The organism is Paenibacillus sp. CMM36, assembly GCF_053570945.1.
The window spans coordinates 1-57,671 of the sequence record NZ_JBSEDY010000010.1 but is presented as its reverse complement, the minus strand read 5'-3'; the positions used below and the strand labels follow the sequence as shown (position 1 = coordinate 57,671).

General features: G+C 45.8%; 48 protein-coding genes, 9 tRNA genes, 1 rRNA gene, 1 other RNA gene and 1 pseudogene (1 of these 60 running past the window's edge). 3 read left to right on the top strand and 57 right to left on the bottom strand.

Translation table 11 applies throughout. The features are described 5' to 3' along the window. From ACWA2B_RS18980 to ACWA2B_RS18945, 8 genes are all read right to left on the bottom strand, one after another. Positions 1–3,738, bottom strand: the 5' portion of a protein-coding gene (locus tag ACWA2B_RS18980; RefSeq protein WP_449292506.1) for an alpha-L-arabinofuranosidase C-terminal domain-containing protein. It extends 12 nt beyond the left edge of the window; 3,738 of the gene's 3,750 nt are visible here — the first part of the coding sequence; its start codon is at positions 3,736–3,738; its stop codon lies off the left edge, out of view. Positions 3,739–3,961: 223 nt separating this feature from the next. Next, positions 3,962–4,954, bottom strand: a complete 993-nt coding sequence (locus ACWA2B_RS18975) for an SPFH domain-containing protein (protein WP_449292505.1) — start codon at positions 4,952–4,954, stop codon at positions 3,962–3,964. Positions 4,955–4,998: 44 nt separating this feature from the next. After that, the gene (locus ACWA2B_RS18970) at positions 4,999–5,793 is read right to left on the bottom strand and encodes a TPM domain-containing protein (protein WP_342434714.1); all 795 of its coding nucleotides are present in this window, start codon (positions 5,791–5,793) and stop codon (positions 4,999–5,001) included. Further along, the gene (locus ACWA2B_RS18965) at positions 5,790–6,824 is read right to left on the bottom strand and encodes a TFIIB-type zinc ribbon-containing protein (protein ID WP_342434713.1); all 1,035 of its coding nucleotides are present in this window, start codon (positions 6,822–6,824) and stop codon (positions 5,790–5,792) included. The genes ACWA2B_RS18970 and ACWA2B_RS18965 overlap by 4 nt, the downstream gene beginning before the upstream one ends. Before the next feature lie 26 nt (positions 6,825–6,850). After that, positions 6,851–7,510 carry a PspA/IM30 family protein gene (locus tag ACWA2B_RS18960; protein ID WP_449292504.1) on the bottom strand — a complete coding sequence of 220 codons (660 nt, stop codon included), beginning with the start codon at positions 7,508–7,510 and terminating at the stop codon, positions 6,851–6,853. A gap of 184 nt (positions 7,511–7,694) precedes the next feature. Next, positions 7,695–8,537 carry an aldo/keto reductase gene (locus ACWA2B_RS18955; protein ID WP_340884011.1) on the bottom strand — a complete coding sequence of 281 codons (843 nt, stop codon included), beginning with the start codon at positions 8,535–8,537 and terminating at the stop codon, positions 7,695–7,697. Between the two features lie 273 nt (positions 8,538–8,810). Continuing rightward, entirely contained in the window at positions 8,811–11,201 is a 2,391-nt protein-coding gene (locus ACWA2B_RS18950; RefSeq protein ID WP_185156370.1) for a phosphoketolase family protein, read from the bottom strand. A gap of 294 nt (positions 11,202–11,495) precedes the next feature. Then, positions 11,496–12,218 (bottom strand): GntR family transcriptional regulator, encoded by a 723-nt coding sequence (locus tag ACWA2B_RS18945; RefSeq protein WP_023986502.1) that lies wholly within the window; start codon positions 12,216–12,218, stop codon positions 11,496–11,498. Positions 12,219–12,570: 352 nt separating this feature from the next. Here ACWA2B_RS18945 and ACWA2B_RS18940 point away from each other — a divergent pair, with 352 nt between their 5' ends. Then, the gene (locus ACWA2B_RS18940) at positions 12,571–13,722 is read left to right on the top strand and encodes a glycosyltransferase (RefSeq protein ID WP_449292503.1); all 1,152 of its coding nucleotides are present in this window, start codon (positions 12,571–12,573) and stop codon (positions 13,720–13,722) included. A gap of 118 nt (positions 13,723–13,840) precedes the next feature. Here ACWA2B_RS18940 and ACWA2B_RS18935 read toward each other — a convergent pair whose 3' ends face one another. The 14 genes from ACWA2B_RS18935 to ACWA2B_RS18870 form a co-directional block, all read right to left on the bottom strand. Next, positions 13,841–14,791, bottom strand: a complete 951-nt coding sequence (locus ACWA2B_RS18935) for a ring-cleaving dioxygenase (RefSeq protein ID WP_449292502.1) — start codon at positions 14,789–14,791, stop codon at positions 13,841–13,843. Between the two features lie 66 nt (positions 14,792–14,857). After that, positions 14,858–15,256, bottom strand: coding sequence for a DoxX family protein (locus ACWA2B_RS18930; RefSeq protein WP_029516933.1), 399 nt, complete (start codon positions 15,254–15,256; stop codon positions 14,858–14,860). 67 nt (positions 15,257–15,323) lie between these two features. Then, positions 15,324–15,551, bottom strand: a complete 228-nt coding sequence (locus tag ACWA2B_RS18925; RefSeq protein ID WP_449292501.1) for a DUF896 domain-containing protein — start codon at positions 15,549–15,551, stop codon at positions 15,324–15,326. Positions 15,552–15,895: 344 nt separating this feature from the next. After that, positions 15,896–17,983, bottom strand: coding sequence for a carboxypeptidase regulatory-like domain-containing protein (locus ACWA2B_RS18920; protein ID WP_449292500.1), 2,088 nt, complete (start codon positions 17,981–17,983; stop codon positions 15,896–15,898). Positions 17,984–18,275: 292 nt separating this feature from the next. Then, positions 18,276–18,640, bottom strand: a transfer-messenger RNA (tmRNA) gene (ssrA, locus tag ACWA2B_RS18915). A 250-nt stretch (positions 18,641–18,890) separates the two neighbouring features. Then, positions 18,891–19,370, bottom strand: a complete 480-nt coding sequence (smpB, locus tag ACWA2B_RS18910; RefSeq protein ID WP_013308270.1) for an SsrA-binding protein SmpB — start codon at positions 19,368–19,370, stop codon at positions 18,891–18,893. A gap of 283 nt (positions 19,371–19,653) precedes the next feature. Next, complete coding sequence (rnr, locus tag ACWA2B_RS18905) at positions 19,654–22,269, bottom strand: ribonuclease R (protein ID WP_449292499.1); 2,616 nt, start codon at positions 22,267–22,269, stop codon at positions 19,654–19,656. A gap of 196 nt (positions 22,270–22,465) precedes the next feature. Continuing rightward, complete coding sequence (gene secG, locus ACWA2B_RS18900; protein WP_013308268.1) at positions 22,466–22,699, bottom strand: preprotein translocase subunit SecG; 234 nt, start codon at positions 22,697–22,699, stop codon at positions 22,466–22,468. A 341-nt stretch (positions 22,700–23,040) separates the two neighbouring features. Continuing rightward, entirely contained in the window at positions 23,041–24,327 is a 1,287-nt protein-coding gene (gene eno / locus ACWA2B_RS18895; protein WP_013308266.1) for a phosphopyruvate hydratase, read from the bottom strand. A gap of 63 nt (positions 24,328–24,390) precedes the next feature. Further along, on the bottom strand, positions 24,391–25,935 hold the full coding sequence (gene gpmI, locus ACWA2B_RS18890; protein ID WP_013308265.1) for a 2,3-bisphosphoglycerate-independent phosphoglycerate mutase: 1,545 nt from the start codon (positions 25,933–25,935) through the stop codon (positions 24,391–24,393). 1 nt (position 25,936) lies between these two features. Next, positions 25,937–26,689, bottom strand: coding sequence for a triose-phosphate isomerase (gene tpiA / locus ACWA2B_RS18885; RefSeq protein ID WP_023986490.1), 753 nt, complete (start codon positions 26,687–26,689; stop codon positions 25,937–25,939). A gap of 59 nt (positions 26,690–26,748) precedes the next feature. Then, complete coding sequence (locus ACWA2B_RS18880) at positions 26,749–27,930, bottom strand: phosphoglycerate kinase (RefSeq protein ID WP_029518988.1); 1,182 nt, start codon at positions 27,928–27,930, stop codon at positions 26,749–26,751. A gap of 120 nt (positions 27,931–28,050) precedes the next feature. Next, on the bottom strand, positions 28,051–29,061 hold the full coding sequence (gene gap, locus ACWA2B_RS18875; protein ID WP_023986488.1) for a type I glyceraldehyde-3-phosphate dehydrogenase: 1,011 nt from the start codon (positions 29,059–29,061) through the stop codon (positions 28,051–28,053). Between the two features lie 94 nt (positions 29,062–29,155). Beyond that, positions 29,156–30,193 (bottom strand): sugar-binding transcriptional regulator, encoded by a 1,038-nt coding sequence (locus ACWA2B_RS18870; protein WP_029518990.1) that lies wholly within the window; start codon positions 30,191–30,193, stop codon positions 29,156–29,158. A gap of 255 nt (positions 30,194–30,448) precedes the next feature. Between ACWA2B_RS18870 and ACWA2B_RS18865 the strand changes: the two genes are divergently transcribed. After that, positions 30,449–30,523 (top strand) — tRNA-Arg (locus tag ACWA2B_RS18865). 210 nt (positions 30,524–30,733) lie between these two features. Next, positions 30,734–31,330: an ATP-dependent Clp endopeptidase proteolytic subunit ClpP gene (gene clpP, locus ACWA2B_RS18860; RefSeq protein ID WP_013368815.1), complete on the top strand. Its 597-nt coding sequence runs from the start codon at positions 30,734–30,736 to the stop codon at positions 31,328–31,330. A 127-nt stretch (positions 31,331–31,457) separates the two neighbouring features. On the opposite strand, the gene ACWA2B_RS18855 is transcribed toward clpP, so the two are convergent. The 35 genes and pseudogenes from ACWA2B_RS18855 to ACWA2B_RS18685 all read right to left on the bottom strand — a co-directional run. After that, the gene (locus tag ACWA2B_RS18855; protein WP_069012119.1) at positions 31,458–32,564 is read right to left on the bottom strand and encodes a PdaC/SigV domain-containing protein; all 1,107 of its coding nucleotides are present in this window, start codon (positions 32,562–32,564) and stop codon (positions 31,458–31,460) included. Between the two features lie 241 nt (positions 32,565–32,805). Then, positions 32,806–33,567: an SIMPL domain-containing protein gene (locus tag ACWA2B_RS18850; RefSeq protein ID WP_029518994.1), complete on the bottom strand. Its 762-nt coding sequence runs from the start codon at positions 33,565–33,567 to the stop codon at positions 32,806–32,808. 271 nt (positions 33,568–33,838) lie between these two features. Further along, complete coding sequence (locus tag ACWA2B_RS18845; protein WP_013308257.1) at positions 33,839–34,108, bottom strand: HPr family phosphocarrier protein; 270 nt, start codon at positions 34,106–34,108, stop codon at positions 33,839–33,841. A 136-nt stretch (positions 34,109–34,244) separates the two neighbouring features. Further along, positions 34,245–35,189, bottom strand: a complete 945-nt coding sequence (gene whiA, locus ACWA2B_RS18840; protein ID WP_029518996.1) for a DNA-binding protein WhiA — start codon at positions 35,187–35,189, stop codon at positions 34,245–34,247. Between the two features lie 5 nt (positions 35,190–35,194). After that, a pseudogene (locus ACWA2B_RS18835) lies at positions 35,195–36,182 on the bottom strand (gluconeogenesis factor YvcK family protein). Positions 36,183–36,194: 12 nt separating this feature from the next. Next, positions 36,195–37,094, bottom strand: coding sequence for an RNase adapter RapZ (gene rapZ / locus ACWA2B_RS18830; protein ID WP_013308254.1), 900 nt, complete (start codon positions 37,092–37,094; stop codon positions 36,195–36,197). A 65-nt stretch (positions 37,095–37,159) separates the two neighbouring features. Continuing rightward, positions 37,160–38,110 carry an ROK family glucokinase gene (locus ACWA2B_RS18825; RefSeq protein ID WP_029518997.1) on the bottom strand — a complete coding sequence of 317 codons (951 nt, stop codon included), beginning with the start codon at positions 38,108–38,110 and terminating at the stop codon, positions 37,160–37,162. Positions 38,111–38,402: 292 nt separating this feature from the next. After that, entirely contained in the window at positions 38,403–39,356 is a 954-nt protein-coding gene (gene trxB, locus ACWA2B_RS18820; RefSeq protein ID WP_029518998.1) for a thioredoxin-disulfide reductase, read from the bottom strand. Positions 39,357–39,395: 39 nt separating this feature from the next. Beyond that, positions 39,396–41,165 (bottom strand): tetratricopeptide repeat protein, encoded by a 1,770-nt coding sequence (locus ACWA2B_RS18815; RefSeq protein ID WP_165149358.1) that lies wholly within the window; start codon positions 41,163–41,165, stop codon positions 39,396–39,398. A gap of 235 nt (positions 41,166–41,400) precedes the next feature. Continuing rightward, a complete protein-coding gene (gene hisJ / locus ACWA2B_RS18810) occupies positions 41,401–42,225 on the bottom strand; it encodes a histidinol-phosphatase HisJ (RefSeq protein WP_069012124.1) in 825 nt (274 codons plus the stop codon). Between the two features lie 36 nt (positions 42,226–42,261). Continuing rightward, positions 42,262–43,002: a bifunctional phosphoribosyl-AMP cyclohydrolase/phosphoribosyl-ATP diphosphatase HisIE gene (hisIE, locus tag ACWA2B_RS18805; RefSeq protein WP_069012126.1), complete on the bottom strand. Its 741-nt coding sequence runs from the start codon at positions 43,000–43,002 to the stop codon at positions 42,262–42,264. Continuing rightward, a complete protein-coding gene (gene hisF, locus ACWA2B_RS18800) occupies positions 42,999–43,757 on the bottom strand; it encodes an imidazole glycerol phosphate synthase subunit HisF (RefSeq protein ID WP_039274196.1) in 759 nt (252 codons plus the stop codon). The genes hisIE and hisF overlap by 4 nt, the downstream gene beginning before the upstream one ends. An 11-nt stretch (positions 43,758–43,768) precedes the next feature. Next, positions 43,769–44,500 carry a 1-(5-phosphoribosyl)-5-[(5-phosphoribosylamino)methylideneamino]imidazole-4-carboxamide isomerase gene (gene hisA / locus ACWA2B_RS18795; RefSeq protein WP_341071465.1) on the bottom strand — a complete coding sequence of 244 codons (732 nt, stop codon included), beginning with the start codon at positions 44,498–44,500 and terminating at the stop codon, positions 43,769–43,771. Positions 44,501–44,594: 94 nt separating this feature from the next. Beyond that, the gene (hisH, locus tag ACWA2B_RS18790) at positions 44,595–45,224 is read right to left on the bottom strand and encodes an imidazole glycerol phosphate synthase subunit HisH (RefSeq protein WP_341038303.1); all 630 of its coding nucleotides are present in this window, start codon (positions 45,222–45,224) and stop codon (positions 44,595–44,597) included. A gap of 3 nt (positions 45,225–45,227) precedes the next feature. Next, the gene (gene hisB / locus ACWA2B_RS18785; RefSeq protein ID WP_341038301.1) at positions 45,228–45,836 is read right to left on the bottom strand and encodes an imidazoleglycerol-phosphate dehydratase HisB; all 609 of its coding nucleotides are present in this window, start codon (positions 45,834–45,836) and stop codon (positions 45,228–45,230) included. Beyond that, positions 45,820–47,133: a histidinol dehydrogenase gene (gene hisD, locus ACWA2B_RS18780; RefSeq protein WP_449292498.1), complete on the bottom strand. Its 1,314-nt coding sequence runs from the start codon at positions 47,131–47,133 to the stop codon at positions 45,820–45,822. Before hisD ends, hisB begins: the two co-directional genes overlap by 17 nt. A gap of 69 nt (positions 47,134–47,202) precedes the next feature. Beyond that, positions 47,203–47,847, bottom strand: coding sequence for an ATP phosphoribosyltransferase (gene hisG / locus ACWA2B_RS18775; RefSeq protein WP_029519011.1), 645 nt, complete (start codon positions 47,845–47,847; stop codon positions 47,203–47,205). Next, complete coding sequence (locus ACWA2B_RS18770) at positions 47,801–49,048, bottom strand: ATP phosphoribosyltransferase regulatory subunit (RefSeq protein ID WP_341071463.1); 1,248 nt, start codon at positions 49,046–49,048, stop codon at positions 47,801–47,803. Before ACWA2B_RS18770 ends, hisG begins: the two co-directional genes overlap by 47 nt. A 231-nt stretch (positions 49,049–49,279) precedes the next feature. Continuing rightward, a complete protein-coding gene (locus ACWA2B_RS18765) occupies positions 49,280–50,134 on the bottom strand; it encodes an acyltransferase family protein (RefSeq protein ID WP_449292497.1) in 855 nt (284 codons plus the stop codon). 35 nt (positions 50,135–50,169) lie between these two features. Continuing rightward, complete coding sequence (locus tag ACWA2B_RS18760; protein WP_449292496.1) at positions 50,170–50,430, bottom strand: acyltransferase family protein; 261 nt, start codon at positions 50,428–50,430, stop codon at positions 50,170–50,172. A 147-nt stretch (positions 50,431–50,577) separates the two neighbouring features. Then, on the bottom strand, positions 50,578–51,072 hold the full coding sequence (locus ACWA2B_RS18755; RefSeq protein WP_318628127.1) for an acyltransferase: 495 nt from the start codon (positions 51,070–51,072) through the stop codon (positions 50,578–50,580). Further along, positions 51,069–51,722 (bottom strand): pyrophosphatase PpaX, encoded by a 654-nt coding sequence (ppaX, locus tag ACWA2B_RS18750; protein ID WP_029519017.1) that lies wholly within the window; start codon positions 51,720–51,722, stop codon positions 51,069–51,071. The genes ACWA2B_RS18755 and ppaX overlap by 4 nt, the downstream gene beginning before the upstream one ends. Then, complete coding sequence (lgt, locus tag ACWA2B_RS18745; protein WP_318628126.1) at positions 51,719–52,774, bottom strand: prolipoprotein diacylglyceryl transferase; 1,056 nt, start codon at positions 52,772–52,774, stop codon at positions 51,719–51,721. The genes ppaX and lgt overlap by 4 nt, the downstream gene beginning before the upstream one ends. A gap of 43 nt (positions 52,775–52,817) precedes the next feature. Next, positions 52,818–53,756, bottom strand: a complete 939-nt coding sequence (hprK, locus tag ACWA2B_RS18740) for an HPr(Ser) kinase/phosphatase (protein ID WP_029519020.1) — start codon at positions 53,754–53,756, stop codon at positions 52,818–52,820. A 337-nt stretch (positions 53,757–54,093) separates the two neighbouring features. Next, positions 54,094–55,218 (bottom strand): ABC transporter ATP-binding protein, encoded by a 1,125-nt coding sequence (locus tag ACWA2B_RS18735; RefSeq protein ID WP_029519022.1) that lies wholly within the window; start codon positions 55,216–55,218, stop codon positions 54,094–54,096. A gap of 103 nt (positions 55,219–55,321) precedes the next feature. Continuing rightward, positions 55,322–56,464 (bottom strand): PucR family transcriptional regulator, encoded by a 1,143-nt coding sequence (locus tag ACWA2B_RS18730; RefSeq protein WP_165149384.1) that lies wholly within the window; start codon positions 56,462–56,464, stop codon positions 55,322–55,324. Positions 56,465–56,623: 159 nt separating this feature from the next. Next, positions 56,624–56,696: transfer RNA gene (locus ACWA2B_RS18725), tRNA-Lys, on the bottom strand. A gap of 7 nt (positions 56,697–56,703) precedes the next feature. Continuing rightward, positions 56,704–56,789: transfer RNA gene (locus tag ACWA2B_RS18720), tRNA-Tyr, on the bottom strand. Between the two features lie 9 nt (positions 56,790–56,798). Next, positions 56,799–56,871 (bottom strand) — tRNA-Phe (locus ACWA2B_RS18715). Positions 56,872–56,949: 78 nt separating this feature from the next. Continuing rightward, positions 56,950–57,026: transfer RNA gene (locus ACWA2B_RS18710), tRNA-Asp, on the bottom strand. 23 nt (positions 57,027–57,049) lie between these two features. Beyond that, a tRNA-Thr gene (locus ACWA2B_RS18705) sits at positions 57,050–57,125 on the bottom strand. Between the two features lie 4 nt (positions 57,126–57,129). Beyond that, positions 57,130–57,205, bottom strand: a tRNA-Val gene (locus ACWA2B_RS18700). A gap of 10 nt (positions 57,206–57,215) precedes the next feature. Beyond that, positions 57,216–57,292: transfer RNA gene (locus ACWA2B_RS18695), tRNA-Met, on the bottom strand. A 31-nt stretch (positions 57,293–57,323) separates the two neighbouring features. Then, positions 57,324–57,415: transfer RNA gene (locus ACWA2B_RS18690), tRNA-Ser, on the bottom strand. A gap of 130 nt (positions 57,416–57,545) precedes the next feature. Continuing rightward, positions 57,546–57,671 (bottom strand): 23S ribosomal RNA (locus ACWA2B_RS18685); the annotation flags it as partial.

Below are 57,671 nucleotides of genomic sequence, written 5' to 3'. Positions count from 1 at the left end.
AGGTTTAAGATCCAGCACCAGCACATTTACCGAGTTGGCTGGTAAGTCTAAGAGGACAGAATCCGTATGAAGCGTGATCTGCTGTTCGGTAGACACTATCTTCTCATCATTCTTCTTGTTCACGTTAGGTACATGAACAAGCGAGGAATCCCCGGTTAGTGTAATCAGCTTAGCAATGGACTCAACACTCAAATCTTGTAGATTCAGCTGTGTTGCCTTATCCACGTTGTCGGCGTTCACCAGCTTCACATATACATGCTCAGCATCTTGGGTTACTGAGTTGAACACGTCTCTGTTGTAAGCCTCCAGCTTATAATCCAGCACTTTACTGTTTGTCACGCCGTCGGTATATGAGCAAATCAGGTTGCTGCCTGTTTCACCGCCATAGTTCACTGTTATGGTGTAGTCCGTGTTGTCGGCCAACTCTTCATAGCTGGCCGCTCTCAAGTTACCTGCGGCTGTACTGGAAGAGTAGTCACCCAATGTGTAGCCTTCTATGCCTTGCTTGTAAACCTTCACGCCGGTAGCCTTGCCGCCATAGCCGATCGCGTATTCGACAACGTCCTTTTTCTCCGCAGAAATATCCGTGAGACCCGCACCCACATAAAAACCGTCCGTGCCGGAAATGCGGGAAGCGATCACCTCTACCTTGTAATTGCTCCAGCTGTCGTTCAAGATGTACAGACCATTCAGACCGCTATCCTGAGCTTTGAGCACAAGCCCCTTGCCTTCCTCCACTGTGTAGCCCACGGAACCAGGAATGACCTGCCAGGCCGAATTTAATTCCTGGGCGAAATCTTGATCCAGCAGCACACTGCCGTCCTGGTTAGAGGTAACGGTGACACGCTTAATCATAACGTCGGCATTGCCTGTCGCGATTTCAATGCCACCCTGAGGAATGAGATCCGTTGGCTTGCCATGTTTGTAAGTAGAGAAAGAAGTGCTCAATACTTTATTGCCCAAATATTTAGCATACATTTGCTGTACATAGTAGTTCGGCGTAAACCACACCGTTTCGTCATCGAACCAGATGCAGTCTGGCGTCCATCTGTAGGTTCCATCTGTCAGGACTTTGTTAAACAACGGCGCATAGGCAGCCAACCGAACGACATCGGCATTATTTTCGAAGCCCGTCATCACCGCAGCCTCTGCTACAGCGCCTGCCAATGTATTTTTATCCGTTGAGGCGTACTCCCCGACAAAAACCTTTGATGTCGCGTTCCAGTTAATACTGCCGTCCCCGTTGTAAGCTCTGTAGTAGTAGTTATAGCGGTCCGCGTTATTCAGCAGATATTCGTTAGAACGATAGTAGTGCTCGTCTGCAATGGTGTCCATATAGTCCTTTTGCTTCTCATACCAGGTTACCGTTTCTTCCGTCACCTGGTTACCATCTGCAAAAGCAACCTTAGCCGAACCGGTCATATTACCGCTTAAGAACTTCCAGCCCTGCTGATATGCATCGTCGTCTGCTTGAGCGCCAACTGTGGAGATGATATGCAGCTCATGACCCGGATAGTTTTTCTCCATATATTCATCAATCGACGTTTTGAACACTTCAAAGTTGGCAAAGAACTCTGTGCCCCAGTTCTCGTTACCCACACCCAAATAACGCAGATCGAATGGAGCTTCATGGCCCATTTTTTTACGCATAGCAGCCCATTCATTATGTTCAAAATCCACACTAATCGCAAAGTCGATCAGATCCGTAAAGTTCTTAATATAGTATTCTCTTAATGCGCCTCCAGCCGGATGAGCGTAATCGGAACGGGCTTGGCAGAGCACGCCGCAGGCCATAACCGGAAGCGGAGCTGCATTCAGGTCTTCTGCCAACTGGAAATATTCCATATAACCAAGTCCCATGGTCATCATATAGCCCCATACATTAAAGTTTTCCTTGCGCAGCTCGATATCCCCAATCGATTCCTTCCAATCGTATACGTTTTCCCATATAAACGAACCCTCGGAAATGCAACCACCCGGAAAACGCAAAAACTTCGGATGCATGCCGACCAGCGCGTTCACCAGATCTTTTCTCAATCGGTAGTTAGGATTACCCTGATAGTTGGCGTGTGCCGATGAAGATTGCTCTTCCTCTCCTGCACCCCATACATCTTGTGGGAATAAGGAGACCATATCAACCGAAATGTCCCCTTCAAATGTAAGCGCCAGCTGTCCAAGAACCGTAGCTGAGCCTATCAGCACAAGCCTGGAATCGATGCCGTACTTCTTCCACGTGTTGCCGCCTTCCACCTGTATCGTAATTGAATCACTAATGGCCTTTTCATTCGAGTCTTGCAGTTGCAATGTGATTGTGCCCGCTGAATCGGCCTTCGCCCAGATGGTAAACTCATACTTGGCACCCTCTTGGATGGACATGGCACAATTCTGGTTAGAGTCGGAAAAACCCTTGTTCCGAATCGTTGCACCATCCGCTACCGTCACATAATAAGAGTTCACTTCTTTGTCTTTTGCGCCTAAAAACTCATTTAATCCACCGCTATGTTGTGGAGTCATCTTGTCCGTATCACCAGACCAAGCGAACAACGGGTTGCGGTTCCGTCCTGTAGAACAGCCGCATTCACCGGAAGCATGGGAATACGTATCAAACTCGAAAGATTCAAAAGAGCGATTCTGAACGAGTTCCGCATATATCCCGCCATCTGCTGCGTTATTGATATCTTCATAGAACAAGCCGTACATCACTTCGCTGACATCCAGCACTTCCTTATTTCCATGAATGGTCAGCGTGTACGGAGGCAGCTGTTCAGGAAGAACGGATACTTCAAAGCTTTCTTCAATCTGGCTTAGGCCCTTCGTCAATAAAGCTGTGACGGTAACCCCTTGTGCGGAGGTAATCGCCTGCACCTGACCATTGTCAGAGAGTATACCAGGTTGGCTGGATTTCCAGGTCACTTCTACTCTTCCACCCATCAGAACGGTTGGCAGAGATAAGTCCTTGGTCACAATCGTCGTCGGAAAGGACAAATATTTATCTCTGGCAAGCTTCACGATCTCTTCATCTGTCAACGAATCGCACATGACCTCAATGACTTCATCTGCCGACAAGCCTGCTTTATAAATTCGAAAGTCTGAAACGGAGCCGGCAAAGTCTACATCCGCCGCATGCTGAGAGCGACCAATAAAATTGTTGCTGTAGTTGGACGAGTCTGTAAACGTTTCGAACCATTTACGCAGCTTGGCATAGTTACCGCTGGAAGTTTGACTGATGGAACCGTCCGCTACCACCTCACCATTGACATATACCACCGGACCCGCACTGCTTAATGTGCCGCCTTCTGTACCGATTACGGACAGAGCTATATGCATCCACTCATCCCTGACAAAGCCTCTTCCCGGGTCTACGGACAAATCTACCTCATTGAAAAGAGTTCCGCGCAGGTTCCGTGTCATGAACATATAGGGTCCTGTATGGGCTTTACCAAAGTCAAAAACACGTTCCCACATATCTGTGAATCTGCCGAAGTTGACCCAAGCAGTAACTGTCACACCGGTGTTATCGCTTACATCTTTGAATAGATCGGAAGGAAGCTGGATATACGAGGTACCGTTGGGGCCTCCCTCAAGCGTCAATGCCGCTCTACCGGTAGCATGGGAAATTGTGGGTGTTACTGTGCCTGAAGCAACCCCATCGTTACCTTGCCCTGAGCTATCTTTGCCGACGTTCTCTGCATCATCAAACTTGTAACGCGCAATGATTTGATCTTGGAATTTGGTCATCTTCGTTGCTCCTATACCTATAGTTTATTAATGTAATAACTAATTAGTTAATATAAATATATACCATACAGCTATAGTACCTTATCCTGAGTACCCTTTTCAATCCAATAAATCGGATTTATGAAGAAATTCCTTAAACGAGCTACATAAAAAGGCAGCCATCACAGAAGATACTCTGCGATAACTGCCCTTATGCTTATAAAGAAGCTTGACCGTAGCTATGTTATCCGTTCAGTTTTTGTCCACAATTCGGACAGAAGTTAGCTCCTTCGTTTTTTGTACCGCAATTCGGACAAAAATTGGGCTTATTCCCGTCTCCAGATGAAGGGGGACCAGCAGGTGTAGGCTGAGTCTCAGCCGAAGGCTTTGGGTTCGGGTTCAAATTTTTCATCATTTCATTTGCTATATTCATCCCCATCATCATACTCGCCATATCCGAAGCTGCACCGCCGCCTTTTACATTACCCGATGCAATCCCGTCCGTCATCGTCACTTGTTGGTACTTTTGCAGATTACCGATCATTTCATGAGAGGCTGTCTTCGTAATCATATCTTGGATTTCTTGAGGATAATTGAAGCTCATCACATGAAAGCCAGTAATCGTCATACCGTTGTCCATCACTTGCATATCCAGATCTTCTTGAATACCTTTTGAAATGTCAGAAGCATTCGCCTGCAGATTGAATATGTCCTTTCCTTCTCTGCTGATCCACTTCATCAATAACTGATCCAATACTGAAGTAATGCGTATTTTAACATCCTCAACGAGATAACTGTCCTTCACTCCGGCAATCTTATCGATGAGCGTAACATAATCGTTCACTTTAAAATTAAATGTGCCATTGGCACGGATCGGCATCCCGCCTGGCAGCTGGGGAGTCGGGATCAGCACTGGATTCTGCGTCCCCCATTTGACAGTAAACTCCTTCGTATTAACGAATAAGACCTCTACCCTCATGCCACTGTTAAAACCAAGTTTAAACCCTTTTAAGGTGGATAGAAATGGAATAATGTCAGAGTCCATGTTGTATGACCCTTCATTCTCAAAAATACCCTCTATTTTGCCGTTATTTACAAAAATCGCATCTTGACCGGAGCGGATAATTAACTTACTTCCTTTTTTAATTTCACGATTACTCCACTTCCAGAAAATCATATCATCTCTAAATTCTTCCCACTCTACAACATTTGCAAATTGATTTCTGAAGAATCCCATACTGTATCCATCCTTTCCGTTTAGGATTTTTGCAAAATCCTCAGTTAAAATGATCCTCTGCTGCCGCTATGCGAATGACCGCCGCTGGTAGTTCCGCCACCACCGCCTGAGCTGCTGCTACTGCTGCTCTTTTCAATCTTCCGTCTTGTTGTCGTTGTGTGAAGATACTGATCTCGATGCTCCAGAACTCCTGAGGCGTTCGCATCCTCGTAGGTTTGCCGATTTACCGTAACCCGACCGCCAGAATTGGAAACCATTTTACCCACGATCATCGCTGCCAATCCCAGTGCAACCGCCAAATGAAGCCAGCCTTTAAAAAATATACTGTCTGGGTTCACCCCTGGACGGATCGCCAAATATTTGTGCGCGCCTAGAATATACTTTTGAAATGCCAGCCCATAGTTGCCGTTCGTCAGATCCGGGCTAATCTCATGGCGTATTTTAGTAAGCCTGTCATCATCCAGATACCGTTCTGCCTTATAAAATCCGGCCAAGTACACCTCTCTATTTCTCATATCCATCGTTAAAATAACCGCGTTCCCATGAGCTCTGTCATACCCCGGACCATGGTCATCATAAAAGTCCTGCGTCATCTTCATAACATCCATATTGTCGGGATTAAGGGTAGTATAAATAATAATGTCCGTTTCTCTTTCCGCTCCGTATTGATTAGCCATAGCGTTCAACACATCATACTCTTCCTGATTGAGCAAACCCGCTTCATCATAAATCAATGGCTTCATTTCTGTCGTAGCTGGTTCGCCCTTCATTTCCATAGGAACCGCCAGAAAAACAGCAAAGAATAACAAAACGGCTACAATGGCTCTATGCTTTTTCAATAGAATTCCCCTCCCATCATCAACCAAGTAATTAACCTTAATGAGAAGAGAGTAATGCCGAAAATGCCTGCAAACCAAGCCGTCACTTTGAACTTGCTAATCGGAGGCTTACCGACTACCTTGCCCGTCTGTCCGTTCATAGCAAACGTATGCTCCAATTGATTATAGTCATAGTGTATGACCCACACCGGGAGCAGGACATAATCCGCTTGTTTTAATGTAGTATCAACTTGCTTTTCCGTATAACTCACGGCCGTATACACTGACACCGTAGAATGAATATAAGCATCAATATATTCCTTCACTTTTTCTTTAACTCGCGGGAAAAGCTCTTCTTCGTTATAACTGTACTTCTCCGCAATATAACCTGCTAGATATGGCGTTTTAAAGGGTTTTAGCTGATCGTATGGAAATGGCTCCAATTTATCCATCAACTCGTCGTTCATTTTCTCCGCAGCATCAATCGGAACCTTTACATAATTCAAACGGATTTTCCGATATACATCAAAATGCTTCGTTTCCGTATATTCGTAGTCTCCACTCGTATAGGTTCGAACTTGGGTACCTTCACCTTGAACCTCAATTTTATTATGTAATTCATATAACCAGAAAGGCACATACATCCCGGTTATTCCCTTGATTCGGTCTGCTATCATGAACCGATTCGGCGTCAGACGGCCATTCTTGCACCATTTTTTGAAAGCAGCTATGGCTTCTTCCTTACTGATTGAAAAAGGAATAACCTGCGCTGGAGCCAGCTTCCCAGTCAGTCGATCCCCGAGAACCACGGCAGAACCACAAAAGCTGCACACCGTTGCACTCGTCTCCACTTCGGTCATAATCACGGCTCCGCAGTTATTACAATGATACTCATGAGCCTCATCCTCCGAAAAAATACGATTTATCAGAGGATCAGGAATAGATTCGATATTGTCCTCTCTTCCGCAACTATGACAGGATAACCTCCCTGTCTCACTGTCAAAGACCATACCGCTGCCGCAGTTGGGGCATTTGTATTCGATAACCGGCATCTGCTCACCTCTTCATGTAGATACTGTTATGATTCCTTAGGGTTGATTTTTTCTTTGATTGCAGCCAATTCATCTTCTGTATTCGTACTCTTCTTGTATTGTGCAAATAAAGCATCCAGGTCGTCCTTCGTTCCTGCCCGAAGCTCGGCTATAGCCATCGCTTCATCATACGCTCTGTTCACCTGCTCTTCCATAACCTCAAAAGCAGAATTCCCGTTGCCTATAGAATTCAAGGTTTGCTGTGCTTTGGCAACCGCCAGCTTCCCTTTAAGTTCAGCGCTACGCGCTTCTAGCTGCCCCATATCGGACACTAACTTCTCCTGCATTTGTTTCATATTCACGGCGTTTACTGAAGCTAAGTCATAGGACGTTTGTAATTGTTCCAATTTCTCCGTTTGCAAACCCTTCCTCTCCAGAAACTTTCGAGCTTCCTCTTCATTACCAGCTTCCACAGACTTACTGGCATAATACTGGAGCTTTTTGATCTCGGCTTTGCATTCATCCAGTGCTCTTTTCGCCCTTCTCTCATCAGCCAATACTGATACCGTCTCCGCTTTCACCTTGCCTAGATCACTGTTCAAATTTCGCATATAATCGTCAATGGTTTTCTCTGGATCTCCCACCTTATCCATTAAGGCGTTAACATTCACTTTCATAATATCCCTAAACCTCGACAAAATTCCCATGATGACCTCCTTCGAAAGGACTACATCCCACCATATCATACATCAAATCCGGTAAAAAATGTTCATTATAGCTCTATATACTGACCCACTGATCACTTTCGGATGTGTGTTCGTTTTATGATAAAAGCAAAGGGTCCAAAAACCCGCGACAGATTTTTGAACCCCTTTATTTTATTGTTCCTGATTATAGTTCTTCATAGGACTTGGGGTCCTGCCCCCAGATCCGTCCATCCTCACTGCTAAATGCCGAAATCATGTTCATTTCCTCTGGAGACAACTCAAAATCAAAAATATCCAAATTCTCCGTTTGGTGTTTCAAAGAAGAGGCCTTCGGGATCGGGATTGCTCCAAGTTGGATATGCCAACGTAAAATCGCTTGTGTATTCGTTTTACCATGAGCAGCAGCAATTTTCCCAATCTCTTCATTCTCCAGCATACTGTGACCACGACCCAAGGGGCTCCACGATTCCGTCACGATGCCCTGTTCAGCATCTTTTGCACGCTGATGTTCCTGATTAAATAATGGGTGCAATTCAACTTGATTTAAGCTCGGCGTGACACCTGTTTCCCGAATTAAACGTTCATTATGCTCGGGCAAGAAATTGCACACCCCAATGGAACGGATATAGCCCCTTTTCTTCGCCTCAATTAACGCCTGCCAGGCTTCAACATATCGATCAATTTGGGGATTCGGCCAATGGATTAGGTACAGATCATAATAGTCCAGACCTCCTCTATATAATGACTCTTCGATCGTTACAATGGCTTCTTGGTAAGCATGTCGGCGACCTGGTAGTTTGGAGCAAATCAACAATTCTTCTCTGGGCACAGAGCTCTGCTGGACCGCTTTCCCGACAGCACCCTCATTTTCATAGTTGAACGCTGTGTCGATCAGACGGTAACCTGCATCAATCGCGCTGGTAATTGCCTTGACTCCATCTGCACCCTTCAATCCAGCAGTCCCAAATCCAATCACGGGCACCTTAGTGCCATCATTCAATACCTTCTCCGGAATTGGATCGTTCATATTAACAGCCTCCTTTACTATTCTCTTATACCGCAGCACCTTTAATGCTCAGAAAAATACAGCAAATGACTCGGTTCCTCCTATACTTATTACCCACCAGTTCGTGACTTTCCTATTAAATTCTCTGTATGCTACATCAAAAAGTGCCTGATCCCCGTTGAAATCATACTTGAATTCAAGGAGTCAGGCACTCGTATACCGCTACCAAATCATATATTCCACTTCATGCTGAATTGCTTGGTTGTCCAACACAAAGTTGAAGCGTCTTAATTTTTATTTCAAGGTCAAGCCTTTCCATACCCAGTTCTCTACCTCTGGCAAGTCAATGCCCTCTTCGCGAATGAATTGATGATGTTTCTTAACCGTAGCATCCATTTCATCCACAATGTTGGTGTACTTCCCAGCGTCAGGTAAGTTGAGAACAGCTTCCTTCACTAAGTCAAAACGATCCATTTGATTCAATACACGCATATCAAATGGTGTCGTAATATCGCCGTTCTCACGGTAACCATGTACATGCAAGTTATGATTGTGACGATCAAAGAACAGATCTTTGATCAGACCCTCGTAACCATGGAAAGCGAAAACTACTGGTTTATCCTTTGTGAAAAAGTGATCAAACTCGGCGTCAGATAATCCACGCGGGTCTAGTTTTTGACTTCTCAGTTTCAGCAAATCTACCACGTTGATGTACCGAATCTTCAATTCAGGCAGTTTTTCATGCAAAATGGAAATCGCAGCTAAACTTTCAATCGTTGGCTCTGTACCAGCAGAAGCAATGACAAGATCAGGTTCTCCACCTTGATCTGTACTTGCCCAGTCAATGATCTTCAACCCTTTATCCACCAATTCCTTCGCTTCATCAGCAGTAAACCATTGTGGACGTGGGTGTTTGGACGAAACAATCAAATTGATCTTTTGACGGTCGTTTAAAATGGTGTCGAAAACAGCCAACAAGGAATTGGCATCCGCTGGCAGATACTCCCGAATAAATTCCGGTTTTTTATCAGCCAAATGACCCAACAAACCTGGATCTTGGTGTGTATACCCATTATGATCCTGTTGGAACACTGTTGAAGTTGCTACGACATTCAATGATGGGATATCTGCACGCCATCCTTGATCCGTTGCTTTACGCAGCCACTTAAAGTGCTGGGTGATCATCGAGTCAACCACGCGCAGGAAGGCTTCGTAACTTGCAAAGAAACCATGACGACCTGTTAACACATAACCTTCCAGCAGTCCTTCAGCTTGGTGTTCGGATAATTGAGAATCAATTACACGACCATAGGATGATAAGAATTCATCATTAGGTTCAATAATTTGGTCCATCCATTGGCGTTTGGTTACTTCAAAAACAGGAGCCAAGCGATTAGACATTGTTTCATCCGGTCCGAAGATTCTGAAATTACGATTTTGTTCATTTAAGACAACCACATCTTTAACGTATTTCCCTAAAACCGACATATCTTGCGCAATCACTTTACCAGGTACGGAATTATCCAGCGCATAGTTACGGAAATCCGGCAATTTCAAGTCTTTAATGAGGTTCCCCGCATTCGCAACAGGGTTCATTCCCATACGTTTATCGCCTGTGGGCAGAATTTCAGCAAGCTCAGAGTTTAAACGACCGTTTTCGTCGAACAATTCCTCTGGTCTGTAGCTATTCAACCATTCTAACAAAGCAGGTGCGTGCTGCATATTTTTTTGATCAACCGGAATTGGAACCTGATGGGCACGGAATGAATTTGTATTCGGCACGTTGTCCCATTCCTTTGGACCCGTCCAGCCTTTAGGTGAACGGAATACAATCATCGGCCACGCTGGACGAGTAAGATCATTATTTTCACGCGCATTCTTTTGAATAGCTTCAATTTTCTCGATGGCCGTATCCAATACTTTCGCCATTTCTGGATGCATGTGATCCGGATTTTCACCTTCAACAAAGAATGGCTCCCAGCCCAAACCTTTAAAGTATGAGGTCAATTCTTCTTTCGATTGACGAGACATAATCGTTGGGTTACTAATCTTAAAGCCATTCAAGTGCAAGATTGGCAGCACTGCACCATCCGTGATCGGGTTGATAAATCTGTTAGAGAACCACGAAGCGGCTAATGGACCCGTTTCAGCTTCGCCATCACCAATAACAACAGCCGAAATCAGATCAGGATTATCCAGAATGGCACCTACACCATGAGAAAGGGAGTAGCCTAATTCTCCACCTTCATGGATAGATCCAGGTGTTTCAGGAGCAGCATGTGAAGCAATACCGCCAGGGAAAGAGAATTGTTTGAACAATTTCTTCATACCTGGGATATCTTGCGTAATTTGCGGATAGATTTCGGTGTAACTTCCATCCAGATATGAATTTGAAACCATAACCTGACCGCCGTGACCAGGGCCCTCAATGTAAAGCATGTTCAAATCATATTTATTAATAACACGATTTAGATGTGCATAAATAAAGTTTTGTCCTGGAATTGTGCCCCAGTGTCCAATAGGCTTAACCTTCACATCTGAATCTTTTAAAGGCTCTCTCAACAAAGGATTATCTTTTAAATAAAGCTGACCTACCGAAATGTAGTTCGTTGCACGCCAATATGCATCAAGTTTTTCTAAATATGTTTTAGATGAATAATCTGCTAACACGGGTGATAATGACATGGTGTCCACTCCCTAAGTAGTATTGTTTGTAATTTATTTCCGGAAATTTCATCTACATGTACATCATAACGCCGCGCCGATTAAATTCAACCTTTTTCACAAGTGATACGGTCCAATTTTGTGAAATTTTGAACATACTATGAAATATAAATTAAAAAGACAGTAAAAAAGCTCTTACATTAAAATATATAGAAGTATAAACCAATAAAATTTGTAATAAACGTTGCAATCGCAGGCTCCAATCCTTTTCTCAAAATTATAAAAAAAAGACCGGAGAATTCTCCAGTCTTATCATTAGTGAACCGATACAAAGGTATTAAATTTTAAATATTTGTAATGAAATCGCATATGAGAAAACTCAAATGGCGTACCGTTATCTAAAAAGAACACACCTTCCATAATACCTACAGGCTCATTTTCATTTAAATGTAGCAGCTTTTGATCATTCTCTTGAGACGGTTCTGCAAAAATGGATAAAAAAGATTTGGTGACGGCCAAGTTCCGCGAGTCCTCCAAATAATTAAAAATGGACCCCTCGATAATTGTCTGATTTAAATTCTGGACAATTTTAATGGGAATATAGCCCGTTTCAATCATAAAAGGATCATCATCAAACAAACGTAAGCGGACAATTTTGTATACAAAATCATGAGTCTCCAAGAACAAATCGCGCTGTAATTCTTCTGTTGGCGGAATGACCTCAAAACTCAGTACTTTGATTTTTGGCTTTTTACCATGCATTTGAAAATTATCAGTGACTCCTAGATTAGAGCCTTCGTAGTTAAAGATAGATTCATTTCTTATGTATAATGGATTAATAAATGTCCCGGAACCTTGTTTTTTAAAAATAATTCCGACATTCTCCATTTTAGTCAGAGCACGTTTAATTGAACTACGACTAACCTGGTAAGTCTCACTAAGACTACGTTCATCTGGCAATCTCATATCTGCAAACTTTCCAGCAAAGATTTTCATCTTGAGATCGTCAATAATTTGCTTATAGACAAATTGTGTCATATAGTACTCCTCTTTCAGGTCTTCTATAACTCCATATAGTTTACCATAACTTGCCCATTTCATCTCATGTTTGTTTCTGTATGCTGAGTGGGCTTTCAGCGGATAGGAAACGCCCGCGCTTTTACTTTACATCTCTATGCATAATACCATGATTATACATACATAACACCACTGAACGTACCTGCAAATTAGCAGAAAATACAGAACTCCCACCTTAACTTCCGCGATAAGACCAAGCCTGTTTCGAACCTTGAGGGATGTTTGACTAGACCAGGCTAAAATCCTTGAATACATTGTTATTATTTATCTTGTTCATACGTTCACTAATAAAAATGGTGGGGGGGAGATCATATTGGCTATCCGCTACAGCGTCATCATTCCAACCTATAATCGAGTCCAGCAATTGTTGCTTACACTCGCTTCATTTGAGACACAAACCTATCCAAAGCAACTATTCGAAGTCATTGTAGCTGATGACGGTTCTACAGACGGAACGAGAGAAATGGTCGAAGACTTCAAAGCATCCTATCCTCTTATCTATGTGTCACATCAGGAACAACGCGGTCGATCTGCCGTTCGAAATTTGGGACTGCGCCGTGCAAGAGGGCTATACATCATCTTCTGCGACGCTGACTTTGTAGTATTACCGGAATTTATTAGGATCGTGAGCCGTTATCACCGTAAATATCCCAAGTCCGTGCTTTCAGGCATTCCTCACTCGTGGGACGATGCTTTTACCCATTATTACCCTGACTTTTCTCCTGAAGAAAAAGAACAATGTCGCAACATACTTACGCAGTCCAACTTATGGAATGCTGACTATGAAGCAGCAAACGAAATTACTCCGATCATAACCCCAGAAGATATCCTTCACCAAACGGGTGCACTGTCTAAAGTAGTTAGTCCCACAAGAGTTCCTCCCAATACGCAAAAACAATTTACCTCAACGGACGTAGCCCCCTGGATGCTGCTGGTTACTCGTTGTGTAGCCATCAGACGCAGTCACTTGATTCGTATTGGAGGTTTCAATGAACGGTTTGTGCTCTATGGACTCGAAGACTGGGACCTTGGCTATAGACTGCATCGCTTGAAGATCCCTTTTTATTGCATCAAAAAGGTGGTCGGGTATCATCAGGAACATCCAACCTATCTCAGAGGAAACGTCTTAAATACGGAAAATCTGAGGATCATGTATGAAACCTACGGTTTCAATGACTCCTCGTTAAATTTATTTGCCCTTATCCCTCCATCCGAGGATTTTGAGACCTACAAAAATACATTGCGGGTATTGCGCAGGGGATTCCGCTCTAGGTTAACACGCTCATCAGCACTGTTATTAAGAAGAACACTACGCATTGCAGCCAAGCAGTTCTACGATCAAAGCCATACTCATGCATACAAAAAATCATTACACTTGATAAAAAAGAAAGCAGCGAACCGGAAAAGTCGAGTCGCTCACGTATTACGAGAAATGCTAGTGAAGTCTGAAAAGCTGGTGGAATAGCAAGAGGCCGGAAGGTCCCGAGACACATGAATCTTTCCCGTAATAAAAAGACTCCTCCATCTGAGAGCAGGCCAAACTCGGCAAGCTGTCTTATGGAAGAGTCATATGCAACTTTTTCTTACTTTTGTTTTTCCGTTAATGTTCTCACTTTAATAGGATGCAGATTCGCCTCGATTTGAGCCCGTTGCGGTTCATACCACTCTGGTAGCATTAATTTCTGCCCCATAGATTCAGCAGGTTCATCGTTAGCAAATCCCGGTGGATCTGTAGCAATTTCAAATAGGATGCCGCCCGCTTCTCTGAAATATATAGCATTAAAATATTGGCGGTCTATGATTGGAGTCGGCTGATAGCCATAATGCTGGACTGCGCTTCTCCATTCTTCATGTTGTTCGAAGTCTTTTGCACGCCATGCAATGTGATGTACCGTGCCTGCTCCACCAAAGCCTAGACCTATTTTGGCGAGTGGGACATCCACGATGTTGCCGATTTCTCCTACGGACTGATAACGCGCATATTCGGCGTCTTCAGCGATTTTCGTAAATCCGAGTATGCTCTCCAATGCATCCATCGTTCTCTGTGGATTGACACTAAATAGCACGGCACCTCCAAACCCCTTAATTGCTTTATCGGCTGAAATGCCACCGTAAGACCAAGTACTATTCGCTCCCTCTTCACGTTCAACAAGCTCAAGACGTAAGCCCTCATTATCCTCAAATTGAAGATATTGTTCAGAAAAACGGCTCGTTTTCGTAACTTGAATATCAAAGCTTTGCAAACGATGCTGCCAAAAATCAAGTGAACCTGGGGGTACCACATACGAGGTTATGCCCACCTGACCACCTCCGATTCGCCCTTTGGGAGTTCCTGGTGCAGGAAAAAAAGTAATGATCGTTCCAGGACTCCCTGCATCGTTGCCAAAGTACAAGTGGTAAACCTCAGGAGCATCAAAGTTGATCGTTTTCTTCACTAACCGAAGTCCCAGGACGCCGGCATAGAAGTCGACATTTTCCTGCGGATTACCGGCAAAAGCAGTAATATGATGGATACCTGTAGTTTGAAGTGGCATATGAAACCCTCCTTTAATCGTAGGAACCTTTATTTTTTGTTGTTGAAACGACCTAAACATCATGTTTTATCTAAGTATTGCATCAATGGAATATGAACCTGCTCCTGTCAACGCAATACCGATTACGACTGCAATAAGAACTAGCGGATATTCATAGCCATTAGCTGTTGCCCAGATCCCGTTTTGGCCATGTACTTTGAAAATTGCTCCGAGCATAGTCGCCGTAATCAACAATGCAGCCAGTGGAGTGAGCAATCCTACAGCAAATAGAGCTCCTCCCAACAATTCCATCAACCCAGCAGCCACTGCCATGAACACCCCGGGCTTAATGCCAATCGATTCCATCCAACCGCCCGTACCCTTTGGACCATAGCCTCCAAACCACCCAAAAAGCTTCTGCGCTCCATGCCCCACCAATAACAATCCAACCACCAAACGTATCAATAACAATCCACTTGCCAACATAAAAATCACTCTCCATATTATATTTATTTAGAGATTATTAAATTAGAGATATTAGATAAAATTAAATCTATTGTTTAGCGATTCGTGCCTGTTCTTTTCTAAGTTTTTCAGGAGTAACATCATCTCCATTCGGATCATAGATCGTAGCATTCAAGAGAATGCTTTGTACAGAGCCCCGAAAGATTTGAAGGTATTCTTTACGAAGATCCGTTTGTTCCGTTTTTTCAACTTCAGTTAACCCAACTTCTTTTGCTTTTTTTGCAAGCTGATTAATTCTTTCTAAAATGGTGATCATGTATATACCTCCCTATTCAAAATTTTATGATCACTTTTATCTTTAATTTATTTATCTTGATATAAAGATATAATACTTTTCTATCCGTGTCAATACTTTTTCGAAAAGAAAAGCAGCCAGAACACTTAGAGACACCTTTAAGCTACAAGTTGTGTAAAACCTTTCAACTCAATTACTAGAGCCATAATAAAAAGCCACCAACCAGAATCACGGGCTGATGGCTTTCTTGTCTTACTCAAATGGAGGCGAGGGGAGTCGAACCCCTGTCCGAAGATAACGACACATAAGCTTCTACGGGTGTAGTCACAGTTTTGATGTCACCCGAGTATCGCCCCGTAACCGGCTTAATTTGGGTCAGCTGGATTAAGTATTAATAGTTCATTAAGCTTTACATTAATGCGTCGAGTAACTTCACCAATCGTGATATCATATTCTCCAACACTTAGTGGATATATCCACTCATCTTTTCCATAGACGATTCCCGAGTAGGTAAAGGTATTGTCTGCTCTTCTTATGGACAGATATGGATTTGACAAGGGTTTACCCTCAGCATCTTTGAATACGAATTTAACAAATCCACCGTAGCCAACCAGGTTAAAATCAGCTGTTTCATAAACACTAGAAGTAACACTCACATCTGATTTGGAACTTTTAATATACCCATTGGCAAAGGCATTCAACGTATATTTTCCGGAAGGAACCGAGAGAGTATATTCCCCATATACATCGGTCGTAGCTGTCCATAATTGATTGTACGTACTAGCAATTACCGTAGCTTGCTCCACTGGATAGCCATCAACTCCACTCACCTTACCTTTTATTACACTTCCAGCTTTAGAGTTCATTGGGTCAAAAATGTATAATTTATTTAGTTCAACATCAACAAGACGAGTGACTTCACCAATTGTAACGTTATATGTCCCAACACCTAAAGGATAAACCCATTCGTCTTTCCCATAAATTACTCCTGAGTAGACGGTGCTATTATCCATTCTTTTTATAGATATCATTGGATTTATTAATGCTTTGCCATCAGTATCTTTAAATACTAATTTAACAAATCCACCATACCCCACCAAGTTAAAATCAAATGTATCATACGCACTTGAAGTCACACTTACATTTGATTTTGAATTATCTACATAGCCATCTGCATAAACGCTTAATGTATAAATTTCTGAAGGAAGTAATAGTGTGTATTTCCCATACACATCCGTAGTCACCGTCCAAGATTGGTTATACGTGCTAGCTGTTACGGTAGCATACTCCACTGGCATACCCTCAATACCGTATACGGAACCTGTAACACTGTGGACAAGTTCATCACCAGGGAAATTCACCTCAACTGGTATGAGCTTATCATCAAGTGTACCATCACCTAACTGTCCATAATCGTTGCCGCCCCAAGCCCAGACCGATCCATCTTTTTTTATTGCTAGTTGATGACCGGGGTATTGGGCGTATGTTTTAGATATTTGAGTGACATCTGTTAATTCAACTGGAGTTACTTCAATTTGATTAGTGAATATGTCTTCTTTAATTAATACAACTTTCCCATCTGACTTCAATGCCATTCCATTTGATATAGCTACAATGTTATCTAGATTTTCAACTTGTGTAGGAGTTGATCTATAGTCATCCCAAACCCAGACAGTCCCATCCGCTTTAAGTGCCAGTGTAGCTAATGTAGAAATATTAGCGAGTGCTTTTACATTTTCTATTCCTAAAATTTGTGTTGGTGTGGTCTGATAATTTGAACCATTAACTAAGTATCCCCACTCCCACACAGTCCCATCTGATTTGACAGCTTTTGATTTTTCATAACTACCTGTGATAGAAATGACATTTGACAAATTTTTCACTTGAACTGGAGTATATTGATCAACATAAGATCCATCCCCCAAAATTCCATATGCGTTATAGCCCCAAGTCCATACTGTTCCATCTGATTTTAAAGCCAGTGAATGATGACTTCCAGCTGATATAGAAATTACATCATGTAGATTATGTATCATTACAGGTTTCGATCTGTAAGTATTTGTTCCGTCGCCTAGCTGACCTTCGCTGTTATATCCCCAGGACCATACAGTTCCGTCTGATTTCAAGGCAAGCTGAAAACTATTCATCCCACCAACAACTTTCGTTATTTCACTCACATTTGGAATCTTCACTGGAATTTCAACAAAGTTAGGGTAACCAACCAACTCGCCTCTTTCGTTCAACCCTGATCCCCAACTCCATACAGTTCCGTCTGATTTAACTGCATATGACCTGAGGGAGTCAGCTGCAACATTAATGAACTGATGTGAAGGATTAGATGCAGATATTTCGTTGGACGAAGCATAGACAAAACCTGAGTTATTAGAAGTCATCATAAATAACATTAAAAGTACCATGGTTATCAATCTAAATTTTTCAAACAGGTTAGACATCTCTCTCAGACCCCTTTTAGTAGATTGTGCAACTCAGTTATGAATTAATTTAACGGTTACTACTACTTAGTCGGTAATGGCAACACCTCTTCACTACAAAATCAGATACCCCAATATTCCCACACGATAAATATTCTGTCAAAATATTTTGTCGTCCTAGCTATATCACCTTATATCTGAATCTATCGTATTCGATGGCAGAGAAAATAGAAGCCATCGAGCCGAAGTGGTCCTCCCTTTTCGAGTCCACGAGAAAAAACGGACACCGAATGGTGTCCGTTACTGATACTACGTATGGAGGCGAGGGGAGTCGAACCCCTGTCCGAAGATAACGACACATAAGCTTCTACGGGTGTAGTCACAGTTTTGATGTCACCCGAGTATCGCCCCGTAACCGGCTATACGTTGGGTCAGCCTGATTATCTTCTTCAGCTCACCGCAGGCGGAGATGAGACAGCGTATCCCACTATTTGTTAGCCCCTATCCCTGTCACATGGGCGATGCAGAGTAGAAGCACGCACACAGTTTCTTAGGCTGCGAAAGCGTAGTTGTTTTGTTGTTTGCCGTTTAATAGGCTTTAGCGTTGATGAAGCGGACGCGTCCCCACTACCCGCTACCCATGCTCGAACTATCCCCGTCGAATCCATAAACGCCCCCTTATTATAAAAGGGCTCCACGGATAAATCCGGAAATACCGGAGCATAAGCATGCATAATATCAAAAGCTGAATCCTAAGATTCAACACTCGAACAAAGTTAAAAGCTTTAAAACTGACTACTTCGTTAGTATACCATATTACAGGTCATTACGAAACGAAATGAAGCCATTTAAGCCTTATAAAATAGCACCATTAGAGGAACAAGTAACTTTTCCACGTAATTTGTACCATAACTAATAATACAATAACTTATCTCGCAATTTTCTGCTTCTCGCGCAAAGCGCGTTGGATATCACGTTGTGCATCGCGTTTAGCGGCAGCATCACGTTTATCATACTGCTTTTTACCTCTACCCAGTCCGAGCAAAAGCTTGGCATAACCATTGCGAACATAAATCTTTAACGGAACAATCGTGTAACCTTCCTGTTTGGACAGACCGATAAGCTTGCGAATCTGCTCTTTATGCAACAGCAGCTTACGCGTACGCGTCGGATCGGTAGGATTATTACGATTACCTTGCTCAAAAGGACTGATATGCATATTGTGAATATGAATTTCGCCATTACGGATCGTAGCAAATGCATCACTTATATTGGAACGACCATTTCGCAGAGACTTAATTTCCGTTCCCGTTAATACCATGCCCGCCTCGTAGGTGTCCTCAATAAAATAGTCATGGGAAGCTTTTTTGTTCTGGGCGAGCACTTTCCCGTCTGCCTTCTTACCCATGAATACCACTCCTTATGAATAACGTAATTCACTCTTGAAATCCAGGCATCAAAATCTGGCTACAAAGAGCCACCTAGAAATATATTGTAACAAATTTCAGATGGTAAAAGCAAGAAGGGTCAAGCCTTCTACATTTCTAACTAACACTAACATCACACTTAAAACAAGGCGGCTTCTATCCGTTACTGCAGACAGAAACCGCCTTTATACCTAAGTCGCATGATTAGTTTCATCCCCTGCCACGAAAGAAGACTCCTGCCTTCTAGCAAGCAAGTATAGCCACCTACTTCTTCTTTTTCCGCACAAAGCCAGCGGTGCTATTGGCGCCACTTCCGCCCTTATTCTTCCGTTTGCGTCGTGCTGCGCCTTCACCGTTTGGTCTGGCATCACTTCCTGGTGTAGCTGCTCCGCCGATGAAAATACCGCTGGCAGACGTCTTCTTCCGTCGCTTGCTTGCCCCGGATGCTGGCGAGTTATACCCGCCCTTGCCACTGCCAAAGCCGAAGCTGCTAGCTGAACCAGCTCCTGCCCCGTTCCCACCGCCGCGCCCTGAACGGCCTGCGGTGCTAATGCCTCCGTTACCTGCGCCAGCCTCTTTTGGCTTCCCGGTAACATCACGACTGCCTTTACCCTCTTTGCCAGTCTTATCCTTGCCGCCCTTGCGGTCACGCCCTTCTCGGCCTTTGCCTTTACCACGGCTCTCGCCACGCGCAAAGCCTCCGCCCTGTCCTGTACCGCCAGTCCGTTCACGGCGTTGCCGTTGCTTCATATCGACAAGTTCAAAGTCAATTGTGTAATCTTCCATATTTACACGCGCGACCCGAACCTTAACCTCATCTCCAATGCGGAACACCTTGGAGGTGCGTTCGCCGATCAACGCCATATGCTGCTCGTCAAAATGATAATAGTCGTCCGTAAGCGCACTCAGACGCGTCAGACCCTCCACTGTATTGTCGAGCTCAATGAACATTCCGAAGCTGGTTACACTGCTGATGATTCCCTCGAATTCCTCGCCGACCTTATCCAGCATGTACTCAGCCTTTTTCATCTGCTCTGTATCACGCTCTGCATCCACAGCTACACGCTCACGCTCGGAAGATTGCTGCGCAATATCAGGCATACGTGCAGTCAAATATTCCTGACGTTCGGCTGTTAAAGCCCCGCCATTCTCCAATACCTCACGAATGACACGGTGAATCACCAAGTCAGGGTAACGACGAATCGGCGATGTAAAATGAGAGTAATATTCCGCTGCTAGTCCAAAATGACCTGTCGACTCCGCATCATACTTTGCCTGCTTCATCGAACGCAGCATCATCGTGCTAAGCACGGTTTGCTCCTTCGTACCCTGAATGTCTTCCAGCAACGTTTGCAGTGCACGCGGATGAATGGAATTCCCTCTACCTTTGATCTGGTGTCCAAAATTAGCTGCGAAGGCCATAAAGTTTTGCAGCTTCTCTGGATCTGGGTCCTCATGAATCCGGTACAAGAAAGGTACTTTGAGCCAATGGAAATGTTCGGCTACCGTTTCATTGGCCGCCAACATAAACTCTTCAATAATTTGTTCAGCTATCGTACGATCCCTCTTCACAATATCGACGGCCTTGCCTTCATCATCCACAATTACTTTGGCTTCATCAAAGTCAAAATCAACCGCGCCTCGGCGCATTCGATTAGCACGCAGCTTCAATGCCAATTCCTTCATCGTGCCGAATACTTCCACGAGATCCTTGTACCGTTCCATCAGTTCAGCATCTTCCTCTTCGAGGATTTTGCGAACGTTAGTGTACGTCATCCGTTCCTTCGTTTTAATCACACTGGTGAAAATATCATGCTTTACAACCTTCATATGCTCATTGAATTCCATCTCACAGGATAAAGTCAGTCGATCCACCTGTGGATTCAAAGAACATATTCCGTTCGAAAGTCGATGTGGAAGCATAGGAATGACACGGTCAACCAAATACACGCTACAACCGCGGTTATATGCCTCCTGATCCAGCTTGGAGTTCTCATGCACATAATACCCTACGTCGGCAATATGAACGCCCAGACGGTAGTTTCCGTTCGGCAAGCGCTCTACATTGACAGCATCATCCAGGTCTTTGGCATCCTCACCATCAATGGTAACAATGATCTTATCACGCAGATCGCGCCGTCCCTGACGTACAATCTCTTCTTCCGTAATCGCGTCGGGAGCATTCTCGGCTTCCTCTGTCACTTCATCTGGAAAAGCTTCCGGAAGCTGATGCTTGCGAATAACGGACAAAATGTCAACGCCTGGATCATCCTTATGACCCAAAACCTCCAACACTTCGCCTTCCGCCGCAGCTCGTCCTTCTGGATAGCTCACAATGCGCACAACGACCTTTTGCCCGTTCACAGCTCCGTTGAAGCTATCCTTTGGAATGAAAATATCCCGGTTAATGCGCTTATCATCCGGCAAAACAAAACCGTATGCTTCGTGGCTCTGAAACACGCCTACTACTTGAAGCACTGCGCGCTTCACGATCCGCACAACTTCGCCTTCTAATCGGCCACCCGCAGGTCCCTTCGACGTCACTCTTACCAGTACCGTATCTCCATTCATCGCACTCTTCAAGTCGTTAGCATGAATATATACATCCGGGTGCTCCCGGTCCTCTGGAATCAAAAAAGCAAATCCCTTGGCATGAGCCTGCAAACGCCCACGCTGCAAATCCATCCGTTCCGGCACGCCATAGCGGTTTGTGCGGGTCAGCAGAATTTTCCCCTCTTCCTCCAAGGCATTCAAAAGCTTAAGAAATTCACGGAAATCTTCGGCATCCTTAATATCAAAATGCTGCTCCAGCTCCTGGTAAGTCATGGGTTTGTATGCGGTCTCGCGCATAAAATCGAGTAGTTGTTGCTCTGTTATCATAATATTGTCCACCTCGGGTGACCTTTAATTTTCAGTAATAAAATCCGCATGTCCTTGTTCCTTGCTCCTGATACAAGGCTCTTAATATACTCATACCCTAGTATACACGAATTTAATCGACGGCATCCCTGCCTGTCCAAAATCTAAAAAAAGCCCCCGTTTCCCGCGAAACGAAGGCTTAAGGTACATATTTATCTTATTTTGCAAAAAATGCAACTAAAACAGAAACGATCATGAAACCCGCACCCAAAACAGCAGTTGCGCGTTGTAAAATCAAATCCATACCGCGAGCTTTTGTCTTGCCGAACAGATGCTCAGCACCGCCAGAGATGGCACCGGACAAACCTGCGCTTTTCCCCTTTTGCAGTAAAACAACCGCAATAACAGCAATCGAGAACACAACGAGCAGCACTTTCAAAAAGATTTCCATGAAAAATCCCACCTCCTGAGCTTATACATCTGTTTTGCAAAACAACACAGCCTCTTTTATGAAAACATGTACATATCATGTTATAAATAGCCGGAAATTAACGCAAAACACTATTTTTATTCTACCACAGCTTCCAGTAGATAACAACAGCTATAGCAAGTCACTCAGCCATTAAGCCTTTGCAAAGTTATAAATTCTCATACACATCCATAATAACAAAAAACAGACCTGCTCGCGGTGGCGAGTAGGCCTGTTTTATTCATGCGTAAAAGCTTTGAGCGTTCAGACTTCGTGATCATAAACCATGAGTCAAGAGACGCCATCAGCATTTTTGCGCAATATTATTTTTTCAGGTTGTAGAAAGATTTCAGGCCGTGGTATTGAGCCAGTTCACCCAGTTGATCCTCAATGCGGAGCAATTGGTTGTACTTCGCAATACGGTCAGTACGGGAAGGAGCACCTGTTTTAATTTGGCCTGCATTTGTTGCAACAGCGATATCAGCGATTGTGCTGTCTTCGGATTCACCGGAACGGTGAGAGATAACAGCTGTGTATCCTGCACGTTTAGCCAATTCGATAGCATCGAATGTTTCAGTCAGCGTACCGATTTGGTTTACTTTGATCAGGATGGAGTTACCGATGTTTTCATCGATACCTTTAGCCAGACGCTCTGTGTTTGTTACGAACAGGTCGTCACCAACCAATTGGATTTTGTTGCCCAATTTTTCAGTGAGCAATTTCCAACCTTCCCAGTCATCTTCGGAGCAACCATCTTCAATAGTGATGATTGGGTATTTATCAACCCAAGAAGCAAGCAGGTCAACGAACTCAGCAGAAGTGAAGGATTTGCCTTCGCCTTCCAAAGTATATTTTCCATCTTTGAAGAACTCAGTGGAAGCAACGTCCATACCGAGGAATACGTCAACACCTGGTTTGTAACCAGCTTTTTCGATCGCTTCGATAATAGTGGACAGAGCTTCTTCGTTAGATTTGAAGTTAGGAGCAAAACCACCTTCATCACCAACAGCTGTGTTCAAACCTTTGGAGTTCAGTACGGATTTCAGGTTGTGGAAGATTTCTGCGCCTACACGCAGAGCTTCTTTAAATGTAGGAGCGCCTACAGGCAGAACCATGAACTCTTGTACGTCAACGTTATTGTCGGCATGAGCGCCACCGTTAACGATGTTCATCATTGGTACTGGCAATTGTTTAGCATTGAATCCGCCTAGGTAAGTGTACAGTGGCAAGCCCAGAGCTTCAGCAGCAGCGCGAGCTACAGCCATGGATACTGCCAGAATTGCGTTTGCACCCAATTTACCTTTGTTATGTGTACCATCCAATTTGATCATCAGCGTGTCGATTTCTACTTGGTTCACAGCATCCAAGCCGATTACTTCAGGAGCAATAATTTCGTTCACGTTTTTAACAGCTTGCAGAACGCCTTTACCCAGGTAACGGGATTTGTCGTTATCACGAAGTTCTACAGCTTCGTGAGCGCCTGTGGAGGCACCGGAAGGAACGATAGCACTACCGATAGCACCGGATTCCAGATATACTTCAACTTCAACCGTAGGGTTACCACGGGAGTCGAGGACTTCGCGAGCGTACACGTCAGAAATAATAGTCATTTGTACTTAATCTCCTTTGTGAATCATGATTTATTGGTCAAGCCTATACTTATTAAATCAAGCTTACTTGCGGGATGCAATCATAGATTTTCCTGTCATTTCCGCAGGTTGCGGAAGTTGCATCAAATCCAGAAGCGTTGGAGCTACGTCAGCCAATATTCCATGCTCACGCAAAACGATATTTTCGTCAGTCAAAATGAACGGAACCGGATTCGTTGTGTGAGCTGTGAACGGACGTCCCTGCTCATCAATTTCCATATCCGCGTTACCATGGTCGGCAATGATAATAACCACGCCACCTTTGGCTTTAACCGCATCTACAACACGTCCAACACATTCATCCGTCGTCTCTACCGCCTTAATCGTTGGCTCCAGCATACCGGAGTGTCCAACCATATCCGGATTGGCAAAGTTCAGGATAATCGCATCATGCTTGTCGGCTTCGATTTCCTTAACAGCAGCATCCGCTACTTCATACGCACTCATTTCCGGCTGCAAGTCATATGTAGCCACTTTAGGCGAGTTGATCAAAATACGAGTTTCGCCAGGAAGCTCCACATCACGTCCGCCACTGAAAAAGAAAGTAACGTGCGGATATTTTTCAGTCTCAGCAATACGCAATTGCTTCTTGTTGTTTTGAACCAACACTTCACCAAACGTGTTATCCAGATTTTTCGGTTCGTAAGCTACAAAGCCCTCAACCGTTTCGCTGAACAACGTCAGGCAAACAAAGTGCAAATCTTTAGGCCATTTCGGGCCACGGTCAAAACCACGGAAGTCCGCGTTTGTAAATACCTGAGACAGTTGAATCGCACGGTCAGGACGGAAGTTGAGGAAGATAACAGAGTCATTGCTTTCGACCAGCCCTACAGGACTTCCGTCAGCCTTCACAATAACAGTTGGCTCCACAAATTCGTCGAACACTGATTTTTCATACGATTCTTTCAATGCTTCCATTGGATCTGTGTATTGAGGTCCTTCTCCGTATACGATTGCACGGTAAGATTTCTCTACACGTTCCCAACGTTTGTCGCGGTCCATAGCATAATAGCGTCCTTGTACAGTCGCAATTTTACCTACGCCCACTTCTTGAATCTTAGCGATCAGCTGCTGCATGAAGCCTACGCCGCTGTCTGGCATAACGTCGCGTCCATCCATGAAAGCATGAATGTACACTTCTGTTAGGCCTTCTTTTTTCGCCAAGTCCAGCATAGCGAACAGATGGCTGATATGGCTATGCACGCCGCCGTCGGACAGAAGTCCGTACAGGTGAAGTTTCGTGTTGTTCTTCTTGGCATGTTGCACTGCTTTAACCAGTGTTTCATTGTCGTAGAATTCACCTTCACGGATGGACTTCGAAATACGAGTCAAGTCTTGATATACGATACGGCCTGCGCCGATGTTCAAGTGACCCACTTCAGAGTTACCCATTTGTCCTTCCGGCAAACCTACTGCTTCGCCAGAAGCCGTCAGCGTCGTATGAGGATACTGTTGTAAATACCGGTCGTAATTCGGTTTGTTGGCCTGTGCAACCGCATTGCCTTCCACGGTGTCACGCAGTCCGAACCCGTCCATAATAATTAAAGCTACCGGTTTTGGTGCTGTCATCTTACTTCGCCCCCTCAACAAGCGCGATGTACGACGCCGGTTGAAGACTGGCACCGCCCACGAGCGCGCCGTCGATATCGCTTTGACCCAGGTACTCAGTAACATTTTCAGGTTTTACACTACCACCATACTGAATACGTACAGCATTTGCTGTATTTTCATCATACAGCTCTTTAATCAGACTGCGGATATAGGAAATCACTTCATTCGCATCCTGCGAAGTGGAGGATTTGCCTGTTCCGATGGCCCAGATTGGCTCATAAGCAACAACTACTTGTGCAGCCTGATCCTTAGCCAAACCAGCAAAAGCTGCTACAGTTTGCACTTTTACAACTTCTTTGGTTTGTCCAGCTTCACGATCTTCCAGCTTTTCGCCTACACATACGATTGGAGTCAGGTCATGACGGAATGCCGCATGAACCTTTTTGTTCACCGTTTCGTCTGTTTCATTAAAATATTCACGACGTTCGGAGTGTCCGATCACAACGTAGTCTACGCCCAGATCTTTCAGCATTCCGCCGCTAATTTCACCTGTAAATGCACCATCTTCTGCAAAGTGCAGGTTTTGTGCGCCAATTTTAATAGACGTGCCTTTTACTGCTTCAACCAGAGCAGGAAGATTCGTAAATGGTGCGCAAATCACGCTTTCCACTCCTGCAACCTCTGCTTTGCCTTTGATCTCTTCGATGAAAGTTTTAGCTTCTGGTACGGTTTTAAACATCTTCCAGTTACCCGCGATAATCGGTGTTCTCAATGGTTTCAACTCCTAACTATTAGGTGCCCTAAAGCTTTATTCACGCATAGTGCGTTTGATTATTTATCGTTCAGTGCAACAACACCCGGAAGTGCTTTGCCTTCCATAAATTCCAGAGATGCGCCGCCGCCAGTGGAAATATGATCCATCTTGTCAGCCAAGTGGAATTTTTCAGCCGCAGCCGCAGAATCACCGCCACCAATGATGGTGTATGCTTCAGTTGTTGCGCAAGCTTCCGCTACTTCACGAGTACCACCAGCGAAAGGCTCGATTTCAAATACGCCCATTGGTCCGTTCCATACAACCAGTTTGGAGTTTTTGATTACATCTGCATAGATTTTACGTGTTTTCGGTCCAATGTCCACGCCTTCCCAAGCTGCAGGAATGCCGTCGATATCCACAATGTCTGTGTTCGCCGTAGCGCTGAAATCGTCAGACACAACAATATCTACCGGAAGATAGAAGTTTTTGCCGAGTTTCTTCGCTTTTTCGATAAATCCAAGAGCTACGTCCAGTTTGGATTCATCCAGCAAAGATTGACCCACTTCATAACCTTGAGCTTTGAAGAATGTATAAGTCAAACCGCCACCAATGATTACGTTATCTGCAATGTTCAGCAGGTTGTCGATCACGTCGATTTTGTCTTTTACTTTGGAACCGCCGATAATGGCTGTAAAAGGACGATCTGGATTCGACAGAGCTTTACCAATAACAGACAATTCTTTTTCCATCAGCAGGCCGGAAACAGCCGGAAGAATATGAGCGATACCTTCAGTGGAAGCATGAGCACGGTGTGCTGCGCCGAATGCGTCATTCACGAAAACGTCAGCCAATTCAGCAAATTGCTTCGCCAACTCAGGATCATTCTTTTCTTCTCCTGCATAGAAACGTACATTTTCAAGCAACAGCACGTCGCCGTTTTGCAGTTCAGCCACTTTCGCTTTAACAGCTTCGCCTACTGCTTCGTCCACTTTAACTACTGGCTTTTTCAGCAGTTCAGACAAACGTACACCAACAGGAGTCAGACGCATGGATTCAACAACCTGACCTTTTGGACGTCCAAAGTGACTCGCCAAAATAACTTTTGCACCTTTTTCAATCAGGTAATTAATCGTTGGCAAGGTTTCACGAATACGCTTGTCATCTGTAATTTTACCGTCTTCGACCGGAACGTTAAAATCTACACGAACAAACACCCGTTTTCCATTCAGTTCTATATCACGTACGCTCTTTTTATTCATCTCCATATTCCTCCGCACCCTTATAATTTTACGAAACAGGAATTTAAGGCACATTTTGATATATAAAGAGCGGAAACAATAACCTGTTTCCGCTCTATGATGTTGCTAATAAGGAAGTTCTTATTTAGCCAGTTTAGCGAAGTATTCCAACGTGCGGATCAATTGTGCAGTGTAGGACATTTCATTGTCATACCAAGCTACAGTTTTCACCAGTTGTTTGTCGCCAACAGTCAGAACTTTAGTTTGAGTTGCATCAAACAAAGAACCGAAAGTAAGACCTTTGATGTCGGAAGAAACGATTTGATCTTCAGTGTATCCATAAGTTTCAGGATCGGAAGCTTCTTTCATCGCTGCGTTGATTTCTTCAGCAGTTACGTTTTTCTCCAGAACTGTTACCAACTCAGTCAGGGAACCTGTAGGTACTGGAACACGTTGAGCCGCGCCATCCAATTTACCTTTCAACTCAGGGATAACCAAACCGATTGCTTTAGCAGCACCAGTTGTGTTAGGAATGATGTTTTCAGCTGCTGCACGAGCACGACGGAAGTCACCTTTAGCATGTGGAGCATCCAAAGTGTTTTGGTCGCCAGTGTAAGCATGAATTGTAGTCATCAAACCTTCAACGATACCAAATTTATCTTGCAGTGTTTTAGCCATAGGAGCCAGGCAGTTCGTTGTGCAAGAAGCACCAGAGATTACAGTTTCAGTTCCATCCAGAATTTCATGGTTTACGTTGTAAACGACAGTTTTCATGTCGCCAGTAGCTGGAGCGGAGATAACAACTTTTTTAGCGCCGCCTTTCAAATGTTTCTCAGCAGCTTCTTTAGTTGTGAAGAAACCTGTGCATTCCAGAACGATGTCTACACCCAGGTCTCCCCAAGGGAGTTCTTCAGGGTTGCGGTTAGCCAAAACTTTAACTTCTTTACCGTTTACTTTGAAGAAGCCATCATGTACTTCTACTTGTCCTTGGAAATTACCTTGTGTTGTATCATATTTCAACAAATGTGCCAACATTTTGGAATCTGTCAAGTCATTGATTGCTACTACTTCAATACCTTCCACGTTTTGAATCCGACGGAAAGCAAGGCGTCCAATACGTCCGAAACCATTAATACCAACTTTAACTGTCATGAGTGAGTTCCTCCCAAAGTTCGTTTAGTTTAGTTTTATATATTCAAGACAGACCCGAAAGCCTGTCAAGACAACACGATTCATAAATCCTATATTAATCATTTAAATAACGACTTACAATCTCAACAGCAGCGCCTTCGTCGGTGACTAGAATGTCTTCTTGCCCGAAACGCAGTACCGCATGAATAGCGGCCGCCTTGTTCTTGCCTCCAGCTACACCTAGAACCGTATCGGTACGCCTAATGTCCTCCAATCGGAGTCCAAGCGTCAGCATTCTGTGAACAACGACGCCATCTTCGTTAAAATAATAACCAAACGATTCGGCTACCGCCCCTTCACTGCTGATCTGGGCAAAGGTTTCGGGATCAAGTTTACGTCTATGTGCCATCGCTATGGCGTTGCCTATCCCGTGAATGATGATACGACTCTCGCGAATCAGGCTCAATATATCCTGAATGTTCGTATCTTCAAGCAAGGAGTTGTAAGCATGATTGCTGAGCAAATCCGGTACATGGAGCAGACGGTATTGAGCGCCGACCTTGCGAGCCATTGTGGAAGCAATTGTGTTGGCCTGCATTTCCATGCTTTCTCCCAAACCCCCGCGTGCCGGTACAAACCACCCACCCTTAAGGGGGCCATTAGAAGGCAATGCCAGTTGTTCCGCCACGTCTGCAATCGTCGTGCCACCTGTTACAGCGACCACATCCTCGTCGTCCATAACACTTAGCAACGCTTTTGCTCCAGCGCGCCCCAGCTCCTGCTTTGTTAACGGAGAAACATCCGAATCCCCTGGAACGACAACCACCTTCCTCAAACCATAGGCTTGACGAATCTGGTCCTCCAATTGGGACAGGCCGAACAAGTTATTCGCAATCGGCTCCAGCTGTTCCAGCAGATCCAGTCCTGCTTTGCTCACCTTCATGCCTACACTCTCAATCTCAATTAGCCCCTGAGCTTTAAGAAGATCGGTTTCGGCGCGCAACACGCGCTCGGTCATGTTCAGTGAAGCTGCCAGTGTTCTGCGTCCAACAACATCGGACAGCATAATCTGATGCAGGATCGTGTACCTTTTTTTCAAAACATCCATGAGGTCGGGCAGAAGCTGCTTCTGTATTTCTAATATCTTTCGCATGCTTTCCACTCCCGCACACTTCTAAGTTCTGTCTCTAACTGGTCTTAAAACGTCCCGGGATAACTTTTTAAGTCCCACGTATATCTTAACCAATATTTGCTCCATATGCAAGTCTATCTGAACCTATATTTCTCAACCATTTGTCTGAATATGCGCATTTAATAAAAGCTTGCAATTCACTGCTGTATATCATATAATCATCTTTGTTTCCAATTAGCTGTTTAATTAGTTAGTTGTTTGCATTGAATCAACTATGCGCCCGTGGTCCAACGGATATGACGTAGGCCTCCGGAGCCTGAGATCGAGGTTCGATTCCTCGCGGGCGCGCCATTTTAAATGAACGCTTAAATGCTTCTATATAATGTTTTAACCAATAAGAGCGCTGAGGGCTCTTTTTTTTAATCATTAGTTTGACTTTCTTTGACTTTTTGTTTGAAATTGTTTATCATGTGGTTAATACGGTAACAGTTTATAAATAAGGGACGTGTACTCGGCATGTCCACCAAATCCACTAACGATATTTAAGGGAGGTTTTTTGACGTGAGCTATGTTCCTATGGTAGTAGAACAAAGTAACCGCGGCGAACGCGCCTATGACATTTATTCCAGACTGTTAAAGGATCGCATTATTTTGTTAGGCTCGGACGTCAATGACGTTGTAGCCAACTCTATAATTGCGCAAATGCTGTTTTTGGCTGCCGAAGATCCTGAAAAAGATATTCACTTGTATATTAACAGTCCTGGCGGTTCCATTACAGCTGGTATGGCCATTTTCGATACGATGCAATACATTAAACCTGATGTATCTACGATTTGTGTAGGTATGGCGGCTTCCATGGGCGCGTTCTTGCTGAATGCAGGCGCCAAAGGTAAACGTTTCGCTTTGCCAAACAGTGAAATTATGATTCACCAACCTCTGGGTGGTGCACAAGGCCAGGCAACGGATATCGAAATCCGCGCACGCCGCATTCTGAAAATGCGTGATAAACTGAACCGCATTCTCGCAGATCGCACAGGCCAACCACTGGAACGTATTGAAAAAGATACAGACCGTGACTACTTCATGTCTGCTGATGATGCCAAAGAATACGGTATTATTGATAAAGTGCTAACTAGCTCCTCTCCAGAAGGTGTATAAGAGAAAAAATTTGCCTCTCGATAGCTGGTAAATGAAAAAGCTGCTCCGGATGTTATTATCCGGTAGGCAGCTTTTTTGCTTTATTGTTTTTTAGAGTATAGACAGTCCAACTTACTCATTTCTACTATTAAATCTGTCCCGCAAAAGGCTTTCCGCCTTGAGGCAGCAGTTGACCGAACGAGTAGGTAAACTCCGGAATTCCATACGCGTATGGCGCATAATCATACAAATCAAACACGATTGTTACTCCACTGTTCGTCACATAAAAATTCTGATCTGCCGCCAACTCTTTAAATTTACCGAATCCTTCACCAGCCTGAAGCGCATCGATTTTTTTCTTCAAATCAGCATTGAGGAACTTTTTGTAATTTGGATTCGCCTTCAATACGTCAGACAACTGCAGCAGTTTACCATCAGCGAGCGAGAACGTATATCCTTTACGTACCGTCATTCCATGTGCGCCACCCATATACGAGTAATCCTGCATAATCACACTTAGAATACCGTCCTTGTTATAGGCAATTGCAAAATCATTTTCGAAATCATACGGTCTTTCTGTTGTAGCCTCTCCCTCAGCCACCATCTTTTTGCCTGCTGCCAATATACCCTCTGCATGCTTTTTAAGCACATGGTTAATGGCCTGCTCTGCCTCAGGATTCAGCTGGCTGCCGCTGATTTGCGGATACTTAACTTTGTAAGATACCTTCGCATTACTCGAAGCTGGAAGTGTTTGAGACGCAATTGTGATCGGGTTTAGCTGACTTTTACTTAGCGTTACTGTCTTCTGAGCTGCGTTCCATTGAGCATCTATGCCTAGATAGTCTTTCAACAGACTCATAGGAATGTATAGCTTCCCAGCGATCTGTTTGGCATCCATACTACGTGTATTGATTCCATTGACGTTGACGTAGGCATCCGAGGAAGAAGCCATAATGTAAAGTTTATTGTACCCGCTACCTACGGTATATGTCGTTGCTTTCGCATCATAGCTTACTGGAATCCCCAAGCTGTCACGCAGTGCGGCCACCGGAATCATTGTACTCCCGTTCACTTGAACACCTTTAGCGGGCAACGTTTTACCATTCCATTGGATAGTGATTCCTGGTTGCTGTGTTGCCGCTTGCTGCTGTTTAATCGATGCTGCCTGGATATATGAAACGGGAACAGCTGCGACTCCTGCTAAAATCCCTGCTGCCAGCAGTGCTGAACCCCATTTTTTCGTATGCTTATTCATATTAAGTATTCCTCCTGTTATTATTTCTGTATTGTCTATGTGTAAATAATCACTTTACTTATTATATCTATACCCCATTGTATGTAGTTTACAATCTGTACACTCCCCGATTTCAATCTGTACACCTAGTAACCCTTAGCTATGACAGACTCATTACAAAAAGGTTTCGGTATACAAAAAAAGCCAGCAAGCCAGCCTGCGCATGATGCAGGCCGCTTGTGGCTTCGTTTGATGATCTATATTAGTTCATTTCGTATTGAGCCGACACCTGAACTTTCACTGTTACTTGCCCCGATTGTATCTCTGTCCCGCTACCTGCTAAATCCATGAGCGATTTTGACATGGCATTTTCACGTTGTGTAAAGACTTGTGCTTCTCCGCCATCTACCGTCACATTCACAAGAGCACCTAATCCGCGTTTGGCCGCTTTAGCTACAGCACTAGCTTTAGATTGTGCGCTTCCCAATGCTTTAGTAATGGCTTCTTCCTCATAAGTCGAAGGATCTTCCACGGAAAAACGAATATTATCTACGTTATTGGCTCCGGACTTGGTCGCCTCATCCAACAACTGACCTATTTTATCCAAATCGCGGTATTTAACGGAAATTGTATGGTTGGCAGTGTAGCCTTTGAGCTTCTGCCCTTCTTTTTCGTTATAGGTGTAGTTAGGCTGTACATAAAACTGGCTGGTCTGAATGTCATCTCCGCTGATGCTCCACTTTTCTTTCAGCAGTTGTGTAACCTTGTTCAATTTTGTAGCATTAGCTTTTTGAGCAGCGGCTGCCGTATTCCCTTCCGATTGTACACCGATAGAGAGATAAGCAATATTGGGCTTTGCCAATACTTCCCCGCTTCCAGTCACATTAATTACACCGTTTACCGTCGAAGCTGTTGACGCAGCATAAGCACGATCTGCCCCTGTCCATAATCCTCCTGCTACTCCCCCTGCTATTAATGCACCTGTGAGAACTGCTGTGGCTACTGTTTTTGTCCAAAGTCTCATTGAATTCAACCTCTTTCTAGTAAATGTTTGTACCTTCCAGACGGAAAAGACGGAAAAAGGTTGCAGCCAAGCGTACAAATTTCCGAAACAGAGCATGACCACGAGGATTTTCATTATTTATAGTTTGAACTTAATACGGCCTCTATATCCAATAAATCCACAATAAAACAGTTAGCTGAGGAGTGTTCGAAGGATTTTTTTCTGGATATAAAAAAAGCCCCAAAGGGGCTTTTCACTAAGATCATACACTATATTACAAGCAATTCTTTGTTTATTGATTTTCCAGCTCTACCTTACTAACCAGACTTACTAAAGCGTTTACAGCCTGTTCGGCATCCGCACCTTCAGCACTAATATTGATTTCAGTACCTGTGCTGATGGCAAGACTCATAATACCCATGATGCTCTTGGCATTAACCTTTTTGTCATCTTTTTCCACAAAAATCTCAGATGAATATTTATTCGCTTCCTGTACGAACAACGCAGCAGGTCTGGCGTGCAGTCCTGTTTTCAAACGTACGACTACCGGATGTTTTGACATGTCAGCTTACCCCCTCATCAAATAAATCTGGACACTACTTACTCCATTTTATTTATCACATTATAACATTAACCCGGGACAGACACTAGAAAAAAAACTAAAAAAACTGGGGCTAAAAGCCCCACCAACATTCTTTTTACGGAATCAGGCCATTTTCGCCCCTGATTTTGTCAGCCATCTCATCAATTTTGCGAAGCCGATGATTTACACCCGATTTACTCACGACCCCTTTGAGCATTTCCCCGACTTCTTTCAAATTCAAATCGGGATGAGCGAGCCGAACTTCTGCCACTTCACGCAGTTTATCCGGCAAGGTCTCCAAGCCAACTTCTCTCTCCAGCAACTTAATATTCTCAATTTGCCGGACAGCAGCTCCAATTGTCTTGTTCAAATTAGCCGTTTCACAATTGACAATACGATTCACGGAATTGCGCATATCGCGCATAATGCGTACATCTTCAAATTTGAACAAGGCTTGATGCGCCCCAATGATGCTAAGCAGCTCAATGATCTTCTCGCCTTCCTTGATGTAGAGAATAAAACCCTTTTTTCGCTCAATACAGCGAGCATTTAGATGAAACTCATTCGCAAGATCAACGAGTGCCTGACAATGCTCCTCATACATCGAAGAAATTTCAAGGTGGTAAGATGATCCTTCAGGATTGTTGACAGAGCCACCTGCCATAAAGGCGCCCCGTAAATAAGCTCTCTTACAACAGTTTTTCCGAACAATATCCCGATTAATCCCGTCAGTGAACAAGAAACCTTCTGAGACGATATAAAGATCCTTTAGCAGTTGTTGCACATCATTAGGAATACGGACAATGTACACATTATTTTTTTTCAAGCGCATTTTTTTCCGTACAAGCAGTTCGATATGAAGTTGAAAATGCTTCTTGATCAAGGAGTAAATCCGCCTTGCAATCGCGGCATTTTCTGTGGACACGTCCAATATCACCCTTTTATTCGACAGTTGTACGGATCCGAGCATACGTATGAGCGCAGATAGTTCCGCTTTCTCACAGCAGGACTGGCTTTCAATCATCGTAAGCTCTTTTTTCGTTTGTGCCGCAAAGGACAAGGGACTCACCTCCTTCTTAATATCCAGTTTTGTACCAATTGGTAAATATGCTGGCTCAATTTGTCTGCATCATGCCGTAAATACGTGCGGAACAGAACTAATGTATCTGCCACCACTTTATATCCCCGGTCGGTCAGCTCGCCCATGTCTACTTGAACTGGCTTGGCTCCCTGCTCGGCATACATTTCCTGTACTTGGGGTGGAATTTCTCCGTTATTTACAATGACATAGTCGAAGAGATGATGCCCTACATGCTCAAAAATAGCTTGCAGATGGTCTCCTACTGTATAGCCATCGGTTTCACCAGGCTGGGTCATAACGTTACAGACAAATATTTTGATAGCGTCTGATTTCACTACAGCTTCAGCGAGTTTAGGTACAAGCAAATTCGGTAATATGCTGGTATATAGACTGCCGGGGCCAATCAAAATCGCATCAGCTTCATTAATGGCCTCTACAGCCTCAGGCAACGGCTCCACGTGAGTCGGTTCAAGAAAGACGCGTTTGATTCGTCCGCCCGCTTCTGGGATCTTGGACTCTCCGGTAATCACCGTGCCATCCTCCATTTCGGCGCTTAGCACAACGCCTTCCTCGGCTGCTGGCAGCACACGTCCCCGGACAGCAAATACACGGCTAAGCTCACGCACCGCCGTTACAAAATCTCCCGATATATCGGTCATCGCTGCTAAAATCAGATTGCCCAGACTATGGCCTGACAATCCTGATCCCGCACCGAAACGGTATTTCAGCATATCTGACATCACTGGTTCCACGTCAGCCAAGGCAGTCAGCACATTGCGAATATCCCCTGGGGGGGGGCATCTGCAGCTCACTGCGCAAAATCCCGGAACTTCCGCCATCGTCAGCGACTGTAACAATAGCCGTAATATCTAGCGGCTTTTGCTTTAAGCCCCGCAGCATGACGGACAAGCCGGTTCCGCCGCCCATAACAACTATACGTGGGCGCTCCCGTTGTGATCCGGTCTCTTTCATGATTTCACCTCATTAATGCCGGTCCCGATCAGCATCCCGATGCGAAACAGAAACAGATTCTGTCTCGCTGGCACCCAGCATTTTTCCTAAATACTCCGATATTGCAACAGAACGATGCTTACCGCCAGTACAGCCAATGCCGATAATGACCTGGCTTTTGCCTTCTTTGCGATATTGCGGAATCAAAAAGTGTAACATATCCAGCAACTTGGTCAAGAATGCCTGAGTCTCGGGCCATTTCATGACATAATCATATACATCGCTATCCTGTCCAGTGTGGGGACGTAGTTGATCCACATAGTGGGGATTAGGCAGGAAGCGCACATCGAATATAAGATCGGCATCAATGGGAATACCATACTTGAAGCCAAAAGAAGTAATGTTCACGGAAAGCATACTGCTCTCCAGATGAGAAAATCGTGAAATAATCCTTGCCTTTAAAGTTGCAGGCTTCATCACACTTGTGTCAATAACCTGTGTAGCCGAGCTTTTTAGTTCTTCCAACATCTTGCGCTCCAACCGAATCCCATCCAAAGGCATACCGTCTGGAGCCAGCGGATGACGTCTACGACTTTCCTTATACCGCTGTACGAGAACGCCATCATTCGCATTTAAGAATAAAATTTCACAATGAATCGTAAAATGATCTTTAATATAATTCAACGATTCCGACAAGGCAGTGAAAAATTCTCGTCCGCGTAAATCAATGACGAGTGCAACCTTGCCTATTTTACCATTAGACTGCTCAATCAACTCTGCAAATTTGGGAATCAGTACAGGGGGCAAATTATCAACACAGAAGAAGCCCAAGTCTTCCAGGCTCTGAACCGCAATGGTCTTCCCTGCGCCTGACATCCCCGTAATAATAATGAGCGTTGCCCACGGCGCAGCATTTTTTAGGTTATCTGTCATATGGACTTCCCTCTCCTTTTGCTTCTTCGCTCTATGCCAGTACCCGTATTATCAGTAACCTGTGGTCAGGAGCGTAGCAGCAACCCTGCAGCCCCTACAACACCCGCGTCATTGCCTAACACCGCTGGTACGATATATACACCTTTTTGAAGCGGTTCAGGTGCCAGCTTGGCGTATACGCGACGCATCTCTTCAAACAAAAAGTCGCCTGCTTTAGAAACACCGCCGCCTATAATAAACAACTCTGGATTAAGCACAGCGGCAACCGCTGCCATGGATTTCCCCAAATAAAAGGCAGCCCGGTTCACGATACGCAGTGCGACTTCATCCCCGGCTTTAGCAGCATCAAATACTTCCTTGGCGGCAATTTGATCCTCCAGCGCCAGAGAGGTCCGGTCGCCACGTTCCACAGCATCCTTGGCCATACGAATGATGCCTGTTGCAGAAGATACAGTTTCCAAGCAACCCATTTTGCCGCATCCACACTGAATTGCCTCCAGATCAGGTACGACGCTGATATGACCAATTTCCCCGGCCATGCCTGAAGAACCTTGGTATATTCTACCGTTTATAATAATACCGCCACCTACTCCTGTTCCCAGGGTATAGCATACGCAGTTTTCGATGCCTTTGCCTGCACCAGCCCAAGCCTCACCTAGCGCAGCAACATTCGCATCATTGTCTATTTTCACAGGCTTGCCAATCCGGTTCTCTAGGAGCGCACGGATCGGTACGTCACGAAAGCCAATATTAGGAGCGAGGACAATAATACCATCACGAACATTCGTAAAACCTGCAACGCCTGCACCGACACCCTTGAGTTGATCCCACTCATAAGGAGATTCCTCAACAATGTGCCGCACATATTTTTCGATATTACCAATGACAACATCTACACCTTTATCGGTTTCGGTTGGTCCCTCGTATGTGTGCAAAAGCTGTCCGTTCTCATTACAAATGCCTACTTTAATCGCTGTACCGCCCAAATCGACACCCACATAGATACTTTCAGACATGTTCCAAGCCACCTTTATGTTTACTTAAAAACCTGGTATGAAATATATGCTTATAATTCCTACTTCATAATAGTAATCCTACGTTCCAACTATAATTGAAGCCCTCGTTACGGTCAAGGACACTTCCTTGTTGAAAAGTGTACGATTAGAGGAACTTTTAACCTTATGCACCCATAAAAAGGAGAAAGCCCGTGCAAACGCAGCAGGCTTTCTCTTCCTGAACAAAAGATGTGGCATAACAGAGGTTTCCTTCGCTCTCCCGTTAGCCTTTTTGTGTACTATAGACACGCTTTTATTGATCCAGTGTTTCGCTCCAGTCGTGAACAGCACTGCCTTCGAGATATTTCTCGCAGTCCATAGCCGCCATACAGCCCGTTCCCGCAGCCGTAATCGCTTGACGGTAACGATTATCCTGTACGTCCCCACAGGCAAAAACTCCGGGGATGTTCGTTTCCGTTGTGCCTGGCTTCACTACAATATAGCCGTGTTCATCCGTATGGATTTGTCCGTTCAGGAAACCTGTATTCGGTGTATGCCCGATGGCTACGAACACGCCATCTACCTCAATCAGCTCATCCTGATTGGTCTCATTATTGTGTACCTTCAAACCCTTTAAACCAGATTCTCCCGTCACAACTTCCAGAGGAGTCCGGTTTAATGCCCAATGTACTTTTTCGTTCTCACGCGCGCGATCTTGCATAATTTTGGATGCCCGCAACTCATCGCGACGATGGACCAAGGTTACACTGGAAGCAAAACGGGTCAAGAAGCTCGCTTCCTCCATGGCTGAATCGCCACCGCCAACCACGACAATCTTTTTCCCGCGGAAAAAGAAGCCATCGCAAGTTGCGCAAGTGCTGACTCCGCGACCTACATTGTCCTGCTCACCCGGAATACCAAGATATTTGGCGGACGCACCTGTAGCAATAATGACCGACTCCGCCTCAATGATGCCTTTACCCTCTACCTTCACTTTAAAAGGACGTTTGCTAAAATCCACTTCCTCTACCCAACCGGAAGTAAATTCAGCGCCAAAACGTTCAGCCTGCTTGCGCATATTATCCATCAGTTCAGGCCCGAGGATACCTTGCTCAAAACCCGGAAAATTTTCAATTTCGGTCGTTGTAGTAAGCTGCCCACCGGGCTGCATCCCTTCAATGATCAGCGGATTCATGTTAGCACGTGCCAAATAAATAGCCGCTGTGTAGCCTGCAGGACCTGTACCAATAATTATGGATTTATACATACGTTTGTTGCCTCCTTTAAGTGATGTTTGGAGCAGGTCTCAGACCTGCTTTTTAAACGTGGAGAGCGGCTGCTTCAGCTTCTGTTTGATACCACACACGCTGTCAATCTGGCGTGCATAGCGGCTTACGGTCGATACGGAAATACCATAGCGATCGGCTACTTCCTGATAGGTGACTGAATGATGATGCATTTTGGCAGTCAAATATTCCAGCGCCGCTGCCCATCCCTCAGTATGCTGAACCATCGGAACTTCCGGGGCAAGCCGATCCAAATACTCCAGCCACAGCGATCTCAAGTCGTGCTGCATGACCGGATCGGATGGCTTGCTCATAACGGTCAGTACCTTATCCAGCACTGCCTGCCATTGTGGATCAACCGGGGAGGCAGATACATCACCTTCAATTGTATGAGGATCGTTCTCAACCTCCAACTGATCAGAACGTTCCGTTTCCGGGTACATTTTCTGCTCACCCTGCTCCGCCAGCTCTTGCAATACTTGCAAGGCACGGCGTTTCAGCTCATCCTCCTGGTCCGGGTCTTCTACGAAGGACTCCAGTGCCTGACGCACCTCATCATCACCGATCAAGCTTAACGCCTGAATGACCTGAAGCTGAGTCGCCCGGTCCCCGTGGCGCAAGGCCCAGAAGAAGGATGACCGGATTAGCGGGTCCTTCTTCATGCTGTCAGGCACCTGGTCAGCACCAAACTTCTCCCACATGCGGAATTGCTCCTCAAACGGGAGATGATAATGATAGCTGAGCACTTGCAGCGGTGTACCCTCCTGCTGGAGTTCCTCCAGTCGGGACAGGAAAAACCGCGGAACTTCCGAGGAAGCATCCTGCTTTTGCAAATGACTCCACAACCGCCGTGCTTCCGCATATCTTCCCGTATTGCTGGCAGCTACCGCCGTGTAATGGTACAAAGAAGCGTCCGCATTGTTCTCTCCATCGCCATGAAGCAACCTGCGGAAATGTCTGTAGGCCTCCTCATGGCGTCCGAGAATGCCCATAGTGGTCGCCAGCTTGAATACCTGCTCCTCCTGAAACGGTATAGTGACCGCCAAAGTCTGCACCAGACGATCCAATTCCGGGCCGCCGCCCTCGTGCTGATAAAAGATCGCCAAGTTGCACAATGCGTGTAAATTCCCCGGCTCATCCTCCAACACTTGAATAATGGTAGCCTTAGCATTTTGGAACAATCCCATGTAGTAATACGCTAACGCCAGATTATTTCGCGCAGCGAACATATCCGGTTGTTCCTCTGAAATTTGCTTGAGCAACTGGGCTGCCTGAGCAAATTTCCCCTCCTCCAGCAGGACACGAGCCTGATCATGCTCTACTACTCCCTGCCGGGCCTTAATGCGGTTCAGCTTCGTTGGACGGTCCAGCTCATAATAGAGCAGCTCCATCATTTCCTCCGCTTCATCAAGAAACTGGCCTTCTTCGTCCTCCTCCAGGTACGTGACCAATGCTTTCTCCGCTTCTTCAAACTGCTCCATATTAGCGTAATTATTCGCCATATAGAAATAACACTCTGTCATCGACGAGTCTACGTCACTCAGAACAGAGGACAGGATCTCATTCGAACCTGCATAATCCCCCATCTCTGATAATATACCCGCCATATTGCAATGATTCACCGGATTATCCGGTTCATATTCAACGGCTTTGCGAAAATATTTCAATGCCTTGTCATAATGATTGCGATCAAGCGAGCGCACAGCTTTCTCAAAAAAGAAAGATGCGTCGAAACGCAAAGCAATAATCTTAGGGCTAGGTTCCGATACTCGCAGATGTTTCCCTTTCATAAATAACCAAGGCACCTCCTTTAAAAGTAACTGACATGTTCATACCCTTCAGTATACCACAACTTCAAAACGACTTGACAGTCGATCCTACCTCATTCCAAAAAACGGATATATGCTCGTATACAATAGATATATATACAAGAATACGCTAAATAGCCGAGCGCTTTTCCCTGTATACATAGGGAGCGTTCGGCTAGCCACTGGATATGATACTTAGACCCAATAAACGTAATAATTAAAGCGTCAGCGGCACCGGCGAGCGCTCGCGATGCTGAAATACGGCAAGCTCGCGATAGCCGACTTCATATAGAAGCGCGCGTGCCTTCTCCAAGTGCTCGGACAGCTTCGCCGGATCATGGGCATCCGATCCTACGGTCAGCGGGATGCCTAGCGAAAAAGCTTCGTCCAGCATGCGGCGGCTCGGGAACATCTCAGCACAGGGCTTCGAAAGCCCTGATGCATTCAGTTCCATCGCCCGACCGCTGCGGGCAACGGCTGAGAGTGCGGAGCGCTCCAGTTCACGCAGCTCCTCCATTTCCTCCGGCTTCGGATGATAGCCGAAGCGCTTAATGACATCCAAATGCCCCATGATGTCATACAAACCGGTAGCTGCCGCCTTAGAAACTGCATTATAATACGTGCGGTACACCTCAAGCACATTTTTGCCTTCCCAATGGTGTACCTGACGGAAGTCCGTGATATCCCATTCACCTAGAAAATGGACGGAACCAATCACATAATCCCAGGGATACGCGGTGATGATATCTTCGATTTCTCGTTCCCAGCCCTCAATGTAGTCGCCTTCCAAGCCAACACGAATATCAATTTGCTCTTTAAAACGTTCCTTCAGTTCCAAACATTCTTCCACGTATCGGGGCAGCTCCTCCATAGGCATCGCCATTTCCGGGTAATAGTCAGCCGGTTTTACATGCAGTAGTGGCATGTGATCGGACAAGCCGAGCTGATCCAGCCCCAGCCGAATTCCCTGCTGTACATACTCTTCCAGACTCCCTATGGCATGCCCACAGCGGGCGTGATGCGTATGATAGTCAATTTTCATGCGATCCTCCCTCTTTCAACACTACAACAAATCGTACTAATCACGACGAGGTCGTTCATGACGGCGATTCAGCTCAGCCAGCACGTGATCTAGCGGTAGCTTGCGCTCCTGCAACAGCACCAGCAGGTGATAAATCAGGTCGCTAACCTCCAGGCGCAGTTCATCATTATCTTTATTTTTGGCGGCAATGATCGTCTCGGATGCTTCTTCGCCAACCTTTTTCAAGATTTTGTCTACACCTTTATCAAAAAGATAGGTCGTATAGGCCCCTTCAGGACGTGTCTCTTCGCGCTCCTTAATAATCGCCTCCAGCTGGGCAAGTACCTCAAAGCGGTCTGCTGAAGCATTGGAAATATCATCGGTTTGATTTACCAGCGTGTGGTCTCCTGCATTTCCTGCAACAGGTGCTACAGCCGTCCCTGGCGCGGAAATATCACGGAAAAAGCAGCTCGTTGCTCCTGTATGACAGGCAGGACCGTTCGGAATGACACGTATCAACAGAGCATCACCGTCACAATCCAACTGGATGGAAGTGATTTTTTGCGTATTCCCTGAAGTAGCCCCCTTGTGCCACAGCTCCTGTCTGGAACGAGACCAGAACCAGGTCTCTCCCGACTCCAAAGACAGTTTCAGCGACTCGCGGTTCATGTAGGCCAGCGTAAGCACCTGAAGGGTGGCATCATCCTGCACAATCGCCGAGACAAGACCCACCTCATTCCAGCGGACATTATCCAGTATCTGCTCCAGAGATAGCTGTTGGTTCAATTCGTTGCTCATCGTATCTCCACTCCTCTGCGCTTCAAATCCCGTTTTAGGTCAGGGATTCCTATTTCTTTATAGTGAAAAATCGTTGCTGCTAATCCAGCATCCGCTCTGCCCGCCGTAAACACGTCATAGAAATGCTCCTGTTTGCCTGCTCCGCCAGAAGCAATAACTGGAATTCCGACGGTATCCGATACCGCAGAAGTCAGCGGCAGGTCAAAGCCGTCCTTGGTTCCGTCCGCATTCATGCTGGTCAGCAGAATCTCACCGGCTCCCAACTGTTCAGCTTCCTTGGCCCAGGCCAAGGCGCGAATACCAGATGGCGTGCGGCCTCCGTGGGTATATACTTCCCACTCGCCCCACGCCTCGTTATACTTGGCATCAATGGCAACAACGATACATTGTGAGCCAAAGCTGCGCGCACCCTCCGCAATCAGCTGAGGATTACGGACAGCCGCCGTATTTACGCCGATTTTATCAGCCCCGGCACGCAAAATGCGTTTCATATCATCGACATGAGATATCCCGCCACCTACGGTGAAAGGAATGGCTATCTCTCCGGCTGTCTGACGAACTACTTCTTCCATGGTGGCACGCCCTTCAACTGAAGCAGAAATATCCAGAAATACGATTTCATCTGCCCCTTCCCGGTCATAAAGCGCCGCCAATTCCACCGGATCACCTGCATCGCGTAGGTTCACAAAATTAACGCCCTTAACCACCCTGCCATCCTTTACATCCAAGCAGGGAATAATACGTTTAGCCAGCATGCCTACTCCCCCTATGCCTTTGCTACAGCTTGTACGGCTACCTGTAAATCAATGCTGCCTGTATACAATGCCTTACCCACAATAGCACCGCCTACACCCTCTTTCGCATAGGTGCTCAGCGTGATCAGATCGTCCATCTTGCTGACACCGCCGGAAGCGATCACGGTTCGTCCACTGCTTTTCGCAAGCGCTACGATAGCCTCCACATTCGGGCCTTGCATCATTCCGTCGCGGGAAATGTCTGTAAAAATGAACGTTTCCGCTCCCTTGGAGGCCAACTCAGCAGCCAATTCATCCGCTCGAACCTCCGAGGTTTCAAGCCATCCGCGCGTGGCCACATAGCCATTCCGTGCATCCAGACCAATGGCGATCCGATCACCGTAGGTACCCAATACCGCTTCCGTAAAAGCACGATCCTCAATCGCTGCCGTACCCAAGATCACACGGCTCACGCCCAGCGACAACAGCTGCTCCACATGTTCACGTGTACGCAAGCCGCCACCCACTTGTACAGGCACTTGCACCGCAGAAGCGATGCGCCCAATGAGCTCATCGTTCACCGGTTGACCTGCTTTAGCACCGTCCAAATCAACCAAGTGAATGTAGGAGCCGCCCATACGCTCCCATTCTTGGGCAACCTCCACCGGGTTTTCGTTGTATATCGTCTCCTGGCTATAATCTCCTTGTACCAGTCGTACACATTTGCCATCGCGAATATCAATCGCCGGGTATATCGTGAACAAAGTATGACCCCCTTGTGAGCTATTCAACATCTATATGCCTTTAAATCCATCAACGACCATGTTGGCGTACCATCAACTACAGACACACGAATCGTTACGCTCGCTTTTCCGCTTCCGCTAGTTCCAAAAACTGTCGAAGCAACCGCATCCCCATTTCCCCGCTTTTCTCTGGGTGGAACTGCATGCCATATACATGGCCTCTGCCCACGATAGCCGTTACGGGCCCACCGTAGTCAGTCACCGCCAGTAGGTCACTTTCGGCCTCCGGCTTCGCATGATAGGAATGTACAAAATACACATGTCCTTCCTCCAAGCCCTGTAACAACGGGTGGTTCGGCTGAGTCATACGCAGACGATTCCAGCCCATATGCGGCACTTTAACCCCCAGATCAGGAGCAAACCGAACAACCTCGCCTGGTAAAATATTAAGCCCTTCGTGACTGCCGTATTCTTCACCACGAGTGAACAACAGTTGCATTCCTAGACAAACACCGAGCAGTGGTTGTCCGGCACTTGCAACCTCCTGAATCACCCGATCCAATCCGCTGGAACGCAAATGCTCCATAGCGTCCCCGAATGCCCCTACACCCGGCAAAATCACACCGCTGGAGGAACGAATCACTTGGGCCTCTCCCGTTACTACAGCCTCATAGCCAAGACGCTCAACCGCCTTGCTCACACTATGCAGATTGCCTCTGCCGTAATCCACAATGGCAATGGACATAGGCTACAGCACTCCCTTCGTTGAAGGCACTCCCGTCACCCGTGGATCAATGGATGTCGCTTCATCCAGTGCACGTCCCAGCGCTTTGAACACCGCCTCAATCATATGGTGGGTATTTTGCCCGTAGTGAACGATGACGTGTAGCGTCATGCGAGCCTCCAACGCAAATTTCCACAGAAATTCATGCACCAGCTCTGTCGAAAAGCTCCCTACCTGCTGTGATGGATACTCCGCACGATACTCAAAATGAGGTCGGTTACTCAGATCAATGACAACCTGTGCGAGCGCCTCATCCATTGGTACAAAGACGCTGGCATAGCGCTTAATTCCTTTTTTATCACCCAATGCTTCCAGCAAGGTCTGTCCCAGACAAATACCAATATCCTCTACGGTATGATGATCGTCTATATCAACATCCCCTCTGGCCTGCACATTCAGATCAAATTGTCCGTGCTTGGTGAACAAGTCCAGCATGTGATTCAGAAAAGGAACATCCGTTTCAATCTCAGCTTGCCCTGTGCCGTCTACTGCAAAAGATAGCTGAATATCCGTTTCGTTCGTCTTTCGGCTGACACTGCCTGTACGTCCTGCTACGTTATTTTCGTTCCCCATTGCCATCCACCGCCTTCTTTTCATTGTCCAATCGAACTTGTATCGCCCGTGCGTGACCTTCCAGTCCTTCATGGCGGGCAAGCTGCATAATCGTCTCTCCATTGCGCAGCAGCGCTTCCTTGCTGTAATAGATCATACTCGACTTCTTGATAAAATCATCAACATCCACTGGCGAGGAAAAACGTGCCGTTCCATTCGTCGGAATAATGTGGTTAGGTCCGGCAAAATAATCGCCTACTGGCTCCGAGCTGTACGCTCCCAGGAAAATAGCTCCCGCGTTTTCGATCAGACCTACATGCTCCATCGGCTGCTCTGTCATAATTTCCAAATGTTCTGGTGCCAGTCGGTTTACAATATGGATGCCCTCTTCCAAAGTGTCGACGACAATGATAGCCCCGTAAGCCTCCAACGATGCAGCAGCAATATCTCTGCGCGGCAGCTCTGCCAATTGGCGCTGTACTTCAGCTGATACTTCTTCGGCCAAGCGTTGCGAGGGCGTAACCAGTATGGCTGAGGCCATCTCGTCATGTTCCGCCTGTGAAAGCAGGTCAGCCGCTACATATGAGGCATTCGCCGTGTCGTCAGCCAACACGACAATTTCACTTGGTCCCGCTATACTGTCGATATCCACCGCGCCGTACACCTCGCGCTTCGCCAGCGCTACATAAATGTTACCGGGACCGCAAATTTTATCGACTGGTTCAATGCTATGTGTTCCATAAGCGAGGGAAGCAATCGCTTGCGCTCCGCCAACCCTATATATTTCCGTTACACCAGCCTCTGCCGCAGCTACCAGTGTATATGGATCTATCCCTGCCTTGCCGCCTGTCGCCGGGGGTGTCACCATGACAATCTCAGGTACACCAGCCACCTGAGCGGGAATGACATTCATCAGCACAGAGGATGGATAGGCCGCTTTACCGCCCGGAACATACACGCCTACACGTTTCAACGGTCGGATAATTTGGCCGAGCAAGCTACCATCCGGCTGTAAATCCATCCACGAATTACGTTTTTGCTTCATGTGAAAAGCACGGATATTATCCGCCGCCTCTCGAATCGCCTGTAAAAAAGAAGGCTCTACCTTGTCATATGCCGCCTTCAATTCTTCCTCCGTCACACGAAGTTGCTCTGCGATCAGCGATACACCATCAAACGATTGCGTATACTGCAGGACAGCCTCATCCCCCTCTTGGCGTACCGACTGAATAATGGTACGCACAGCCTCATTTTGCTCAGGTGTGCCGTAATCCACCTCCCGTTGGAGACTGAAATCACGGGCTGATACAATCTTCATTTGTCCATTCCCCCTTACTTGCAGCTTGCAGAATGCTCCTTTAAACCTTGGCTTATTCCTTTAGTCCATTTACTCCCGGGGTGCCACCGCATTGGGAATCACCTGATGCAATCGATCACACAAAGCCTGAATCGAGCTGTTTTTCATCCGGTAGCTGACCCGATTCGCAATCAGGCGACTGGTAATATCCAGTATGCTGATCTGCTCGACCAATCCATTCTCCCGCAAGGTCTGCCCCGTTTCTACCATATCAACAATGCGGTCTGCCAGACCAATTAACGGCGCCAGCTCAATGGAGCCATTCAGCTTAATAACCTCCACCTGTTGGCCTTGCTCCCGAAAATACTGGGAAGCCACATTCGGATACTTTGTAGCGACCCGCTGACGAATACCTGGCTGCCAATCTGGTAAAGCAATCACTGACATCCGACAACGGGCGATCCCCAGATCCAGCAGTTCATACACATCCTTGTTCTCTTCCAGCAAAACATCCTTGCCCACAATGCCGATGTCCGCCGCCCCGTACTCTACATACGTAGGAACATCGACGGGCTTCGCCATAATAAATTCCATGCCTAGCTCAGGCAGTGGAATGACCAGCTTGCGCGTTTCGTCCACATCCAGTGGAATTGGAACCCCCGCCTGGCGAAACAGCTCGGAAGCCTGCTTATAAATCCTTCCCTTGGGCATGGCTACTTTCAATGTTTCTGTCATGGCAGTTCCCCCCTTGTACTGGCTCTCTTCCTTCGGCTGTATAGCTGTATACCTCTGCGTACAGCCCCTGCTGCTCACGACGTCGATCTTCCGGTCCGCCCGTGAGCCCTGTTACTACAGTAAGACCTGTTGCGCGTAGCTGTGCCGCTGCAGATAACGCCTCTTGGCGTCCCTGTTCGTCATAACGGATAAGTACAGGAAGCTTCGTCTCCATTTGGATACCATCCACACCATCGACGATCCGGTTTGTCTTCAATGCAAATCCCGTTGCAGGTACGGATCGACCAAACTGCTGAAGCAGATTGTCATAGCGACCCCCGTTGCATACCGGGAACCCAATCTCCGCCGCATAGCCCTCAAAAGTCATTCCTGTATAATATGAAAAATCCCCGATCATGGTAAGGTCGATTAACACATGCTCAGATACGCCGTATGCCTCCAGTACTTCCCACACCTCGCACAAATGTGCAATGGATCGAATCGTCTGCTGCTCCACACTAAGACGGGTAGCATGGTCACAAATTTCTTTTCCACCGCGCAACCGAAGAATAGCTTCCAGCTTATCCCGATGTTCGGGAGCCAAGCCCAAAGCTTCAATCGCTGTTCGGTAGCCCACTACATCACGACTGAGCAACAGTTCCTTTAGCGCTTGTTGTTCAGCCTGACGGCCTGGAATGATTTCCTCAAATAAGCCGTTCAGAAATCCCACATGTCCCATGGCAATTTTAAAAGAGGCCACTCCTGCCGCCTGTAATGATGCAATAGCCAATGCTACAACTTCTGCATCAGCCTCAGGCGAATCATCACCTACCAGCTCCACACCTGTCTGAAAAAACTCCGCTTCTCTTCCTGCCTCTTCCTCAATCGCCCGAAATACATTTGCGTGGTAGGAAAGTCGGAGTGGTACTTCCTCTTCCTTTAGCAGCGAAGATACCACCCGCGCAATGGGAGCGGTCATATCCGATCGCAGCACCAATGTGGTTCCCCGGTTATTGAGTAATTTAAACAGCTTTCGATCGGAAGTAGAACTAGCCACTCCCACCGTATCGTAGTATTCCATCGTAGGCGTCATAATCTGGCGGTAACCCCAGCGCTCCATGCATTCGAGTACATTCAGTTCAATGGCCCGCAGCTTCGACACTGCACGTGGAAGATAATCTCGAACCCCTACAGGGATTTCGAATCCTTTTGGCTTAGACATTTCTATCACCTCATGATTTCACAATATCTTTATCATGGTAAAGTGCTAACAAACTAAAGTATATTCGATATATTATCATGCTCTACTTGTGAACGTCAACCGAACGGAGCAGCCCTTTTTTACAGATTCGCCAAGCCGCTGCCCCTTTCTATATTTTATCCAATGCAAAATACACGAATCCTAAAAAAAAGACTGCCAGCCTTAAGCCAACAGTCCAATCAATCAAAATATTTAGCTATTTATTTGTTCATCTTTACTCCGGGAAGGAAACTTCGGAACCGTGCCCAAACCGATCCATGCAAATGGTACATATCGAAAACACAACGTCACAATCAACCATGAGCCAAACAACGCCAACAACCATCCACCCGCAACAGAGAAGATATATTCTACTGGCGTTCCGTGCAAATCCAGCTTGCGATATACTCTCAATAACGCCGGGTGAAGTAAATAAATGCCGAATGAGCATGAGCCCAGCCAGCTGATTAACATTCGCAGCCTATCGTTAGCATGACGATATAATAAAACCGAGAACTGAAACAGCACCAGCGCTGAGACGAGGGCATATGCATTATGGAGCAGTTCATAGATCAGCGAGTCTGCATAGATGGCTTCGCGATATGCTACAAACCATATTTGTACATATGCTATACCCAGGAGTAGCCAAGCCACCCACAAGCCCCACCAACTGATCAACTGTCCGCGTCTAATTACTGTACCTGACACCGGAAAAAGCCACTTTTTAAACCCTTCATATCCAATCGCTACAGCTGCGCCCAAGGCAAAATAACTGATATACGTAATCGCGAGACTTCCTCTTTCCTCTTGCCAAACATATTTGTTCAGCAATACAAACCCCCATTGAATGACTAACCCTACTGCCAAAATGATACAGGCTGCTCTCCGTGGACTCGATATCCAATGACATAAGCGCTGCACTCCCCACAACAACAGTGGGAAGACCAAATAAAATTGGATGATGATGATGACATAATACAAATGCGTGTACGCCTTTCCCGTTAACAGCACGAGCGGAAGATCACTGAGCGGCATCAACCCGCGTGTTACCAAGGTCAAATAATACACAAGAGAAAACAAAACGTACGGTAACACAATAAACATCAGTCTTTTCGGAAGAATATAAGCATATTCTTACCACGAAGCGGCCTATCGACATAATTGTAAAATAAAACAAACCCGCTCACAAAAATAAATACTGGCACCGCAAAGCTACTAAACATATTTAAAAATAGAAAAGGGTAAAACAATAGAGAATGGCGCGCATCAATTAAAGCCATTGAAGTCGCATGAATGGTAACAACGGCTGCAATTAATATTCCCCGGTAAACATCAAGCTCTGGTATACGTTCTTTTTTGACCAAATCAACACGCTCCCATATCGCTTTGCAAATATGTCTGTTATCAATTTTTAAACATAATTAACATGCATTACCCCACTTATTATACAGAAAAACAACAATAAGGAAGACCCCTTAATATATAAGGGGTCTTCCTTATTGTGCTATTTCCTACTCATCCACACCAGAGCGTCTTAAATCACGCAACGGATTGCCACCCACAAATGCACCTGCGGGCACGTCTCTATGCACGACCGCTCCGGCTGCTACGATAGCTCCGTCACCGATGGTGACACCCGGCAAAATGGTTGCGTTGGCGCCGATCAGCACATGATCACCAATCACCACTTTACCGATACGATACTCTTGTATGAGGTATTCGTGAGCCAGTATCGTTGTGTTATATCCAATGACCGAATTGTTCCCTATCGTAATATGCTCCGGGAAAAAAACATCCACCATCACCATCAGGCCGAAGGCCGCATGTTGCCCCACCTTCATCCCCAGCACTCTGCGGTAAATGACGTTTTTCAGAGAAAGCACAGGACAATACCGGGCAATCTGTATAAAAATAAAGTTCTTAATGCCTTTCCAGCGGCTCACCGTCCGATAAATCTGCCACAACGCATTGGGACCTTCTACAGGATAGCGGTTCACCCTTCTCACGATACATTGACACCCTGAAGCTCCAGCTTCAGCAAATCCCGCATATCATGCAACATGTAGTCAGGCCCATATCCGCGCAGAGTTTCCTCGCCCTTGAGCGACCAAGCTACACCAGCCGATTTCACACCTGCTGCCTGAGCTGACAAAATATCAAAAGAACTGTCTCCGACCATCAATGTATGCTTTGCTTCAGCATTCAAACCTGTCAAGGCCTTGAGCACTGGTTCAGCGTGTGGCTTTGGATGTTCCACATCGTCTACCGTTACAATATAGTCCATTGAGGAAGTCAGATTGAACAGATTAAGTACACGTATCGTGGATGGTCGTATTTTGGTTGTCACAACCCCCAGCTTAATCCCTCTCGCACGCAACTCCTGAATGACCTCAATGACATATGGAAATGGCTTCACCATTTGGTCATGATGAATCTGATTATAAGCACGGTAGTCCTTAACCAACCTAGATACATCCGTTAATCCCGAAAAAGTACGGAGTTGATCGTCCAGCGTTCCACCCATATGAGGAATAATATGCTCCCGCGTCAGCGGATCAGCATCCGGATGATTCAAAATGTGTAGAAATGTGCTGATGATCAGCTCATTCGTATCCATGATGGTGCCGTCTAAATCAAACAAAATCGTATTTATCATAGATGCTCCTTCTTGTCCTCGTCCGTGTCTTCCTTAGGTAGCTTATCCGCCGTAGCTGTTGGAGGAACCGCGTCCTGTCCTGGACGGGATACCTGCTCTGGCATCACGTCAGGTACCTGATCAATCCCCGCTTTGCTGGAGATAATCGGATCGCTATATCGAGCAACAGATGTACCCTTCCGGCGACGAACCAAAATGAAAATCACCGCAGCTACAACAATAAAGATAGGCAGCAATTGCGAGATCCGTACATTACCGTAACTCGGGTCCAGATGCCCTGGTTCAAACCCTAGCCATACCATAGGAGACCACAAAGCATTCACAAAGGAAGCCAGCCAATCCGGTCCCTGAAAAGCCAAACTGTCCGTCCGTACACGCTCGATGAAGAAACGGCCAATTGAGTACCAAATGAAGTAAAATGCAAACATTTCGCCTGCACGCACAAATTTCATACGACGAATGACGAGCAGCAAAATCACACCTACAATACTCCACAGTGATTCATATAAAAATGTAGGGTGATGGAACACCCCGTTAACGTTCATCTGATTCACAATGAAATCCGGCAGATGGAGCTGATTTCGCAAGAATGTCTCTTCCGTCGGTCCACCGTAGGCTTCCTGATTGACAAAATTACCCCAGCGTCCAATCGCTTGACCGATCAGTAGGCCTGGTGCACAAATATCAGCGATACGCCAGAAGTTATACCCTTTATACCGGAAATAAATGACCGCACATATAATGGCCCCGATCAAGGCACCGTATATCGCAATACCGCCATTCCAAATTTTAAAAACATCCCATAGATTATCTCGGTAGTCTTCCCATTTGAAGGCTACATAATAAATACGCGCTCCAATAATAGCTGAGGGAACACCCAGAAGCAGCATATCCATAAAAAAGTCCTGCGGAATACCGAATCTTTTTCCTTCACGGATGGCAAGATATAAACCCACAAGCGCCGCCAGCCCCAAAATAAGCCCATACCAGTGGACCTTGATTGCCCCGATTGAAAAAGCGATCGGATTCAGCAGTAATGTTGCCGTTGACATATGTTTCTCTCACTCCTCGTTCTTCCTTGCAAACGAACAAACCTTAATCCATCTCTTCCATATCTTCAGAAATTGTAGCAGTCAGCTTGTTTGTAAATTGCAGGGCTGCATTAACACCCATTTGTTTCAAACGATAGTTCATCGCCGCCACCTCGATAATAACAGCCAAGTTTCGGCCCGGACGAACTGGAATCGTAACCAGTGGAACATCTGTATCAATAATGCGTGTCGTTTCCTCATCAAGACCAAGACGGTCATACTGCTTGTCCTGCTGCCATGCCTCCAGACGAACAACCAATGTAATCCGTTTGTTATTACGAACTGCACCGGCCCCAAACAGCGTCATCACATTAATAATGCCCACGCCACGAATTTCCAACAGGTGACGGATCAGCTCAGGTGCTGTACCATGCAGCTGAAAATCGGACGTTTGCCGAATTTCTACCGCGTCATCTGCTACCAAGCGATGTCCACGTTTAACCAGTTCCAGTGCCGTTTCACTTTTACCAATTCCACTACTTCCTGTGATAAGCATTCCCACGCCATACACGTCACACAGTACACCATGAATAGTTGCTGTAGGAGCCAGCTTTCTTTCGAGAAAGCCTGTGATGCGGCTTGATAAAATCGTCGTCGCCATATTAGTGCGCAGTACAGGAATATCTCGCTCTGCGCTCGCCTCCACTAACTCAGCCGGTACCTCTAGACCACGTGTGACGATAATGCATGGAGTCAGCTCTGTACACAGACGCTCCATCCGATCCCGGCGTTCCTCAGGAGGAAGCATTCCCAGAAAAGCCAACTCAGACCTTCCCAGAAGCTGTACCCGCTCTTGTGTATGATATTCAAAATACCCGGCCATCTCCAGACCTGGGCGATTTAAATCGTCCACTGTGATCAGTCTTCGCAGACCTTTTTCACCGGAAATAACTTCCATTTGAAACTGCTGTACAAGCTCGGATACCTTTACCTGTTTAGCCATTTTATTCTCCCCTTCATCTGCAAAACCAGATTCTATACGTCACTTGATTTATGTAGCTTTACCCTATTAACCATACAACCCAACGCCAGTCTATCCTGCGCCAATGCACACTCCACTTGATTTAACATATGGTTCCAGGCTAGCTCCATTCCGCCAGCTGGGTTGATCCCATCTAGGACTCCTGCCAACGAACCTACATCTAGACCTGTCCATTGTACCCATCGTATCGGAATTTTCCAATGAATGCAATGCCGAAGCTAGTAGCCGTATGCGATATATAAAAAGAGTCGCAGTTCTCCGCTCGGGGAAAACTGCGACTCTCTTCCAGAGGCAAATTTTATTCGCCAACCAGAACACTCAATTCCGATTCCTTATCAAAAATATGAACCTTGTTCATATCAACAGCCAACTTCGCTTTGACACCATCACGAGTATTGGAGCGTCCGTCTACACGGGCAATAATCGTATCATTTCCAGCACCGCTCAGGTACAACAGCATTTCATGACCGAGGTTTTCCGTTACATCCACAGTGGATGTAAAGATCGTATTCGGAGAAGCCTCCAAGAATACAGGCTCTTCATGAATATCCTCAGGACGGATACCCAAGATCACTTCTTTCCCGATATAGCCCTTCGCTTTTAAAATCTGTCCTTTACCTTCTGGTACAAACAGATCCAGACCCGGCGCAGCAAAATGCAATGCACCTTCTTTTTCAACCAGCTTACCTGTGATAAAGTTCATCGTAGGAGAGCCGATAAAACCAGCTACGAACAGATTCACTGGACGGTTGTACAGTTCATCTGGGGATGCAGCTTGTTGGATAATACCATCCTTCATAACTACAATCCGGTCACCCATCGTCATGGCTTCGACCTGGTCATGGGTTACGTAGATAACAGTCGTTTCCAGACGCTTAGCCAGCTTCGTGATTTCCGCACGCATCTGACCACGCAGCTTGGCATCCAAGTTGGACAGTGGCTCATCCATCAAGAACACTTGCGGGTCACGCACAATCGCACGTCCCAAGGCAACACGCTGGCGTTGACCACCTGATAACGCTTTCGGCTTGCGGTCCAGCAGATGCTCAATATCAAGGATTTTAGCCGCTTCACGTACACGTTTGTCAATTTCTTCTTTCTTCACCTTACGGAGTTTCAGACCAAAAGCCATGTTTTGATATACATTCATATGCGGATACAAGGCATAGGATTGGAATACCATCGCGATATCGCGGTCCTTTGGAGCCACGTCGTTCACAACACGATCTCCAATGTACAATTTACCGTCTGAAATTTCCTCTAGACCAGCGATCATACGGAGCGTAGTAGATTTACCACAACCGGAAGGACCAACCAACACGAGAAACTCTTTATCTTGAATGTCCAAATTGACATCAACAACCGTAGCTTTATCTGCACCCGGATATTTTTTGAAAATATGCTCTAAACGTACACCAGCCATAGCTTTTGCCTCCCTAAGATCAAGTTATGAAATCGAATACATTTCTTACTTGTATCTTATCCTAGTCCCCGTAGCATGGCTATTCGCAAACTGCACAAAAATGCTATTTCCTTTTTGTCACTTTGTACAATAGAAGATAGAGCTTGACTAAAACCGCATCATTAAACGTCCGCACGTCCAATCCAGTCTCCTGTTTGATCTTGTCCAAACGGTAAATCAACGTATTTCGATGCACATATAGACGCTTAGCTGTCTCACTCACATTACAATCCAGTTGAAAAAAGATGTCTAATGTGGCCATCGTTTCTGAGTCTTCCAGTATGACAGATGACTTCATTACCTGCTCTAAAAATAATACGCGTTGTTCCTTGGAAATGCGGTTTAACAGCCTTTCCAAATGAAGCTCCCATGAAAAGTGGATGTGCTCTGTTACATGAAAAATCTTGCCCAAATGTATGGTCTCCCATAACAAATTCAGCTCTTGGGGAAGACTTTGCAAAGGGATTGAAGGCTTAGAAACCGCCAAATGGAATACACCCACCCACTCATTCGCAATAAGCTCATATAGACCCAAGCTAAAAGCCGTGAGAACCTCCTCCAACGATTCCGTAAAATCTGCATCCCTGGACTCAGTGTCTTTATCCCGTTCATCGTCCGCTCCTAATAAAAGCTCCTTTTTAGCCATAATCAGCCAAGACTGTTTGTCCAATGGAGTAAGCAGCACATCCCCTCCAAAATAGCTCGCGAACAATCGATGGAGCTGGGTATAAGTAATAGCCCCCTCCTGTGTTCCCTCGCCATTCAGTAAAATCGGAACCATACACGCTGATAGCGAATCACGAAGCTGCAATTCATCTGGAACCTCTTCTTCCTTGTTTAGATTGGCAGCCTGCTGTATAAGCCATTGTCCATAACGATTCATGCGCTCTTCCTCGCTATAAACCGGGTTATCCGACAATTGTGGACCGTTCTGCCAGACCTGCTCCATGTTCCCCAATAGCGCTTCTACCAGTTTCCGTTCTCGATCCGTCAAATATCTGGCCTCTACCACAAATGCAGCCAGTTCACCTGCCGACGCACGAAATGGAAAATATAACTTGTTGTCACGGACAAACGATCTATCCGGAATAACTGAATCGGCTGTCTCTCCCTCTGCCATCATTTCCGGGCACCAAGGCACTATGGTAAAAGGCGCTTGAATAATATTCTGAAGCTGTTGCTGAATCCATTCTGTATCCAGAGTCACGCGATCACCACTTCACTTTTTTTAGAATATAGAATAAGCACTAAGCGAACATAATGAACTCATTATAACCTGTCGATACCGTAAAATAAAAAAGCTATATAAAAACATAACTTAAAACAATACAAAAAAAGCCATCAACCTATAGTTGATGACTTCTGATGAGCCATGAAGGACTCGAACCTTCGACACCCTGATTAAAAGTCAGGTGCTCTACCAACTGAGCTAATGGCTCGTAAAACTGGTGGAGGATGATGGATTCGAACCACCGAACCCGTAAGGGAGCAGATTTACAGTCTGATGCGTTTGGCCACTTCGCTAATCCTCCATATAAAGGTGGCTCGGGACGGAATCGAACCGCCGACACGAGGATTTTCAGTCCTCTGCTCTACCGACTGAGCTACCGAGCCATATCCATTAACAAAAAAATAAAGTGCGGAGGGATACCCCTTCCCACTTTAGTACGGTAAAACTATTGAATTGAAAAATGGCGGAACTGACGGGATTCGAACCCGCGATCTCCTGCGTGACAGGCAGGCATGTTAGGCCTCTACACCACAGTTCCCTGGATTTTTCAAAATTCAAAAATGGTGCCGGCGAGAGGACTTGAACCCCCAACCTACTGATTACAAGTCAGTTGCTCTACCAGTTGAGCTACACCGGCACAATGGTGGAGGCTGAGGGGATCGAACCCCCGACCCTCTGCTTGTAAGGCAGATGCTCTCCCAGCTGAGCTAAGCCTCCTGGGTATGTATGGTAGCGGCGGAGGGGATCGAACCCCCGACCTCACGGGTATGAACCGTACGCTCTAGCCAGCTGAGCTACACCGCCATAACATAATATTTCGCTAGCTTGTCCTAAATGGCGGAGAGAGAGGGATTCGAACCCTCGCACCACTTTCGCAGTCTAACCCCTTAGCAGAGGGTCCCCTTATAGCCACTTGGGTATCTCTCCATATAAATGGACTCACTTAGCAAAACTCCGCAAGTTATTCTGTATCTCAACAAAGTGATTTGGAATATCAAGCGCAATTTCAAGGTTACACCCTGAAAACTGGATCCGAAACTTATTGCGTTTTATTCTTTAGGATAAGCCCTCGACCGATTAGTATTGGTCAGCTCCATGCATTACTGCACTTCCACCCCCAACCTATCTACCTCGTCGTCTTCAAGGGGTCTTACTAATTGGGAAATCTCATCTTGAGGGGGGC

What these genes read in the sequence shown, in the direction of transcription:
- ACWA2B_RS18975 (WP_449292505.1), bottom strand. Translation starts at nt 4,954, where the DNA reads ATGGGATTCTTCAGAAATCAATTTGCAAATGTTGTAGAGTGGGAAGAA.
- ACWA2B_RS18965 (WP_342434713.1), bottom strand. Translation starts at nt 6,824, where the DNA reads ATGCCGGTTATCGAATACAAATGCCCCAACTGCGGCAGCGGTATGGTC.
- ACWA2B_RS18960 (WP_449292504.1), bottom strand. Translation starts at nt 7,510, where the DNA reads ATGGGAATTTTGTCGAGGTTTAGGGATATTATGAAAGTGAATGTTAAC.
- ACWA2B_RS18955 (WP_340884011.1), bottom strand. Translation starts at nt 8,537, where the DNA reads ATGAACGATCCAATTCCGGAGAAGGTATTGAATGATGGCACTAAGGTG.
- ACWA2B_RS18950 (WP_185156370.1), bottom strand. Translation starts at nt 11,201, where the DNA reads ATGTCATTATCACCCGTGTTAGCAGATTATTCATCTAAAACATATTTA.
- ACWA2B_RS18945 (WP_023986502.1), bottom strand. Translation starts at nt 12,218, where the DNA reads ATGACACAATTTGTCTATAAGCAAATTATTGACGATCTCAAGATGAAA.
- ACWA2B_RS18935 (WP_449292502.1), bottom strand. Translation starts at nt 14,791, where the DNA reads ATGCCACTTCAAACTACAGGTATCCATCATATTACTGCTTTTGCCGGT.
- ACWA2B_RS18930 (WP_029516933.1), bottom strand. Translation starts at nt 15,256, where the DNA reads ATGTTGGCAAGTGGATTGTTATTGATACGTTTGGTGGTTGGATTGTTA.
- ACWA2B_RS18925 (WP_449292501.1), bottom strand. Translation starts at nt 15,551, where the DNA reads ATGATCACCATTTTAGAAAGAATTAATCAGCTTGCAAAAAAAGCAAAA.
- ACWA2B_RS18920 (WP_449292500.1), bottom strand. Translation starts at nt 17,983, where the DNA reads ATGTCTAACCTGTTTGAAAAATTTAGATTGATAACCATGGTACTTTTA.
- smpB (WP_013308270.1), bottom strand. Translation starts at nt 19,370, where the DNA reads ATGGGTAAGAAGGCAGACGGGAAAGTGCTCGCCCAGAACAAAAAAGCT.
- rnr (WP_449292499.1), bottom strand. Translation starts at nt 22,269, where the DNA reads ATGATAACAGAGCAACAACTACTCGATTTTATGCGCGAGACCGCATAC.
- secG (WP_013308268.1), bottom strand. Translation starts at nt 22,699, where the DNA reads ATGGAAATCTTTTTGAAAGTGCTGCTCGTTGTGTTCTCGATTGCTGTT.
- eno (WP_013308266.1), bottom strand. Translation starts at nt 24,327, where the DNA reads ATGACTATTATTTCTGACGTGTACGCTCGCGAAGTCCTCGACTCCCGT.
- gpmI (WP_013308265.1), bottom strand. Translation starts at nt 25,935, where the DNA reads ATGACAGCACCAAAACCGGTAGCTTTAATTATTATGGACGGGTTCGGA.
- ACWA2B_RS18880 (WP_029518988.1), bottom strand. Translation starts at nt 27,930, where the DNA reads ATGAATAAAAAGAGCGTACGTGATATAGAACTGAATGGAAAACGGGTG.
- gap (WP_023986488.1), bottom strand. Translation starts at nt 29,061, where the DNA reads ATGACAGTTAAAGTTGGTATTAATGGTTTCGGACGTATTGGACGCCTT.
- ACWA2B_RS18870 (WP_029518990.1), bottom strand. Translation starts at nt 30,193, where the DNA reads ATGCGAAAGATATTAGAAATACAGAAGCAGCTTCTGCCCGACCTCATG.
- ACWA2B_RS18855 (WP_069012119.1), bottom strand. Translation starts at nt 32,564, where the DNA reads ATGAATAAGCATACGAAAAAATGGGGTTCAGCACTGCTGGCAGCAGGG.
- ACWA2B_RS18850 (WP_029518994.1), bottom strand. Translation starts at nt 33,567, where the DNA reads ATGAGACTTTGGACAAAAACAGTAGCCACAGCAGTTCTCACAGGTGCA.
- ACWA2B_RS18845 (WP_013308257.1), bottom strand. Translation starts at nt 34,108, where the DNA reads ATGTCAAAACATCCGGTAGTCGTACGTTTGAAAACAGGACTGCACGCC.
- rapZ (WP_013308254.1), bottom strand. Translation starts at nt 37,094, where the DNA reads ATGACAGATAACCTAAAAAATGCTGCGCCGTGGGCAACGCTCATTATT.
- ACWA2B_RS18825 (WP_029518997.1), bottom strand. Translation starts at nt 38,110, where the DNA reads ATGTCTGAAAGTATCTATGTGGGTGTCGATTTGGGCGGTACAGCGATT.
- trxB (WP_029518998.1), bottom strand. Translation starts at nt 39,356, where the DNA reads ATGTATAAATCCATAATTATTGGTACAGGTCCTGCAGGCTACACAGCG.
- ACWA2B_RS18815 (WP_165149358.1), bottom strand. Translation starts at nt 41,165, where the DNA reads ATGAAAGGGAAACATCTGCGAGTATCGGAACCTAGCCCTAAGATTATT.
- hisJ (WP_069012124.1), bottom strand. Translation starts at nt 42,225, where the DNA reads ATGAAAATTGACTATCATACGCATCACGCCCGCTGTGGGCATGCCATA.
- hisIE (WP_069012126.1), bottom strand. Translation starts at nt 43,002, where the DNA reads ATGAGCAACGAATTGAACCAACAGCTATCTCTGGAGCAGATACTGGAT.
- hisF (WP_039274196.1), bottom strand. Translation starts at nt 43,757, where the DNA reads ATGCTGGCTAAACGTATTATTCCCTGCTTGGATGTAAAGGATGGCAGG.
- hisH (WP_341038303.1), bottom strand. Translation starts at nt 45,224, where the DNA reads ATGTCCATTGCCATTGTGGATTACGGCAGAGGCAATCTGCATAGTGTG.
- hisB (WP_341038301.1), bottom strand. Translation starts at nt 45,836, where the DNA reads ATGGGGAACGAAAATAACGTAGCAGGACGTACAGGCAGTGTCAGCCGA.
- hisD (WP_449292498.1), bottom strand. Translation starts at nt 47,133, where the DNA reads ATGAAGATTGTATCAGCCCGTGATTTCAGTCTCCAACGGGAGGTGGAT.
- hisG (WP_029519011.1), bottom strand. Translation starts at nt 47,847, where the DNA reads ATGACAGAAACATTGAAAGTAGCCATGCCCAAGGGAAGGATTTATAAG.
- ACWA2B_RS18770 (WP_341071463.1), bottom strand. Translation starts at nt 49,048, where the DNA reads ATGTCTAAGCCAAAAGGATTCGAAATCCCTGTAGGGGTTCGAGATTAT.
- ppaX (WP_029519017.1), bottom strand. Translation starts at nt 51,722, where the DNA reads ATGATAAATACGATTTTGTTTGATTTAGACGGCACCATCATGGATACG.
- lgt (WP_318628126.1), bottom strand. Translation starts at nt 52,774, where the DNA reads ATGTCAACGGCAACATTACTGCTGAATCCGATCGCTTTTTCAATCGGG.
- hprK (WP_029519020.1), bottom strand. Translation starts at nt 53,756, where the DNA reads ATGGCTAAACAGGTAAAGGTATCCGAGCTTGTACAGCAGTTTCAAATG.
- ACWA2B_RS18735 (WP_029519022.1), bottom strand. Translation starts at nt 55,218, where the DNA reads ATGGCTGGTGTACGTTTAGAGCATATTTTCAAAAAATATCCGGGTGCA.